This window comes from Methylorubrum thiocyanatum, from assembly GCA_014138645.1.
GTDB classification, from domain to species: domain Bacteria; phylum Pseudomonadota; class Alphaproteobacteria; order Rhizobiales; family Beijerinckiaceae; genus Methylobacterium; species Methylobacterium thiocyanatum.
Map to the genome: position 1 here is coordinate 1 of JACJIB010000013.1, position 52,907 is coordinate 52,907.

At 60.6% G+C, this 52,907-nt stretch carries 52 protein-coding genes and 1 pseudogene; 28 read left to right on the forward strand and 25 right to left on the reverse strand.

The annotated features are described in order from the left end of the window. Nucleotides 1-509, reverse strand: a pseudogene (locus tag HNR51_RS25240) (transposase); the annotation flags it as partial. A gap of 356 nt (nucleotides 510-865) precedes the next feature. Here HNR51_RS25240 and HNR51_RS25245 point away from each other — a divergent pair. After that, nucleotides 866-1,411 carry a YciE/YciF ferroxidase family protein gene (locus HNR51_RS25245; protein WP_182556762.1) on the forward strand — a complete coding sequence of 182 codons (546 nt, stop codon included), beginning with the start codon at nucleotides 866-868 and terminating at the stop codon, nucleotides 1,409-1,411. Nucleotides 1,412-1,625: 214 nt separating this feature from the next. On the opposite strand, the gene HNR51_RS25250 is transcribed toward HNR51_RS25245, so the two are convergent. The 9 genes from HNR51_RS25250 to HNR51_RS25290 all read right to left on the reverse strand — a co-directional run bounded on the left by HNR51_RS25250 (nucleotide 1,626) and on the right by HNR51_RS25290 (nucleotide 13,893). After that, complete coding sequence (locus HNR51_RS25250) at nucleotides 1,626-2,702, reverse strand: diguanylate cyclase domain-containing protein (protein ID WP_182556763.1); 1,077 nt, start codon at nucleotides 2,700-2,702, stop codon at nucleotides 1,626-1,628. Nucleotides 2,703-3,357: 655 nt separating this feature from the next. Then, a complete protein-coding gene (locus HNR51_RS25255) occupies nucleotides 3,358-5,043 on the reverse strand; it encodes a methyl-accepting chemotaxis protein (protein ID WP_182556764.1) in 1,686 nt (561 codons plus the stop codon). A gap of 631 nt (nucleotides 5,044-5,674) precedes the next feature. After that, entirely contained in the window at nucleotides 5,675-6,673 is a 999-nt protein-coding gene (locus tag HNR51_RS25260) for an HWE histidine kinase domain-containing protein (protein WP_238228579.1), read from the reverse strand. Nucleotides 6,674-6,908: 235 nt separating this feature from the next. Continuing rightward, a complete protein-coding gene (gene cyoD, locus HNR51_RS25265) occupies nucleotides 6,909-7,304 on the reverse strand; it encodes a cytochrome o ubiquinol oxidase subunit IV (protein ID WP_182556766.1) in 396 nt (131 codons plus the stop codon). Then, nucleotides 7,301-7,927, reverse strand: a complete 627-nt coding sequence (cyoC, locus tag HNR51_RS25270) for a cytochrome o ubiquinol oxidase subunit III (RefSeq protein WP_182556767.1) — start codon at nucleotides 7,925-7,927, stop codon at nucleotides 7,301-7,303. The genes cyoD and cyoC overlap by 4 nt, the downstream gene beginning before the upstream one ends. Nucleotides 7,928-7,930: 3 nt before the next feature. Then, the gene (gene cyoB, locus HNR51_RS25275; protein ID WP_182556768.1) at nucleotides 7,931-9,934 is read right to left on the reverse strand and encodes a cytochrome o ubiquinol oxidase subunit I; all 2,004 of its coding nucleotides are present in this window, start codon (nucleotides 9,932-9,934) and stop codon (nucleotides 7,931-7,933) included. 23 nt (nucleotides 9,935-9,957) lie between these two features. Continuing rightward, nucleotides 9,958-11,199, reverse strand: a complete 1,242-nt coding sequence (gene cyoA, locus HNR51_RS25280; protein WP_182556769.1) for a ubiquinol oxidase subunit II — start codon at nucleotides 11,197-11,199, stop codon at nucleotides 9,958-9,960. A gap of 78 nt (nucleotides 11,200-11,277) precedes the next feature. Next, the gene (locus tag HNR51_RS25285) at nucleotides 11,278-12,621 is read right to left on the reverse strand and encodes an MFS transporter (RefSeq protein ID WP_182556770.1); all 1,344 of its coding nucleotides are present in this window, start codon (nucleotides 12,619-12,621) and stop codon (nucleotides 11,278-11,280) included. 420 nt (nucleotides 12,622-13,041) lie between these two features. Beyond that, complete coding sequence (locus HNR51_RS25290) at nucleotides 13,042-13,893, reverse strand: Crp/Fnr family transcriptional regulator (protein ID WP_182556771.1); 852 nt, start codon at nucleotides 13,891-13,893, stop codon at nucleotides 13,042-13,044. Between the two features lie 345 nt (nucleotides 13,894-14,238). On the opposite strand from HNR51_RS25290, the gene HNR51_RS25295 reads away from it, so the two are divergent. Then, nucleotides 14,239-14,688: a Ros/MucR family transcriptional regulator gene (locus HNR51_RS25295; RefSeq protein WP_210280251.1), complete on the forward strand. Its 450-nt coding sequence runs from the start codon at nucleotides 14,239-14,241 to the stop codon at nucleotides 14,686-14,688. A 68-nt stretch (nucleotides 14,689-14,756) separates the two neighbouring features. Here the strand turns inward: HNR51_RS25295 and HNR51_RS25300 are convergent, their stop codons facing one another. Further along, nucleotides 14,757-15,659, reverse strand: coding sequence for a Crp/Fnr family transcriptional regulator (locus tag HNR51_RS25300; RefSeq protein WP_306424270.1), 903 nt, complete (start codon nucleotides 15,657-15,659; stop codon nucleotides 14,757-14,759). Between the two features lie 198 nt (nucleotides 15,660-15,857). Between HNR51_RS25300 and HNR51_RS25305 the strand changes: the two genes are divergently transcribed. Continuing rightward, nucleotides 15,858-16,130, forward strand: a complete 273-nt coding sequence (locus HNR51_RS25305; RefSeq protein WP_182556772.1) for a DUF6894 family protein — start codon at nucleotides 15,858-15,860, stop codon at nucleotides 16,128-16,130. Between the two features lie 101 nt (nucleotides 16,131-16,231). Further along, nucleotides 16,232-16,429, forward strand: coding sequence for a DUF2934 domain-containing protein (locus tag HNR51_RS25310; RefSeq protein WP_182556773.1), 198 nt, complete (start codon nucleotides 16,232-16,234; stop codon nucleotides 16,427-16,429). Nucleotides 16,430-16,941: 512 nt separating this feature from the next. On the opposite strand, the gene HNR51_RS25315 is transcribed toward HNR51_RS25310, so the two are convergent. Further along, on the reverse strand, nucleotides 16,942-17,130 hold the full coding sequence (locus HNR51_RS25315; protein WP_182556774.1) for a hypothetical protein: 189 nt from the start codon (nucleotides 17,128-17,130) through the stop codon (nucleotides 16,942-16,944). Nucleotides 17,131-18,709: 1,579 nt separating this feature from the next. Here HNR51_RS25315 and HNR51_RS25320 point away from each other — a divergent pair. The 7 genes from HNR51_RS25320 to HNR51_RS25345 all read left to right on the forward strand — a co-directional run bounded on the left by HNR51_RS25320 (nucleotide 18,710) and on the right by HNR51_RS25345 (nucleotide 25,409). Beyond that, complete coding sequence (locus tag HNR51_RS25320) at nucleotides 18,710-19,294, forward strand: recombinase family protein (RefSeq protein ID WP_182556775.1); 585 nt, start codon at nucleotides 18,710-18,712, stop codon at nucleotides 19,292-19,294. Between the two features lie 5 nt (nucleotides 19,295-19,299). Beyond that, entirely contained in the window at nucleotides 19,300-19,740 is a 441-nt protein-coding gene (locus HNR51_RS26855) for an HNH endonuclease signature motif containing protein (RefSeq protein ID WP_231347163.1), read from the forward strand. A 1,288-nt stretch (nucleotides 19,741-21,028) separates the two neighbouring features. After that, on the forward strand, nucleotides 21,029-22,027 hold the full coding sequence (locus tag HNR51_RS25325) for a helix-turn-helix domain-containing protein (protein WP_182556776.1): 999 nt from the start codon (nucleotides 21,029-21,031) through the stop codon (nucleotides 22,025-22,027). A 1,203-nt stretch (nucleotides 22,028-23,230) separates the two neighbouring features. Continuing rightward, nucleotides 23,231-23,683 (forward strand): DUF2382 domain-containing protein, encoded by a 453-nt coding sequence (locus HNR51_RS25330; RefSeq protein WP_239681603.1) that lies wholly within the window; start codon nucleotides 23,231-23,233, stop codon nucleotides 23,681-23,683. Further along, a complete protein-coding gene (locus tag HNR51_RS25335) occupies nucleotides 23,652-24,596 on the forward strand; it encodes a YsnF/AvaK domain-containing protein (protein ID WP_182556778.1) in 945 nt (314 codons plus the stop codon). Before HNR51_RS25330 ends, HNR51_RS25335 begins: the two co-directional genes overlap by 32 nt. A gap of 117 nt (nucleotides 24,597-24,713) precedes the next feature. Next, nucleotides 24,714-25,016 (forward strand): hypothetical protein, encoded by a 303-nt coding sequence (locus tag HNR51_RS25340; RefSeq protein WP_182556779.1) that lies wholly within the window; start codon nucleotides 24,714-24,716, stop codon nucleotides 25,014-25,016. A 105-nt stretch (nucleotides 25,017-25,121) separates the two neighbouring features. Beyond that, nucleotides 25,122-25,409, forward strand: a complete 288-nt coding sequence (locus tag HNR51_RS25345) for a hypothetical protein (RefSeq protein WP_210280252.1) — start codon at nucleotides 25,122-25,124, stop codon at nucleotides 25,407-25,409. Nucleotides 25,410-26,254: 845 nt separating this feature from the next. Here HNR51_RS25345 and HNR51_RS25350 read toward each other — a convergent pair. Next, entirely contained in the window at nucleotides 26,255-26,665 is a 411-nt protein-coding gene (locus HNR51_RS25350; RefSeq protein ID WP_182556780.1) for a helix-turn-helix domain-containing protein, read from the reverse strand. Between the two features lie 545 nt (nucleotides 26,666-27,210). On the opposite strand from HNR51_RS25350, the gene HNR51_RS25355 reads away from it, so the two are divergent. The 3 genes from HNR51_RS25355 (at nucleotide 27,211) to HNR51_RS25365 (ending at nucleotide 29,032) form a co-directional block, all read left to right on the forward strand. Further along, nucleotides 27,211-27,885 carry a hypothetical protein gene (locus HNR51_RS25355; protein ID WP_182556781.1) on the forward strand — a complete coding sequence of 225 codons (675 nt, stop codon included), beginning with the start codon at nucleotides 27,211-27,213 and terminating at the stop codon, nucleotides 27,883-27,885. Between the two features lie 614 nt (nucleotides 27,886-28,499). After that, a complete protein-coding gene (locus HNR51_RS25360; protein ID WP_182556782.1) occupies nucleotides 28,500-28,709 on the forward strand; it encodes a hypothetical protein in 210 nt (69 codons plus the stop codon). Then, entirely contained in the window at nucleotides 28,706-29,032 is a 327-nt protein-coding gene (locus HNR51_RS25365) for a DUF3768 domain-containing protein (RefSeq protein WP_182556783.1), read from the forward strand. Before HNR51_RS25360 ends, HNR51_RS25365 begins: the two co-directional genes overlap by 4 nt. On the opposite strand, the gene HNR51_RS25370 is transcribed toward HNR51_RS25365, so the two are convergent. Beyond that, the gene (locus tag HNR51_RS25370) at nucleotides 29,029-29,589 is read right to left on the reverse strand and encodes a hypothetical protein (RefSeq protein ID WP_182556784.1); all 561 of its coding nucleotides are present in this window, start codon (nucleotides 29,587-29,589) and stop codon (nucleotides 29,029-29,031) included. The two genes, HNR51_RS25365 and HNR51_RS25370, sit on opposite strands and share 4 nt — an antisense overlap. 548 nt (nucleotides 29,590-30,137) lie before the next feature. On the opposite strand from HNR51_RS25370, the gene HNR51_RS25375 reads away from it, so the two are divergent. From HNR51_RS25375 to HNR51_RS25405, 7 genes are all read left to right on the forward strand, one after another. Then, the gene (locus HNR51_RS25375; RefSeq protein ID WP_182556785.1) at nucleotides 30,138-30,626 is read left to right on the forward strand and encodes a hypothetical protein; all 489 of its coding nucleotides are present in this window, start codon (nucleotides 30,138-30,140) and stop codon (nucleotides 30,624-30,626) included. A 6-nt stretch (nucleotides 30,627-30,632) separates the two neighbouring features. Continuing rightward, the gene (locus tag HNR51_RS25380) at nucleotides 30,633-31,022 is read left to right on the forward strand and encodes a TIR domain-containing protein (RefSeq protein WP_182556786.1); all 390 of its coding nucleotides are present in this window, start codon (nucleotides 30,633-30,635) and stop codon (nucleotides 31,020-31,022) included. 2 nt (nucleotides 31,023-31,024) lie between these two features. Beyond that, a complete protein-coding gene (locus HNR51_RS25385) occupies nucleotides 31,025-32,020 on the forward strand; it encodes a caspase family protein (RefSeq protein WP_182556787.1) in 996 nt (331 codons plus the stop codon). Between the two features lie 14 nt (nucleotides 32,021-32,034). Next, the gene (locus tag HNR51_RS25390) at nucleotides 32,035-32,511 is read left to right on the forward strand and encodes a toll/interleukin-1 receptor domain-containing protein (RefSeq protein WP_182556788.1); all 477 of its coding nucleotides are present in this window, start codon (nucleotides 32,035-32,037) and stop codon (nucleotides 32,509-32,511) included. Between the two features lie 783 nt (nucleotides 32,512-33,294). Beyond that, the gene (parA, locus tag HNR51_RS25395) at nucleotides 33,295-33,957 is read left to right on the forward strand and encodes a ParA family partition ATPase (RefSeq protein ID WP_182556789.1); all 663 of its coding nucleotides are present in this window, start codon (nucleotides 33,295-33,297) and stop codon (nucleotides 33,955-33,957) included. Further along, complete coding sequence (locus HNR51_RS25400; RefSeq protein ID WP_182556790.1) at nucleotides 33,954-34,259, forward strand: hypothetical protein; 306 nt, start codon at nucleotides 33,954-33,956, stop codon at nucleotides 34,257-34,259. Before parA ends, HNR51_RS25400 begins: the two co-directional genes overlap by 4 nt. A 48-nt stretch (nucleotides 34,260-34,307) precedes the next feature. Further along, entirely contained in the window at nucleotides 34,308-35,540 is a 1,233-nt protein-coding gene (locus HNR51_RS25405) for a replication initiator protein A (RefSeq protein ID WP_238228577.1), read from the forward strand. A 1,224-nt stretch (nucleotides 35,541-36,764) separates the two neighbouring features. On the opposite strand, the gene HNR51_RS25410 is transcribed toward HNR51_RS25405, so the two are convergent. Next, on the reverse strand, nucleotides 36,765-37,103 hold the full coding sequence (locus tag HNR51_RS25410; RefSeq protein ID WP_182556791.1) for a hypothetical protein: 339 nt from the start codon (nucleotides 37,101-37,103) through the stop codon (nucleotides 36,765-36,767). 164 nt (nucleotides 37,104-37,267) lie between these two features. On the opposite strand from HNR51_RS25410, the gene mobQ reads away from it, so the two are divergent. After that, nucleotides 37,268-38,518 (forward strand): MobQ family relaxase, encoded by a 1,251-nt coding sequence (gene mobQ / locus HNR51_RS25415; protein ID WP_182556792.1) that lies wholly within the window; start codon nucleotides 37,268-37,270, stop codon nucleotides 38,516-38,518. Here mobQ and HNR51_RS25420 read toward each other — a convergent pair. Together HNR51_RS25420 and HNR51_RS25425 are read right to left on the reverse strand one after the other, a co-directional pair. Further along, the gene (locus HNR51_RS25420) at nucleotides 38,460-40,061 is read right to left on the reverse strand and encodes a type IV secretory system conjugative DNA transfer family protein (protein ID WP_182556793.1); all 1,602 of its coding nucleotides are present in this window, start codon (nucleotides 40,059-40,061) and stop codon (nucleotides 38,460-38,462) included. The genes mobQ and HNR51_RS25420 overlap by 59 nt on opposite strands. A gap of 67 nt (nucleotides 40,062-40,128) precedes the next feature. Then, complete coding sequence (locus HNR51_RS25425; protein WP_182556794.1) at nucleotides 40,129-40,584, reverse strand: hypothetical protein; 456 nt, start codon at nucleotides 40,582-40,584, stop codon at nucleotides 40,129-40,131. Here HNR51_RS25425 and HNR51_RS25430 point away from each other — a divergent pair. Then, nucleotides 40,583-40,795, forward strand: coding sequence for a hypothetical protein (locus tag HNR51_RS25430; protein WP_182556795.1), 213 nt, complete (start codon nucleotides 40,583-40,585; stop codon nucleotides 40,793-40,795). The genes HNR51_RS25425 and HNR51_RS25430 overlap by 2 nt on opposite strands. A gap of 37 nt (nucleotides 40,796-40,832) precedes the next feature. Here the strand turns inward: HNR51_RS25430 and HNR51_RS25435 are convergent, their stop codons facing one another. From HNR51_RS25435 to HNR51_RS25455, 5 genes are all read right to left on the reverse strand, one after another. Continuing rightward, the gene (locus HNR51_RS25435) at nucleotides 40,833-41,630 is read right to left on the reverse strand and encodes a hypothetical protein (RefSeq protein WP_182556796.1); all 798 of its coding nucleotides are present in this window, start codon (nucleotides 41,628-41,630) and stop codon (nucleotides 40,833-40,835) included. A 430-nt stretch (nucleotides 41,631-42,060) separates the two neighbouring features. After that, entirely contained in the window at nucleotides 42,061-43,239 is a 1,179-nt protein-coding gene (locus HNR51_RS25440) for an AAA family ATPase (protein WP_182556797.1), read from the reverse strand. Next, nucleotides 43,239-43,772, reverse strand: a complete 534-nt coding sequence (locus HNR51_RS25445) for a hypothetical protein (RefSeq protein ID WP_182556798.1) — start codon at nucleotides 43,770-43,772, stop codon at nucleotides 43,239-43,241. The genes HNR51_RS25440 and HNR51_RS25445 overlap by 1 nt, the downstream gene beginning before the upstream one ends. Before the next feature lie 26 nt (nucleotides 43,773-43,798). Beyond that, a complete protein-coding gene (locus HNR51_RS25450) occupies nucleotides 43,799-44,035 on the reverse strand; it encodes a hypothetical protein (RefSeq protein WP_182556799.1) in 237 nt (78 codons plus the stop codon). 590 nt (nucleotides 44,036-44,625) lie between these two features. After that, nucleotides 44,626-45,912 carry a hypothetical protein gene (locus tag HNR51_RS25455; RefSeq protein ID WP_182556800.1) on the reverse strand — a complete coding sequence of 429 codons (1,287 nt, stop codon included), beginning with the start codon at nucleotides 45,910-45,912 and terminating at the stop codon, nucleotides 44,626-44,628. A 454-nt stretch (nucleotides 45,913-46,366) separates the two neighbouring features. On the opposite strand from HNR51_RS25455, the gene HNR51_RS25460 reads away from it, so the two are divergent. Then, the gene (locus tag HNR51_RS25460) at nucleotides 46,367-47,032 is read left to right on the forward strand and encodes a hypothetical protein (RefSeq protein ID WP_182556801.1); all 666 of its coding nucleotides are present in this window, start codon (nucleotides 46,367-46,369) and stop codon (nucleotides 47,030-47,032) included. Between the two features lie 238 nt (nucleotides 47,033-47,270). Here HNR51_RS25460 and HNR51_RS25465 read toward each other — a convergent pair whose 3' ends face one another. Beyond that, nucleotides 47,271-47,477 carry a hypothetical protein gene (locus tag HNR51_RS25465; protein ID WP_182556802.1) on the reverse strand — a complete coding sequence of 69 codons (207 nt, stop codon included), beginning with the start codon at nucleotides 47,475-47,477 and terminating at the stop codon, nucleotides 47,271-47,273. Nucleotides 47,478-47,710: 233 nt separating this feature from the next. Here HNR51_RS25465 and HNR51_RS25470 point away from each other — a divergent pair, with 233 nt between their 5' ends. After that, nucleotides 47,711-47,923, forward strand: coding sequence for a hypothetical protein (locus HNR51_RS25470; protein ID WP_182556803.1), 213 nt, complete (start codon nucleotides 47,711-47,713; stop codon nucleotides 47,921-47,923). 17 nt (nucleotides 47,924-47,940) lie between these two features. Here HNR51_RS25470 and HNR51_RS25475 read toward each other — a convergent pair whose 3' ends face one another. Next, on the reverse strand, nucleotides 47,941-48,198 hold the full coding sequence (locus tag HNR51_RS25475; protein WP_182556804.1) for a DUF6894 family protein: 258 nt from the start codon (nucleotides 48,196-48,198) through the stop codon (nucleotides 47,941-47,943). 218 nt (nucleotides 48,199-48,416) lie between these two features. Here HNR51_RS25475 and HNR51_RS25480 point away from each other — a divergent pair, with 218 nt between their 5' ends. The 3 genes from HNR51_RS25480 to HNR51_RS25490 all read left to right on the forward strand — a co-directional run bounded on the left by HNR51_RS25480 (nucleotide 48,417) and on the right by HNR51_RS25490 (nucleotide 52,215). Further along, nucleotides 48,417-49,208, forward strand: a complete 792-nt coding sequence (locus tag HNR51_RS25480; RefSeq protein ID WP_182556805.1) for a Crp/Fnr family transcriptional regulator — start codon at nucleotides 48,417-48,419, stop codon at nucleotides 49,206-49,208. A gap of 50 nt (nucleotides 49,209-49,258) precedes the next feature. Further along, nucleotides 49,259-51,868: a PAS domain S-box protein gene (locus HNR51_RS25485; RefSeq protein WP_182556806.1), complete on the forward strand. Its 2,610-nt coding sequence runs from the start codon at nucleotides 49,259-49,261 to the stop codon at nucleotides 51,866-51,868. Between the two features lie 68 nt (nucleotides 51,869-51,936). Continuing rightward, nucleotides 51,937-52,215 carry a response regulator gene (locus HNR51_RS25490; protein WP_182556807.1) on the forward strand — a complete coding sequence of 93 codons (279 nt, stop codon included), beginning with the start codon at nucleotides 51,937-51,939 and terminating at the stop codon, nucleotides 52,213-52,215. Here HNR51_RS25490 and HNR51_RS25495 read toward each other — a convergent pair. Then, a partial coding sequence (locus HNR51_RS25495; protein ID WP_182556808.1) for an IS3 family transposase occupies nucleotides 52,210-52,907 on the reverse strand: 698 nt, incomplete at its 5' end. The two genes, HNR51_RS25490 and HNR51_RS25495, sit on opposite strands and share 6 nt — an antisense overlap.

Below are 52,907 nucleotides of genomic sequence, written 5' to 3' on the forward strand. Positions count from 1 at the left end.
GAGCTTCTTGTGGTTGAGTATGAGGCCCTCACGCTGCATCAGGATGAGCAGGCGCCGGTAGCCGAACCGGCGGCGCTCGCCGGCCAGGCTGCGCAGGCGTGCCCGCACGGCTGCATCGTCACCGCGGGTCGAGGCGTAGCGGTATGTCTTCGGCTCCAGGCCGATCAGCCCGCAGGCGCGACGCTGCGAATAGCCCTTCTCCGCGATGGCCCAGTTCACGGCCGTTCTCCGTGCGCCGGGCGTCAGAAGTTTTTTCCCAGCGCCTCACGCAGCGTCGCCACGTCGAGCATCGCCTCGGCCAGGAGCTTCTTGAGCTTGCGGTTCTCCTCGTCGAGCGCCTTTAGGCGACGCGCGTCAGAGACCTCCATGCCGCCGAAACGCGAGCGCCACGTGTAGAACGTCGCGTCGCTGATGCCGTGGCGACGGCAGATCTCAACGACCGGTAGCCCGGCCTGCTGCTCCTTCAGGATGCCGATGATCTGCTCTTCGCTGAACCGGCTCTTCTTCATCGTCCGTCTCCTCTTCGACGGACCCTAGCTTCAGAACAAGGGCAATCCAGGGGGCAAGGTCACCAGAGATCCTGATTGTTGTCTGCTCGGGTGCGACCAAGCCAGGACCCGGGGACCTACCTGCCAAAGCCCGCTTCATCGACAAACCCTACTCCTCAGGGCTGGTCGAGCAGATCCTGCGCGAGCTGCGGGCCGCATAAGGTTCCTTGAACGAAGACGTCTTCCCCACCATGCACAGGAATTTTTAACAGATCAATTTATGGACCCGCCTCCCACGCGGCACGTTCTTACGAAAACGCAGGGAGCTGCCACGCTGCCGGCGAGCCGATTAAATAGCACACGGGAGACAGGACTACATGGCCACCAAGCAGAAAACCTTGCAGGATGCGTTCTACGAAACCCTCAAGGACGTCTATTACGCGGAAAAGCAGTCTGTCCGGGCTTTGAAGAAGTCGGCCAAGGCGGCCGAGCACGATGAGCTGCGCCAAGCCTTCGAGACCCATGCCGAGGAAAGCGCCAATCAGGTCGAGCGCCTGCAGCAGGTGTTCGAGATCATCGGTAAGCCGGCGCGTGCCAAGACCTGCGAGGCGATGCAGGGCCTGACCTCGGAAATGGAAGAAGATCTTGAGGACTTCGAGGATAGCCCGGCGGCGGACGCTGTGCTGGCGGCCTGTGCGCAGGCGGTCGAGCACTACGAGATCGCCCGCTACGGCACGCTGAAGACCTGGGCGAGCCAGCTCGGCTACGCGGACGCCGCCAAGCTGCTGGATGAGACCCTGCAGGAAGAAAAGAAGACCGATCAGCTGCTTTCCGAGATCGCCGAGCGGATCAACGTCGAAGGTTCAGAGACGGACGCTGAGGAAGGCACCACCAAAGGCAAGGGCGGGCGCAAGGCTACCTGAGCCCTGAAGAATCTGAGGATGCGGAAAGGGCGCCATGGAGCGCCCTTTCTGCTGTCCGCGCCGAGCAGCATGCCGTCGGTGAGGTCAAGGAGCTCGGCGCGCATCAGTATCAGATGGGTCTTTGGGCGTTTTCCGGCAACTCCATATGAGCATCCGGCAGCCAGCGGTTCCAAGTCAACCGGCAGGGCTCATAAGAAGTTGACAGTCACCTGCTTTATACAATGCTGAGGCGTGGTCTCGAAGGGTTGGCACGTATTTGGCGCAGCTGCCCTTTCCGCTTGTACATGGCCGTATCAGCCACCTCGAGGAGGCGTGCAGTCGAGGAAGCATCCTCCGCGCTGTGGGCTATCCCAACGCTTCCGCCAATTCGACGACTGCTCAGTTCAGGTAGCTGGATCTCTTCAAGAGCAACCTCCACACGCCTTGCCAGGGTAAGCAGGAACGATGGTGAGGAGCACTGTTCTACCACCACTACGAACTCGTCACCGCCGATGCGTGCGATCGCATCGACCGGACGCAACGTCTCCCGGAGGCACTGTGCGGCTGCAACCAAAAGGCGATCACCGACAGCGTGGCCTAAGCTGTCGTTGACAGCTTTGAAGTCGTTCAAATCTAGGTAGAGCAGCCCAACTTCGGAAGGCCGGCGGAGCAGTGCAGCGTCTAGCTGATCGATCAGTGCCGAGCGGTTGAGCAAGCCTGTCAGTGGGTCGTGGCTTGATGCGTGGGCTAGACGCGCGCCCTCACGCCGACCTCGCCGCGCGTCACGAAAAGCAAGCAGCAAGCAGGAGGCAACCGGTAGCAAAATCATCGGGGCCATCCAAACCCAAAACGTGGCGTCGCGTTTCGCGGCGTCGCGCTGCCACAGAGCGCTGCGATTAATCGCAGTTCTCTCGGCCTCAAGGAGGTGACCCACATCAGTGTGGACAGCATCCATGAGGCGCTTACCCGTATCTTGCTGCACAATTGAGAGGGCGGCTTCTAATCCATCTCGTTGTCGCGCCTCGATCGTAGATTTCATCTCGGAAAACTTGGCGCGAACCTGCTGATCGATGCTGATTATGACCTGCTTCGCGAGATCGTTGTGGGTGTAATCTTTCTGCAGTGTGAGAAGGCTCTGATCAATCTGTGAGATCGCCTGAACATAAGGTTGCAGATATTCATCTCGACCCGTCAGAAGGTAACCGCGTTGTCCAGTTTCAGCATTTTGCACAAGCGTGAGTAGCTGCACGAGGTGTCGCGCGCGGAGATTGCTGGCGATGAGGTTATCGGTTCCAGCGCGAACGGTGTTCACGTGCTGATAGAACCCTAGCGTGGCTGCAATGCAGAGGCATGCGATTAGCGCTGCCAGGAAGACCAACTTGGTCTCAATGTAACCGGTGAGGCGATGTATCATGAGTCGTATGCCCGCTATCGCGCGGTCATACCTTGTGCGCCTAAAATGTTGCCTTACAGCATCGAGCTGTAGAGAGGGTCGTGGACTTTCTATCGCGTATGGAGAACTGCGAATTAACAGGCTCAGCCGGTCGCGGTTCAACTTAGAGTGATAATGCTGCGGCGATTGCTTCCTTTTTCTACCGTTGTTAGATGGGAAGCTTCAAACAGGTGTTTCCGGAGAAGGCCACAAAGCCTTTTCATCAAAGCTCCATGGTGCAACAGGGATACTTTCCACGAGCAGGCGGATCATCTCGGATCGACTCTCCAGCATAAGAGCTGGGGGCTCACCTACGATGGCGCACCAAGCCAAGGTAAAATCCGCGTGCGAAATGTGAGCGAGTGTGTCCGAACCTAACGGCTCCATATGCTGTGGCATGTCCCGTCTCCCGATTGGCGTAGAGATAGTGAACCGATCGGGGGTTTGGTTCGATAACCTATTGGTAAGGTAAACAGAAGCTTAATCGAACGACCTCCCGAGCGCGCCAGGGCGCCCGGGCAGGCTGGTTCTCAGATCAGGCCGCGCGGACCGTCGTCAGAAACCGGTTCACTTCGGTTGAGAGGTGCTCAGACTGTCGCGACAATTCGGAGGCTGCGCCAAGCACTTGGCTCGCCGCTGCACCTGTCTCCTCGGAAGCCTGAGCTACGCCAGCGATGTTAGCTGTGACCTCGCCCGTGCCGGTTGCCGCCTGGGCCACGTTGCGCACGATCTCCTGCGTGGCTGCGCCCTGCTCCTCCACCGCCGCTGCGATGCTGGTCGCAACCCCGCTGATTTCCTTGATGCGTTCGGCGATGCCAGCAATGGCTGCTACGGCCTGACCGGTCGACCCTTGGATCCGCGCAATGTGACCGGAAATTTCGTCGGTGGCTTTAGCGGTCTGGCTGGCAAGCTCCTTTACCTCGGTTGCAACGACTGCGAAGCCACGGCCAGCTTCGCCAGCACGGGCTGCCTCGATCGTAGCGTTCAGGGCGAGCAGGTTAGTCTGACCGGCGATTGTCGAGATCATTGTCACCACGTCGCCGATCTGGGCCACGGCACCGCTCAGTTCTTGTACGAGAGCTGCGCTGTGATCAGCCTCGCTTACCGCGACCTGCGCAAGGCTGGCCGACCCGTCAACTTGCCGGCCGATTTCATGCACCGATGAGCTAAGCTCCTCGGCGGCCGCTGCCACTGTGCTGACATTGCTTGCTGCTTCCTCGGCCGCGGTCGCGACAGTGATGGACTGGTTGGCGGTCTCGGTTGCGGTGCCAGCCATGCTCTGAGCAGTCGCCTGCAACTCGGTCGCGGCCGCAGTGACTGTCCCGATGATGCCGCCTACGGCACGCTCGAAATCATCAGCCATCTGGCGCATCCCAAGCTTGCGCTGCTCCTCGGCTGCGAGCCGGGCCTGGGCTGTTTCCTGCTCCAGCTCACGGGTGCGGATCAGGTTGTCCTTGAACACCTGAACGGCCGCAGCCATCGCACCGATTTCATCCTGCCTGTCGGTGCTCGGCACGGTCGTTGCCGCGTCACCGGCAGCAAGTCTGCCCATGGCAGCCGTCATACGCTCGATTGGACGTGCGACTCCAAACAGGCTGAACAGGATGGCACAAAGACCGATCACCAATGAGATCGCTGTCATCACGTAGGCTGTGAGGATGGCCTCTGCCGCACTCTCAGCAGCGGCAGTTCCGCTTGCATTTGCCCCACGCTTATTGAGCTCAACGCCTTTTGTGAGGGCTTGCATGGCAGCTCGGTTGAGGCTTCCCATTTCCTCGCTGGTAAGCAGGGCAAGCGCTTCCGCCTTGTTCCCCTGCTTCATGAGCGTGCGAACATGTTCCTCCTGCTCGATATAGCGAAGCCAGGTCGAAGAAAAAGCATCATAGAGCGCCTTCTCCTCGGCCGAGCTGATCAGCGGCTCATAGCGGCGCTTCAACGCCTCGAGGTTGTGATTAGCCTCAATTAAAGCGGCTTCATTCTTGGAAAATCCTTCCACCGTGTTGGACGCGACAACGAAGCGGTAGAGCTTAACTCTTACATCGCGCGTTGAGGTATTTATCTCGTTGATTATGCTTACTGAAGGGAGCCAATTTTTTGTTACGGCTGATGAGCTTTGCTCTACAGATGTGATTTTGCTGATGCTGGCTGCACCTTGGCCGACGGCGGCCAGGGCCAGAAGGCCAATGGAGCCAATTAGAACTGTTTTGAGGGTCAGACGCATTGTCGGCTTCCGTACAAAATCTCCTGCTCGCAAAAACGTGATCGAGGCCTAACTAATGGTTAATGGTGTAAGCCATGCGGTTGTGGCGGCATCGATTTTGTCGCAGGCATCCGAACTCATGCGCGGGCACCGTACTCTCATTGGGCAATGCCCATGGCTGGCGCCGGCGTGCACCGAGTACCAGGATGTGTCGGCGGTGCAGTCAGGACTACGTTACCGTCCCGAAGTTCAATCTTGGGTTTAATTCTTGATGCGCGGCATGCACGCTATGCCCGCGATCGTGTCTACAGGAACCTGCCCTTCGTCACAGTGCTTCGCAGGGGATAGCACCTCGATCAACATAAGTACGATGCACACACCAATGGCTGCCATGATCAGCTTGGCTCCCAGACCCACGTCATCCTCTTTCTGAGCCGCGTCGGACCATGCGCTTGTCCGGAAGCGAAGTTAGAGCGTGAGCGGTTGAAGGCACCCCCGGGCTGAGCACCCCTTATCTGTCGCCCACGCGAGCTATCATCCCGCGTCACCCGCTAGCGGAGCAGCCCGGCGCGCGGATGCTTGAGACGCTGATCGCTTTGGCGTTAGCGGGTCTTGGCGGGGACCTTGACAGGCGGAGTGCCCGCAACTTCGCTCACTGAAGCGGTACGCGAGCGCGAACGCGGATCCCGTCCGGTTCGAAGGCAACCTCGACCTCAGCCTTTGTCTGTGCGGCCAGGACCTTGTTCAGGAGGCGGTGTCCGAACCCCTCCCGGGTAGGATGCCCGACCGGAGGGCCGTCATGCTCGTCCCAGTTCCATCGCAGGCACTGTCCGCTGGAGCCGTCCTCAATCCACCAAGTGACCTCGACCCGACCTTTAGGATCGGCGAGAGCGCCGTGTTGCAGGGCGTTGGTCGTCAACTCGTGCAGAGCCATGCTTACCGGCACGGCAAGGTTGGACGGCAGCATGACCCTGGGACCTTCCAAGGTAATCCGCCCATGATCGTTGTACGGATCGAGTTCCGACCGCAGCAATCCCTCAAACGAAGCCGCTTGTGAGAGATCCTCCGTGATCAGCGCGTGAGTCCGCGCCAGCGAGCTGATCCGAGCGGTCAATGCACGAGTGAACTCTGAGATCGAGAGGGAAGAGCGAACGGTGGCGTTCATCACCGCCTGCACGGTCGCGAGCGTATTTTTGACGCGATGGTGCAACTCGCGCACCATGAGCTTCTGGCGCTCCTCGTAAGCATGACGCTCTGTTACGTCACGCTGCGCCGAGACCCAGTGCGTGATGGAGCCGTTCTTCTCACGCACTGGCGTGATGAGCCACTCTACCACGTAGGTTGATCCGTCCTTGCGGTAGTTGATGGTCTCGCCTTGGAAGGGGTTACCAGCCCCAAGAGCCATGCGCATCCGGTGCAGGACCCCACCGTCGGTCTCCGGCCCCTGCAGCAGCCGCGGTGATCGCCCGAGGACCTCGTGCGCTTCGTAGCCGGTCATGCGGGTGAAGGCCGAATTGGTGTACTCGATGCGTGGTCCGGGCTCATCGAGATCGGCCGAGGTGATGAGGATGGCTTCCCCGGCCGCTTCGACGGCAGCAAGAAGCACATCCAGATCGGGACGAACCTGCGCCGCTCCGTGATCCTCGCGCAAGTCCTCCTCCATCCAAGCCGCCGCTCTAGACGTCTCCCATCAACCCCCACACCATTTGTTGGTTTCCTACTGTTGCGCTTTCCACCGTGCCTGGTGTGGTCATGATGAGGGGGCTGGCCCCCAATCAAACCGACACTGCAAAGCTTGGATAGGCGATAGCACTCATGTCAAATTCACACCCATGCGCTGCATCACATAGGGCGTCTTGCGTCTTGCTTGCTTCGGAAGCACGCGATCATGGCTTGTGCAGAGCCTCGTTGGGCGACATGGGCATCATGTTCTGATCCATGTGATACATCACCCATATCGATCCAACCAAGGTAATCAGCACAAGCGTCAGCGTGAAAACGAGGGCGAGAAAGGTCCATCCGCCCTCGGATTTCATGTTTAAGTGCAAGAAATAGATCATGTGGACGAAAATCTGCACGACGGCAAAGCCCATGATGACGATATCGGTCTTAAGCTTGCTGTCGAGAACATCGCCCATCACGAGCCAGAACGGTATTGCCGTGAGGATGACTGAGAGGATGAACCCCGTCATGTAGCCCGACCGGGTGCCATGAGCAGGGCCGTGGCCGGTCCCATGCATATGTGGACCAGTGCCGTGTACAGGGTGAGCCGGAGCACTCATCGCGTCGCTCCCATCAGGTACACAAAGGTGAAGACGCCGATCCACACCACGTCGAGGAAATGCCAGAACATCGAGAGGCATAGGAGGCGACGCTGGTTGTCAGCGATCAGCCCGTGCTGCCGCACCTGGAACATCAGCGTCACGAGCCAGATGATCCCGAATGTCACGTGGAGCCCGTGCGTCCCGACCAGGAGGAAGAACGAAGAGAGAAAGGCGCTCCGCTGGGGCGTGGCGCCCTCATGGATCAGGTGCGCGAACTCATAGAACTCGATGGCGAGGAACCCAGCTCCGAGCACGCCTGTCGCGGCGAGCCAGCGCAGGACCGCGTCCACCTGCTCCTCCTCCATCTTCAGCATGGCAAAGCCATAGGTGATGGAGGACAGGAGCAGGAGGCTGGTGTTGAGAGCAACGAGCTTGAGGTCGAACAGCTCGGCGCCGGATGGGCCTGCCGCGTAGTTCCGGCCGAGCACGCCGTAGCAGGCGAAGAGCACCGCAAAAATGAGGCAGTCGCTCATCAGGTAGAGCCAGAAGCCCAGGAGCGTGCCCCCGTCACCGTGGGCATGCTCCTCCTGCTCGTAGAAGACCGGAGCCGTAGCGCCGGGTGGGGCGGTCACTTCATGCATGGCTCAGACCCGTCCCACCAGTTGCGCCGCTCTCTGGGCTTCGAGCCGGTTCACTTCCGCGGCCGGGATATAGAAGCTCGTGTGGTAGTTGAACGTGTGCCTGATCGAGACCGCAATCAGGGCAATGAGCGACAGGGCGGCGAGCCACCACACGTACCAGACCAAGGCAAACCCAAGCACAGTGCTCAGAGCGGCCAGTGTCATGCCCATCGCCGTGTTGCAGGGCATGTGAATGGGTCTGAAGCCTCCTGCTGGCCGCTCATGGCCGCGCTTCTTCATGTCCCACCAGGCGTCGAGATCGTGCACCACGGGTGTGAACGCGAAGTTGTAGGGGGGTGGGGGTGAGGAGGTGGACCACTCAAGCGTCCGTCCACCCCAGGGATCACCGGTAAGGTCACGCAGCTGCTCGCGTCGCAGGATGCTCACGAGAAGCTGCACGACAAAGGCCAGGATGCCAGCCATGATGATGAAGGCGCCGAACGCCGCAACCATCAGGTAGGGCTGCACCGACGGATCGTCGAAATGCTGGGTCCGACGCGTCTCGCCCATTAGACCGAGGGCATAGATCGGCGTGAACACGACCCAGAAGCCAACCAGCCAGCACCAGAAGCTGACCTTTCCCCAGAAGGGGTCGAGACGGAAGCCGAAGGCTTTCGGGAACCAGTACTGCACGCCGGCGAGCAGCCCGAACACGACGCCGCCGATGATGACGTTGTGGAAATGCGCAACCAGGAACAGGCTGTTGTGGAGGACAAAGTCGGCCGGCGGCACGGCAAGCAGCACGCCGGTCAGGCCACCCAGCACGAAGGTCGGGATGAAACCCATGACCCAAATGAAGGGGCCCTCGAAGCGGATCTTGCCCCGGTACATGGTGAACAGCCAGTTGAACACCTTGGCCCCGGTCGGGATCGAGATGATCATGGTCGTGATGCCGAAGAAGGCGTTGACGTTGGCGCCGGCACCCATCGTGAAGAAGTGGTGGAGCCAGGTCAGCCATGACACGAGCGCGATGACAGCGGTGGCGTAGACCATCGACGTATAGCCAAACAGCCGCTTTCCGCAGAACGTCGAGACGATCTCCGAGTAGATGCCGAAGGCAGGTAGGACGAGTACGTAAACCTCCGGATGCCCCCAGATCCAGATGAGGTTCATGTACAGCATCGAGTTGCCGCCGTAATCGTTCGTGAAGAAGTGTGTCCCCACGTAACGATCACAGGCCAGAAGAGCCAACGTGGCGGTCAGAACCGGAAAAATCGTGACGATGATTGCATTGCTAGCGAGCGTGGTCCAGCAGAACACCGGCAGCTTCATCATAGTCATGCCGGGCGCGCGCATCTTCACGATGGTCGCGATCAAATTGATCGCAGACAGCGTCGTGCCGACGCCGGCGATCTGTAGGCTCCAGATGTAGTAATCGACACCGACGCCCGGGCTGTAGGCTGCTCCGGAGAGCGGCGGGTAGGCAAGCCAACCCGTACGGGCAAACTCGCCCACAAACAGCGACAGCATCGTCAGGATGGCGCCGCCTGCCGTCATCCAGAAGCTGAAGTTGTTGAGAAATGGAAAGGCCACATCGCGCGCTCCGATCTGGAGCGGCATGATGTAATTCATCACCCCGGTCACGAATGGCATCGCCATGAAGAAGATCATGATCGTGCCGTGGGCGGTGAAGATCTGATCGTAGTGATGCGGTGGCAGGTAACCCTGTGCCTCTCCGACCGAGAGAGCCTTTTGTGTGACCATCATGATTGCGTCGGCAAAGCCGCGCAGCAGCATTACGATGGCGAGGATGATGTACATGATGCCGATCTTTTTGTGATCGACGCTCGTGAACCACTCACGCCAGAGATAGCCCCATTGGCCGTACCAAGTGACGGCGCCAACGAGAGCCAAGCCGCCCAGCGCAACAGCTGCAAAGGTCACGAGCAGGATCGGCTCATGATAGGGGATAGCTTCGAGCGTCAGGCGCCCGAAGACAAGCTGCTGGAGATCGATGTTCGAGAACATGGGAATGCCCGTATCGGTCGATGCTAGCGGCCCTGGGGGGGCGCAGTGTTGAGCTGGGCCGGCGCAGGTGTCCGGTCGGCGCCCGGCAGGGCGTTGCCCTGGCCCTGATCAGGCTCGGTTTTTGGCTTGTTGACCCCGTCCCGGCTCAGGGTCTGGTCGCGGGGATCCATGCCTTCCGGCTGGACTGAGCCTTGCGGCGGACGACCCGAGGCCGGGAAGGTGGCGCCCGAAGGCTCGGTGCCGGACTCCAGGCGACGGTTGTCGTAGTCGAGCCGCTTGCGGTTCTCTTCGCTGGCTCGCCCCCCACCTCCAGCTCGGTCGATCTGGTGCATCTCGGTGACGCACATCAGGCCGGGTTCGGGGCACATGCCAAGGATGACGTCATAGATGCCGGCCTGCACGCTGCTGAAGAACCGAACCGGATCAGCCTCGCTCGGCTTCTCAAGCGCCAGGTAAGCCTCGCGGTTGAGGTTTGTGCCGGACGCTTTGGCCTTCGCAACCCACTCGTCGAAGCCTGCGGCCGGCAGGCTGCGGAAGCCGAAGTTCATCCGGGAGAACCCGGGTCCGCTGTAGTGAGCCGATAGCCCCCGAAACGTTCCTTCCTTGTTCATGACAGCGTGGAGCTTCGTCTCCATGCCGGGCATGGCGTAGATCATACCGGCGAGCGCTGGGACGTAGAACGTGTTCCAGACAGAGGACGACGTGATCCTGAACGTGATCGGCCGGTCGACCGGCGCCGCCATCTCGTTGACGCTTGCAACCCCGTACTCGGGGTAGATGAACAGCCATTTCCAATCGAGGGCGACGACCTGCACCTCGAGTGGCTTGGTGTCGGCCGGGATCGGGCGGTTAGGGCCGAGGCGCGACAACGGCTTGAATGGGTCGAGTGTGTGTGTGGAGATCCAGGTGATCGCGCCGAGTGCCATGATGATCAACAGCGGCACCGTCCAGATCACAACCTCGAGCTGGGTCGAGTGGTGCCAATCCGGATCGTAGGTCGCGTCTGGGTTCGAGGCACGATACCGGCGCGCGAAGATGAAGGTGAGCGCAATCACCGGCACAATCACCAGCAGCATGAGCGCGGTGGACACGATAATGAGGTTGCGCTGCTGTGTTGCGATGTCCCCGGACGGGTTCATGACAACCATGTTGCACCCGGCCAGCAGACTAGAGGCGGCTAGCACGGCTAGGCTTCGCAGCATGCTGCTCACCCGCGGGCCTTGCGAGCGGCGGAGAGCAAAGGAAGGGCGAGACGGTGAGACCATGGGGCTTGCTTCATCATCTCTCGCCGGCGCGCGGGCTGGACGCGGCCGGATGGCGCGAGGGTGACCAGGGAGCACGGTTCAGACCTGCCGGATTTCTGAGCGCGAGCTGCCAAGCGCCAGCAAGGTCGTGATTGCACCGGACAGCAGGTACAGACCCACGCAGGCGAGGCCGTAGCGGGCTGACAGAAACAGCACGATCAGGGGAGCGAACCCCGCTCCCAGCAGCCAAGCCAGGTCGCTTGTGAGAGCCGCTCCGGTGTAGCGGAAGCGCTGTTCAAGCCGGGACGTGACCGCTCCGGAGGACTGGCCGTAGGACAGCCCAAGCAGGGCAAAACCCGCGTTGACATAGATCGTCTGCCCAATCGCGTTCTCTTCGACGAGCAGCGGCGCGATGATGCTGCCGAGAGCGAAGACCGCGATCAGGCCTGCCGTGATCATCAGCAGCATGCGGCGACCGATCTGATCGGCGATGAGCCCAGAGGCCATGACCGCACCCGCGCAGATAAAGGCGCCCGAGCACTGGATCATGAGAAACTCGCCCGGCGAGCGCTCTGTGAAGAGGTTGATCCAGCTGATCGGGAACACGGTCACGAGATGAAACAGGGCAAAGCTCGCCAGCGGTATCAGCGCGCCGATGAGAAGCTCTCGTGAGTGGTTGCGGATCAGCGGGATGATGGGCGAAGGCTCAAGCCGCCGCTGCTCAAGGAGGCGGGAAAACTCGTCCGTCGCAACGAGCCGCAGGCGTGAGAACAAAGCCACAACATTGACGGCAAAGGCGCAGAAGAAGGGGTAACGCCAGCCCCAATCCAAAAACTCGCCATCTGTCAGGTTGAGCAGGAGGTATGAGAACATGACGGCGGCCACGATGAAGCCGAACGGCGCACCGAGCTGAGGGATAGCTGCATAGAAGCCGCGTCGTTCGATGGGCGCATTCAGCGCTAGCAGCGAGGCAAGGCCGTCCCAGGCGCCACCCAGCGCCAGGCCCTGCCCAATCCGCAGTCCAGCCAAGAGGTAAAGCGACCAAACCCCGATCTGCGCGTAGCCGGGCAGGAAGGAGATCGCCATCGTAGAAAAGCCGAGCAGAAACAGCGCCGTGGTTAGCTTTACGCCCCGGCCATGCCGACGATCGATGGCTGTGAAGACGGCTGTTCCAAGGGGCCTCGCGATGAAGGCGAGCGCGAAAATCGCGAAGGAATAAAGCGTTGCGGTCAGGGGCTCCAAAAAAGGCAGGAACACCTTTGGAAACACCACCACAGATGCAATCGCGAACACAAAGAAATCGAAATACTCTGCCGTCCGGCCGATAATCACGCCGATCGCAATCTCACTAGGTGCGACCTTGTGATCAGTGTTCGCTAAACGGGCGTCGCGCTCCAGCGGATTGGAGGATGGATAAGGCCCTTCAACGTGATCGATCGCCATCCGAAGTGTAGCCTGGGATAAGGGTTTCTTAGGGAATTTCGTCCAGAAACTGATTGCGCGCATAGGAGCGCACAGTGGCGTTCGCAGACGTGATGGAGCGGATGTCTATCCTTCGGCCTGATCTGCTCTTGCTGATGTTCGGCCTGCTTGGTGCGCTATCTTGCCGAGCGTGAACAGATGGCCGCCGTATCAACGGTAGTGTTCTGATGCAGCAAGCATGGTGATCCCCCTTAATCTGGCACCATGATCCTGCGAGCCAATGCGCGCATTGATCTGAGTCAAACGGGGCGGAAAACCTGCTGTTAGAGCAGCAGTTTCGGGGCAGCCAACCGCAAGCCGGCAGCGCGGCAGGCCTGCTCACCCACCTCATGCTGCCTTGCCAGTGCGGCGTAGCGCTTCTTCACAAAGATTGTTTTTTGGCTACCCGCCTTCGCTGATCGCCAGAAGACCCGGTCGATCCTGGAGAGTGACCGATCTTGCCGTCTTGTAGTCGATGAGCCCCTTCCGGCGCAGCCTTGTGAAGACACGGCTCACGGTCTCGATGGTCAGACCAAGATAGTCGGCGATGTCAGAGCGCGTCATCGGCAGCTCGAGATCCTTGCTAGAGCCCCCCAGCCGTTGAGATGCTTCCGCTCGCGCCAGGAGGAAGCGGGCAACCCGCTCGTCCGCCGTCAGACGGCCAAGCAGAGTCATGTGCTCCTGACCAGCTGCAACCTCGTCAGATGCTACAGCGAGGAGACGACGCTCGAGCTTTGGATAGGTCTCCAGGAGGACGCGGAACTTGCCGCGCTCAAACCGGCACAGCCGAACGTTCGTAAGGGCTTCGGCACTGCAGGGCACGGCATCAGGGCGGCCAAAACCGATGAAATCGCCCACCGTCAGGAACCCAATGACCGCGCGACGACCATCAGCCAGGAGCTTGAACAGTTTCACCGACCCCGAGATGATGTTGAACAGGTACTCCGGTGAAGCACCCTCGTTCCGGAAGACCTCACCTGGCGCGAGCTCGACCACCGTGGTTGCCCGGGCCAGTTCGCTGAGCTGATCCTCCTCGATTGCGTTGCAGATGCTGACTGCACGAGCTTCGCAGAGCCCACAGCGCTCAACGCCACACCCCTGACCGCGCTCGATGCGAGCGCACGGTTCGGCTTTTGTGCCAGGAGGAACGGTGGTCACAGTCGTGTTCCTGATGAGACGGTGAAGGCTGAAGGGCGACCCATAGCCTTCCTGGATGTTTCCAAGCCCAACGGTAATCTGCGTTTCTGCGTTCAAGAAGGCTCGGTTTATGCACGCAACCGCCGAGCTAGCGTGCCTGCCTCCAGCAAGACGTGTGCGCCTCGGTTGAGAGCGAGCGGTCAAGAAGCCGCTGAGTCTACGCCGTCAGTCGGTTCGGGCCGGAAAACCGCCTTGTGATCAGCCTTGCACACATTAGGCTGCGCAAGGATCGCCTGCAGCCTGTCGCTTTCATGCACGAGGAGGCAAGTACAATTCTAACCAGCGTGCCCTTCCGCAAATGCCAGGCTCGGGTGCCGCGCGCGAGATTTCGCCACGAGACATTCCGTTCTGACTTGGGTAAGTAGGGCGGAGTCAGACATCGAGATACCAGGGGTAATCATCTTGGAGAGCAATACGATCGGCGCCCTCTCTCGTGAGGATCTGCTCGAGCGCGCCGCCGAAATCGTCACCTCATATGTCGCCAACAATCGAGTTCCCGCAGCCGAGTTGCCCGGACTCATCCCAGCAGTCTATGCCAAACTTGCATCTCTAAGCATCACAGGCTCGGCATCTGCAGCCGAAGCCGATGTTAAGCAGGCGACCGCGGCGCAAATCCGCAAGTCGATCACGCCAGATGCCTTGATCTCGTTCATCGATGGCAAGCCCTACAAGACGCTGAAGCGGCACCTTGGAGTGCATGGCCTCGATCCTTTCTCCTACCGTGAGCGCTATGGCCTTCCCTCGGACTACCCGATGACTGCTCCTGGTTATTCAACCATGCGATCTGCGCTGGCGAAAGAACTGGGTCTAGGTCGTACCGGCGGACGAGCGGAGAGGCAGGCAGCTGAGTAGCGAATTCGACTTGATCATAGGCTACGAGCTTGTCGTGTAGAGCGTACCGAACTTCCAGCTCTCGCGTTTCAGAAGGTACGAGGTTGGGCTTCTGAAACGTGAGGGTGGGGACCAATGGCACGCAGCTGTTGCGAAGTGCTACGATCCCGTTCAGAGGCCATCTCGTCCAGTTGCAGGTAATTTGCCTTGAACTCAGCGATTTCCGCAAGGCGTGGCAAGTCAAGGATTGTAAAATGTCTACCTTTACGCTCAATAAGGCCCGCACGCCTGAGTGTACCTAAGGAGCGATTGACGTGTACCGGTGTTATGCCGGCAGTGTCCGCCAGATCAACCTGCGTAATTGGCAGCAGGAACGTCTGGTCCTTGGTCAGCCCGACCGCGCGCAATCGCACGTACAGCTCGCAGAAAAGATGGGCGAGGCGCTCTACGGCTGAGCGGCAGCCGATGTTTACAAGCCACGCACGTAAAGTCGCCTCATTGACGCGCGCTGCTGTTTGTAGCGCCTGCATCACGGCGGGCCGCCGCTGGAGATCTGCGACTATCCAAGGAGCAACCCACACGGCCCGGCATGTGGAAAGAGTGCCAATAGCATAATCCATTCTGTCGAGCCGCGACGTGGCGAGGTCACAGACATCGCCCGGTAAAAGGTAGGCGAGGATCTGACGCGTTCCATTCTCCCGCAACTTGTATTGACAGGCAAAGCCTTGTCCAATCACAAGCATGCCTTGTGGCCGGTCGCCCTCGCAGATGAGATCTTTACCTGCCGGGAAGAACTGTCCTGCGGTCTCGATCGCGGTGAGCGCAACCCTATCAGTTACCTGTAAAGGCGCAAAAGCCTCAAGCTTGCGTACGAGCGGCCCGTGCGCTCCCTGTCGCAGCAACTGCATTTCGCGTCCTCCCTGCCCTTTAGGGACCGCGACCACGCGTACCAATTGAGCAGCACTAACATAGGCGTAGGTTGTGACCTTCAAGCCGCTACGCCGCTTATCAACCTTTAAATTACAAGCGACGGAATCTGTTAGGGTAAGCCTTTCCTCCTCGGTTCGCGATGGAAGGCAATTCGAGCAGTTCCTTAGCCGTAGTGGAACAGTGCACAATCGAATCAGATAGGTTAACGACAACATTCGAAGTAAATGGCAGCGTGGCTATCTGGTTGTATGAGGCTGCCTATGCTCTTCCACATTGATGTCGCAGATGGTGATATTATCACACGCGACGATGATGGTCTTGAGTTCTTCGATCTGAATGAGGCCTGTGCGGCTGCTGTGTCGCTATTGCCCGAGATCGCGCGTGAAGCGCTGCATGGTCCTCGTCGCCGAGCTGCGATGATGCAGGCGCAGGAGCGGTATATCGCAGCGCTGGTCCGCGACGAGGCTGGCCATGTCCTGTTCCGCACACGGCTGAGGCTCGACATGGAGTGGCCGAAAAAACCTGAACTATGAGGCTTTTGTTCGAGATCAATAATTCGATCCAGACCGCTGCCGTATGCCTCGCCGCAGACATGGGATAAATGTTTCCGGTCGATGTTATAGAGCTCGTACCAATGTCACAGGACGAACGTCCGATCACACCAGCTGAAATCCGGCAGCGCGCCTATGAGCTATGGGAGCGCAACCATCGTCCGGATGGTTTTGAAATCGAGTTCTGGCTCTTGGCTGAGCGCGAGTTGCGTGCCGAGCGTGGAGCCCAACGGCGCGATCAGGCCATGTCCCAAGATCTTGAAGTGTTCGAGATAGGCTAAATTGCCGCTGTCGGATCGTCCGTTTCGACCTGTAGTCCAGACGTTCATCTCATAACCGCTAAACTGCCGCTACTCACCCCATGAGGTCCTATATTTGTGCAACCATGTATGTATGAAAAACAACCGTTTTCCAACCACTGTATTGGCACATAGGCTGAGAAACACGGTTCCGAGTACGCAGGCCTTCTGCCATCAAGCCGCGTAGATATCCTTAGAGTAAGCGCGATGCTCCGCCACAGCTCCACGGCCGCGCCGGCGTCAGCGCGGCCGTGGAGCTGGGACTTGGATCGTAACCATCTGGCCGCGGATGGGGTCGAAGACGGTGATGGTCATCGTATGGGCTCCGCATCTGCGTGGGGGTGATCGTCCGGCTAACGCGTCTTAGCGTAACGGTTTCCGCGTCCTGTTCGGATGTGGTTGGCCCTTCGTTAAGTTTGACGGATCGGGTAGGTGGCGGCGCCGGCCCTCGGTCCTGGGATTGCCGGGGGAGAGGTCGGCGCCGCCTTGCCGGATTACTCAGCGTCCGCGTCGTCAGCGTCCAGGATCGTCTCCAGATCACCCGTGAGCGCGTCGAGCTGATCCGCGGTCGCCCGGATCTTGAACTTCGTCCCGTCCTCTGCCTCCACGGCGATCTCGATGTGGTCCTCAACCTTTGCGGCGAGGGCTTGCTTGAGGGTGTAGGTGGTCACGTCCTTAGCCATTCGACTCTCCCGGCTTACGACGCCTATGACAGGCCGGATGAGAAGTGTGCTCAGGCGAAGTCGTTCCCCGGCCCAACCGCGCCCGCTGCATCGCGCTCTGCTGGCTCACTAAGGCAGGAAGCCATCCCAAACCGGTCGCTCCTGAACGTAACGGAGAGCTGCTGGCCGCTAGTAGGCGGCTAAGCGAATTGGGACGTGATGAACCAGAACACGGCCGCCACAAGCGCGCCGATACCAGCAAGCACCAAGGCTGCGTGTCGGTCGAAACGTCTTCGTCGCCCACCCGGCATCGGCATGCTTCCCGCGTGATGCGATGATGCTCAAGCGTACACGGCCTGGCAACTCCTCATGCCGCCTCCCTGTAGGTGACAACAGCAATCCCAGTAAGAGGTTTCAAGCACACTTCGCAGCACACCCGCTGCGCCACCACAACCACATCATCATCCAACGTGGCGCCTAACTCCTCCCAACTGCTGCGCGTCTCCTGCCCGCATTCGGGGCAGCACATGACACGCAGACCGCGATAACCTTGCGCGCACCACTCCGCCACTGTCTGCACTGGGCTCACCCAACATCCTGTTGTCGATAGTTGCAGCTCATAGGCGTGGCTTGTGACGGATCGACGGTGTCCGCACTGCCGAATGCGTGGCTGCACGCCCATCCTACTTAGCGCATTACGGGCTCAACGCGGATCATCTGCGGTCAGACTGGATGCGTGCGGACATCAGCATCGTAAGACCCGAGCTAGAGAGAAGAATGAGCGCGGCGAGCAAAGCCAGCTCAGGGTTCAGAGCTGATGGTAGCTGGCGTCCTGTAACTAACGGCCATGCGTACATCCAAGCAGCCCCGACGGGTGCTGAGAAAGCCGCAACGCAGAGCATTTCGAAAAGCCAGCGAGGCATCGCTTAAATTCCAGCGTTGATTATCTAGGCCGGTTCAAGTGGCAGTCTCGTCAGTACGGTTGCTAGCTGTCCCATGACATCTCGCATCAGGGCAGCTTTTATCCGGCACGCAACCACCTTGGCGCGGAGCGCGGCGACGCCCTCGTTGTTCTCAGTGACCTCGGTCATTTCTGCGCACCACATCGCATCCTCGACAAACTCCTCACGTGCCACGATTTGGCGCGTAGCCTTCAGCATCATCCCAACAACGCGGGACCGATCAGACATACGTAACTCGCTGCGTATGGTGCCTTCCGAGTGGATCGGCTCTGCCGGAGGCGCAGTAACATTGATCAAGCGAAGGTAACTTCCGTTTTAGAGACAGACATTGGCTCAGCGATCGCGCGGGTCCAGTCCTAATTTGAGGATCGGCAGTGAATGGGCAGAGTCGACGAAGCTTGAGATGCGCACGCGCTACACGACACAGGCCAGCGAACGGCTCGTCGCATTCGCATGAAAAGTTGGCTTGCGATCACGAGCGTCCTCTAGTTGTGCGATCACATGTGTGCAGAAAACGTTCGTTTTTCTAACACTCAGTCGGAGCGGCTGGCCAAAACCCTGAAACAGCCCCGTTTGTGTAACGAAAATATGGTAGCAAATCTATTGCCAGAAAAACCCTCTTGTGGGACTATCGTGACATGCTTGTTGGCTATGCGCGTGTCTCGACCCAGGACCAAAACCTCAACCTTCAGCGCGATGCGCTTCTGAAGGCAGGTTGCGAAAAAATTTTTGAAGAGAAGAAGAGCGGTAAGGCTGGGACCAAGCGCCCGGAGTTCGAAGCCGCCCTCGCCTACCTGCGCCCGACCGACGTCCTGGTGGTGTGGAAGCTGGATCGCCTAGGCCGTTCCCTCGTCGAGATGATGCGCACCATTGATGGCCTGCGGCTCAAGGAGATCCACTTCCGCTCCCTGACCGAGCAGTTCGACAGCGCTACCGCCCACGGACGCTTTGCCCTGCAGATGCATGGCGCCATGGCCGAGTACTTCCTCGACCTCAACCGCGAGCGCACCATGGAGGGCTTGAAGGCCGCTCTGGCCCGTGGGCGAAAAGGGGGGCGACCCAAAATGCTGAGCGAGGCTGATCTAGAAGTAGCCCGGGCTCTGCTCGCTGCTGGCAACATCTCGGTGGCTGCGATCGCCAAGCGCCTGGGGGTGAGCCGCTTCACCTTCTACCGGTACTTCCCGCAGGCGCGCACGCGCAGCCAAGCGCGTGCAGGGGGCTAACCGCCGTGCCCATTCGCCCGGAAAATCGCTTCTTCTATCCTATCGATTGGTCACAGCTATCTGAGGTGATCCGCTTCGGGCGCGCCAAAGGCTGCTGTGAGGAGTGTGGTCGACCGCATGGGCAATTGGTTTTCCACCTTGGCGACGGACGCTGGTGGGATGCTGCGACGCAGACTTGGCGCAGCGGAAAGGGGCGCCCGCTTAAGCTGACACCCGTGGAGTCCATGCCGGCAGGTACAGCGCTACGGACCACCCGCGTCTATCTGGCCTGCGCTCACCTGGACCATGATCCAGGCAACAACGATCCCAAGAACCTACGGGCGCTCTGCCAGCGCTGCCACATCCTACACGATCGGGCGGAACACCTGCGTCAGCGCTGGTTCACCTACAGATACCGGAAGGCCCTCGGTGACCTGTTCCTCGGCCCTTACCCGTTCCGGTACTGACCTTGGGGCGCACACCGGAAGCTGCCCTGCTGGCTGTAAGGAGGGCTGCAGTTCGTGAGATGACTCTCGTCGAGCTTCTAGGAAAGTGGCACCGTTGGGATCGGGGGCAGCTTTTGTGGTCAGCAGCCCCCACGCAGAGCGCAGCTCTTAACGCGAGCGGCATTTGCCCGTGCGCGTGCGCTCACGGTCACCGTCATCGTAGTCAATGTTCAGCATATCACCGTTCAATGATGTGATGCGACCTGAATGCCAAGTTCCACTGCCCTTCCAGTTGCACTCGATCCGCGTACCAACAGACCACGTGTAAGAGCGGACGCGGCTGACGTGCGCGGTTTCTCGATCGCCGTCATCATAACGGATGGTCACTGTAGCGCGTGCGGCACTCTCGACGATGCCAGGGTACCAATGCTCGCCGTTCCGCCATCTGCCGAGAACCCAGTCGCCAGGCCGGTATGGCTCGCTTACAGGTTCAAATTCAGCCTGCCGATTTGGCACACGCGGTACATATTGAGGCGCACCCGTGTCACTTTCAAGCCTAAGTCTATCGTTCAGGACGTTGATTACTGCAAGTCCGCAGAAGTTGACCGGTTCTTCGATAACCCTCTCGTTTGACATGCCGCGGGAGCCAAAATCAATGATGACACGGGCTGTCATCATGCAATTCGAGGGGCGGTCGGCATTGAATGCGAGGTTCCGGCCCCCTCGCCCTGGGATCGGTATCTTTAGCCAGTTCTCACTCCAGCGCCTGCCAGGTGCCAGAACACGGAAGTCGATGATTGCACCAGGCGTGTGGTTAGTGACCACAAAGCGCTTATCGGCGACAGTCTGTGCTTGAACGGGCTGAACCAGTGCAGATGTAATTCCACATCCTGCGAAGACCGCTGCCCCTGACAATCTGATTAATGGCGCCACTATGCCCCGCCGACAAGTGCCGAGACTGCCCATACCACGCTCCCTCGATCCACGAGGAGACGTCTGATGCTTCATCGGGCCAGCGTCTCACTCGAGCAGCTCTTCGTTCTGCCGATCGCCGCGGTAGCACGCATCTCTCAGACCGGTCTTGAACGCATGTACCACCGGCTTGAACATGTGTATCAAGCCCGGAACAAAGTGGAACGCACGTGCAGAAGCGCATCAAGAGCTGGAGAGCGCGTTAGACCTGCAGTGCAACTAGACGTCATTGTAAACAACGTTTCCATGGATTTAGCCTGCCGAGCCTGTCGCGACTACAAAGCCTATCTGGAACGCCTGTTTTTACAATTTATGTCGTTGCCTATGGGGAAAGGCGATGCTGAAAGATAAACCAGAAACGGGGGTGCTCAAACTGGAATTGCAGCGATTTTCTACCACTGCCCTACCGGTTCGGGACCGGCATGAGGCATGGCTGCATCAGGATTGGCCAAGCTTCGCGCCGTTCTACCGTTGTGTTCCGCTAGAGCCATTCGACGTCACTGCGGATCGCCTCTATCTCGATAATATATTAATCATATACTCCAAGATCACGTCGCAGGAGTGGGCGCGCGACGTCGGCTTGATAAAGTCCTGGAGCTCGGACTCTCTTGTTGTTGCTTTGACAATCCAGGGAGAGGCAAAGGGAACATGGGGCGACATCCACGTTAAAACCCGCCCGGGAAGTCTTCACCTGGCTGATCTTGCAAAAGCCTCGTCCCACGTTTCAAGCGCAAGTCAGACAATTATCCTGATCGTGCCTCGCGCCCTTGCTGCTAGTCGTGGTCTTGACGTTGCCGCACTCCATGGAGTTGCCATTGCCTCGCATACAGCATCGTTCCTGACCACGCATCTGCTCAGCCTTCGGAGTGCCGTGCCGGAGCTCCCGAGGAGTAGTGGGATGATGCTGGCACGTGGAGTCATCGATCTCCTTGTTCTGGCACTTGCAGGAACAGGAAGGGCATCCCAAGCCGTCGTTGGCCGACGCGGCCTCGCACTGCTGGCACGGGGTGCAATCGATGAAGGACTCGGCTCTCCCTCTCTCAATACGGCAAGGCTCTGCCGTACTCTGGCAGTTTCGCGCGCTACACTCTATCGCCTGTTTGAGGAAGAAGGCGGCGTTCAATACTATATCCGTCGCCGCCGTCTTGAAGTCGCACGAGCAACTCTTGAGGATGCGACTTCCGCAGAGCCAATCTGTGCGATTGCGGAGCGGTTCGGCTTCAGCGATGCTGCCCACCTCAGTCGGCTGTTCCGTAGACAATATGGCATGACGCCAAGCGATTGCCGTGCGGAAGCTCAACGAATTGCCAAGCAGAAGGACGCGCAGCTGCGATGATCATATCGGCAGTGGTACTGGCCAGCTTCGTCTGCGCTTTTCTCCTGACGATGCTGATGCGTCTTCCTGCTCTCGGCGTCGCTTGCGGGGTTCCGCTAGCGGGAGCGGCATGCGCTTTTCTCGCGATCACGCTTTTCCCGTCAGGAGGATCAACTGAGCCTGTTGTCGTCCCGCTGCTTTTGATCATTGTCGCGCTCGGGGCTGTTCCCGGCGCAGTGTTAGCTGCCCTACGCCGGCGGGGTCATACCGAGGTCTAATGGGCCACTACCTGCAACGCGTTAGGTCGAAGGGTCCATCCGCCGTGTTGAGCCTCATCCGGTTCCGTCCCAGCCGTTCGACGACGCTCTCCGTCCGCGTGCCCTCTGCGACGACCACAAGCTGACCGCCTTTAAGGCTCCATCGAGCAGAGCCTTCATCCGTTGTCCCGTCCTGCGAATAAACAACAGCGGGAGGCTTGCAGCCGTCCGTACCCCAGCTGCCTACAAGATATTCACGAGTGACCGGCGAGGATCTATCTTTGGCGTTGACTGGCGTGTGGTAAGCTGTTGACAGCAACAGCATGACCAAGGCTGCGATTGAATTCATTATCAATGGATTGGATTTTTTCTGCTGTAGGCTGAGCGGCACTTGATCACCAACGTTTTGTGCCACCAGGTTGCGCTTGTGCGGATGATATCGCGCCATAAGGTGGGCTTAGCCTGACTTCGTGGATGACCTAACCATCAGGATGTCCACTGTCGGCTGAACGGGTAGCACGTTGCGGAGCCGCCGTGCTTGTACACATGTCTCAGCAGCTTGTCTGGGCGCCTCATACTGCGCCTTTCGCTCGTCGAGCCCACGTGGCCACGATAGCGGATGCGCCCTGATTTTGGTTGTCAATGGCGGCTTCCGTTCAGCGGCTCAAGGCCCGGGTTGTGCCCAGATGACCACCACTGCAGCTAGGCCGGGATCTTCACGGAGTCCGGCTCAAGTTCGCACCTCCCTCTTCTCGCTTCGGATGAAAGGCGCCGTCTCAGCAAAGCTTAGCCAATGTGATCGGCTTTAACATTCTGCGGAACTGCCTCAGGGCATGGACCGTTCTCGTGCTGCAGAACAGGTCAGGCCACAATGATCAAAACACCTCCTGTGGCAAGTGACGACGGTGCTTCCACGCAAGTGCCGTCGCAAAACGGCGGTACAGACGAAGATCTAACCCCGCTCGAGCTGCGAGCAGAGGAGGAGCTTGTTCTTCCTGTCGTCGAGGAAACTGCTCACATCGAGAAGCGGCTACGCGAAAAAGGTCGCGTCCGCGTCAGCACACAAACAGAAACCATCGAAAAGGTGCTCCGCGAGTCGCTGCACGGCAACACCGTGGGCGTCAGTCGGCTGCCCATCGACCGCGTCATCAAGGAAGGCGAGCCTGTTCCTCAGACGCGCACGGAAGGCAGCGTCACCATCATCCCAATCCTCGAAGAGGTCCTCGTCGTCGAGAAGCGCCTGATCCTCAAGGAGGAGGTGCACATCCGCGAGACGAGCACGAACGAGGACGTCGAGGTTCCGGTCACCCTGCGCAAGCAGCGCGCGGTGATCGAACGCATAGGTCCGGAGGGGGCTGAACCCACCACACCTACGGAGGAAACAGACCATGACCCAGACGATCACAGCCCTGTACGATAACCGGCAGGACGCTCAGAACGCGCTCAGCAAACTCGTCGCCGCCGGCATTCCCGAGTCCTCGGTCCGCCTCGTTCAGGGCCGCGAGGGCAGCACTGCTCAGAGCACCGGAGCTTACGACCACACCCGGGACGAAGGCGGCTTCTGGGGTTCGCTTAAAGACCTCTTCCTGCCGGAGGAGGACCGCTACTCCTACAGCGAGGGGCTGAACCGCGGCGGCACGATGCTGACGGTCTCTGCCGACGACAGCAAGATCCGTGCAGTCGCCGATATCCTTGAGCAGACCAACGCGGTCGACCTGGACGAGCGCGAGTCGTCCTGGCGGCAGGAGGGCTGGAGCGGCTACACCGCAGGTGCAACGGGTGCCGAGGCTGCGGGCGGTATTCCGGCAACCGGAGCGTCGGCCGGCACCACCGGTCTGCATGCCGCGGGTGGGGCCAGTTCCGCAGGTTCCTATGCTAGTGGGGTATCTGGTGTCACTGGCGCGGCACATGATGCGCAAGTCGGCAGCCGGGAGACTATCCCCGTCGTTGAGGAGCGTCTGAACGTCGGCAAGCGGGTCACCGAGCAGGGCCGGGTGCGGCTGCGCTCTTACGCCGTCGAGACGCCGGTAAACGAGCAGGTGAGCCTCCGTGAGGAGACGGTCCACGTCGACCGGCAAAGGGTTGATCGTCCGGTAACGGCCGCCGACGAGGCACTGTTTGCCGAGAAGACCATCGAAGCGACTGAGCGTGTCGAGGAGGCGGTGGTCTCCAAGGACGCCCGCGTCGTCGAGGAGGTGGGCCTGCGCAAGGATGCGACCCAGCACACCGAAACCATCACCGACAAGGTGCGGCGCACCGAGGTCGAGGTGGAAGACGAGCGTGGGAACGTCACACGTACCGGCACCGGCGGGACGACAACCGACAAGCGCTAAGCGCTTGTCGCGGCTGATATACCACAGCTCTTAAGCATCCTGCAGCTCGCTTGTGGGATGCTAGGAAATCCTTAACCATGAGCGCGTTGCGATGCAGCCTTTCGAGGTTGTGTCGCAATGCGCTTCATCCATGTTGAGGACGGCCTACGTCTCCGCTTTCCCGGACGCGATGCAGCGTTCAACGAGGGTGTCGAGATCGGTATCCTGGCCGTCAACTTGGCCAGCGGACGTGGCGAGTTCACGCTGCAGCTCTCCAGCGGCACACTTGAGCAGGCTCGAGCCCTCGCCGCGCAGATGGGCTACCGGGTGCATGTCGTCCGGAGCGACGAAGCCTGGGCAGGAGTGACGTTTCTGACCGGCCGTAGGCGACCCAAGCTGACGCTGATCCACAATCCGCCAGAGGCTCAGGCTGCAGGCTGACCAACGGAACGCCCGCTGCCGTGTGGTTCAACCATTCGGAACAGTGGCGATCTGCTTCTCGGTGACATTCAGAACGAGGTCGGCAACCACAGCCGATCGTGGCGGTTGACCCAAGCAGCTAAAGCCACGGAGAGCGTTGTGGCCGTTATTACGATCACGATCGGACTGCGCACCGGCACCCGGCTTCTCGCAGCCAACTCAGAACGCAGTGCCGCTAGCTACGCCGAGGCGGTTGTCTACGCCATACCGCGCGAAGCTCTCCCGGTGCCTCTGGCTGTCTCTTGCCTCGATACAGGCGTCCGCAACCGGCTGACCGAGTATCTGCTCGATCTGCAGACCGAATGCCTGCGTATGCCTCTGCCAAACCAGAACGCGTCTGGGGCTTTGGGCTGATTGAAGGGCTTTCCATGCCGCTTCAGTCCTGCCTACATCTCACCCCATGCTTCTGATGAGCGCCAACTCGAATACGCCGCTGTCAGCGGACTCTGCGCCTGACCATGGGCCAATCCTGGACGCCCGCACACGCCTGCGGCTCGGGCTGCAGCTGCAGGCCATCTACGAGCCGGTGCTGAATGACGTTCTAGATCCACGTCTGGCCGAGCTGCTGCGGCAACTTGAGTGCGATCGGGATCAGACACAAGCCGGCTAGCTACCTGGGCTGTGGTGTGCCCACGCACTTGAAGTACAAGCTATGCCGTACACGCAACGTCGCAAACCCTTCGAAGGGGGTTGCCTTGTGCGACGCACCATCTAATTTTGGATTATGCGCAACCGCGATGGCGTCGCGGTCATGCTGCTCTTCTTGAGCGTTTCCTCCCAAGACTTCGGGCCGTCCCCTCACCGGGGCGGCCTTTTTTGTGTCTTGTAAGTGATCATCTATCCATCTCCGCCGAGCGCAGCAAGCAAGATTTTTCTTAAACGGCCTTCACCCATGTGGAATTTTTTATCCAGTTTGAACTTGGCAGCAAAAAACTGGCGATTTGACCGAGCGCGGCAGCGTTCAGCGATCATAGACTGAAGGCACGTACGGCTGCGGCCAGAGCAGCAAGTCCGCCAAGGGCGACAGCCGAAATCAGCCGGGCACGCGCCCAGGGCCTGAAAGGATTATCGTTACAGGGCTTTGGCGCGCGACCGGGCCACCTCCGCCATTTACGCTCCGCATTATGAGCATCGAGCATGGCCTGAAGACCTTGCCTATCAGGCTGAAGGAGGCATGACATGAATGACGTCCTTGGCGGCTATTCGCCGTTGGAGCTCTGGACGAGTTGAGCTGTGCTGCGGACGATCGCCAGAACCTCACGACGCACCTGGTCGTCTTCGATCTCGGCGTAAGCACGCAGCAGCTCAACAGCCCCCTTGGCATGCAGGAAGCCGAGCAGCTCGGTTTGCTCCCGAGCAGTGGGGTTATCGCTATCCTCGAAGAAGGTGGAGACCGGCACTTCGAGCAACCGGGCGATCTCGCGCAGGCGTCCCGCGCCAACGCGGTTCTGGCCCTTTTCGTACTTTTGAACCTGCTGGAAGGTCACGCCTACTGCAAGTCCGAGAGCGGTCTGACTCAATCCACGTGCCTTACGCAGCGCTGCAATCCGAAGCCCGACAAGCCGGTCTGCCTCCGTAACCCGCTTCGGCGGCCCGCTGGAGATGTCCATCCTGCTAATCCTAAAATCTTAAATTCACGCTTGTTGTCGAATGTTGATTACAGCTTAATGGCGCTGCAATTTCAAGCGGTCGCCTTAGCTGCAATAAGGCCATCGGTAGCTCGAAGCTCGTAGATTACTCTCAGTGCGAACTTCCTTTGACTTCGGCATAAGGAACAGCAACGGCCTTCTTGCCCTCAATCCGCAAATAATGAAATACGATTTTACAGAAATGCGGGTTTGCAGCCTCTCACTAGGGTGCAGCCGCAGAAAGCAGCGTTCCACCATGTCGTCACAGGGCTGGAGGCGCCCTTGTCGGCCTAGCCGCCGAAAAAATGTAAGATGGCCAGTGGTTTGAGTCCCGACCATTCTGCCAGTTGCGCTGCTGCGACTGATGGCACAGCAAAAAGGCCGCCGAGCAGGTGCTCTAGGCGGTCTAATAGGAAAGCGGTCCAGAAAAAGCTTGCCCCGGCGGTATGCTAGGCAGGGACCGACCGGGGGTTACGTGATAAGTTATGGGGCAACCGACCGAAAAATTCAAGTGAAATCCGCTTTTCGTGCCCACCTTCGTTGACGTCCTTTCCAGCGACCGCTTCGCCACCTACCAGCACTGGGCCGACGGTGATGATGCTCTGGCGCTCCGGCTCTACACCTTCAACGTCCAGCTCTCGGCGGCCCTCTATGGGCCGCTGCACATGCTCGAGGTGACACTGCGCAACCGGGCTGATGCCCAACTGATGACGGTGTATGGCCCGGACTGGCTCGACGACCCAGTCGCCCTTCCCGGCCGCTATCAGCGTGACTGCGTGATCAAGGCCCGCGCCACGCTGCTGGGCGAGCGCAAAGCCGCCAGCCACGGGCAGATGGTGGCCGAGCTGACGTTCGGATTTTGGACTTCGCTGTTTGGCCGTGACGGGACGCACCTGTGGCAGCATCTTCGGCCTATCTTCCAGGCCAAGGGCATTCAGCGAGGCCTGATCGCCGGGCAGCTGCGCGACCTCCGGCACCTGCGCAACCGGGTCGCCCACTACGAGCCGATCCTCACCCAGCCCCTCGCCCAGCGCTACGGCAATCTCACCACCCTCACCGGCTGGCTCTCGCCGACCGCCGCGGCCTGGATCGCCCAGACGTCCGCCTGGGGAGCGCTCTACCCGGCTGTACCGGTGCTTGTGCCGAACGCTGCCGGTGACCTGCGCGTCGAGCCAGCTGTCATTCCCTTCCTGCCAGCCTGATATCCGGAAATACGATTTTCCTGTTTTGCGGCGACTGGCTCTATCCTGATGCCGCATGGGCCAGTCGGCCGTGCCGGCGTCAAGGCACGCTGCGCTCTCCGGCCTTGACCCCATCCCGTCCGACCGGCGGTGGGCTGCCAGTGGGGCAAAGCCCCAAACTGACCAGCAGAGCTGATCCGCTTCTGCAGAAATCCGCTTTTACGACGGATTGGAGTGGCTTGGGACTAGGCTGCAACCCGTGCCCAGTGCGGAGCGGACGAACGCGGCCTTAGGCGGCGTCATGATCGCGGCTGAAACCATCGCCGTCCCGGGCCTGGCAGGAGCCTGATCGGGTCCGGGGGCGCCCTCCCCTACACAATGGCCGGCGGCTGTGGCGGCACTGTGTGTGAGCGGGCTGGTGTGCCTCTCCCGGCAAGCCAGCCTCTCCCCTGCGGCCAGGCGGTTCGGGAGATGCGCCGGAGGCTGTCCCGGTCAAGCGGCTGCCCGCTCCGTTCGCGTGCGCTCCCGTGTTGCCGATGACCAGGACCGGCCGGAGGCCTCAGCCCCGCGGCGCAGCAGAACTCCCGACCGGCCGCGATGGGCGTGGCCGGTACCAGCAAAGGGAGATCCACACCATGACCCGCACCACCACCAACAACCGTCCGAGCCACGCCGTCTACGTGGTCGAGGGAGAGGGCGAGAACGCCTTCTGGACCCGGATCGGCGCCGCCTGGGCACATGAGGATGGCGACGGCTTCAACCTTCAGCTCAGCTGCCTGCCGCTCACTGGCCGCCTGGTCATCCGCAAGCCGCGACCGAAGACTGACGGGGAGCTGGCCCAATGAGCCGCACCACCGCGATCCAGCGTCTCAACGACGCCCTACGCTCTCAGCTGACCGGCGGTCGGCTGATGCTCACCCCAGGAGTCAGCCAACTGGCTCCGCTCGACCGGCTGGCGGTGCTGAACCTGATGCGCGATTTTAGCGCGTTCACGCCGGACAACGATCCTCACGGCGAGCACGACTTCGGCAGCGTCGAGCACAAGGGCACGCGCTACTTCTGGAAGATCGACTACTACGACCTCCAGTTGGCGATGCACTCGCCGGACCCGGCCGATCCGGCGGTGACCGTCCGGGTCCTCACGCTGATGCGCGCCGACGAGTACTAACCGGCTGCGCTGCCCGAACCGCCCTCCGGGGCGGTTTCAGCTTTGGCCATCATGTGGGCCTTCACCCGATTGATCGCCTTACGGTTCTTCCGTGCAAACCGCTGCAGGTGCTCGAATGCTGTCGCGCTCGATTTCGCTTCGATAAAGCGCTGCTGCCACTCCGGCATACCCTCAATCACAGCCAGAGAGTCGATAATTTTTTCGCGGAGGATCTTTTTGGGATAGCGCCCCAATAGGCCTCCATTCAAGGCAACTGTCCGCAGCTCAAGAAAATTCATAAACTCCAGGAAGGCAGCATCCTGCTCGTCCGGCTTGTCACGAGAACGAAGTAGCGCCTGCTCACGCTCAGTCACAGCATTGAACAGCTCTTGCAGGGCCTGCAAATCACCTGCCTTGCGGCCCGCTCGTAGTTGAGCACCGACGTAGAAGAGGGCTGCAAGAGCGATAAGCGCTTGTAGTGCAGTGCCAGCAGCCGACAGTGCAGCCCACTGTTTTTCATCGAGCAGAGCGTAGACTGCGCTTGCGCCCTGGCTGAGCAGCGATAGTGCCGAGTCCAATCTCAGGACTTCCCTGTTGCCAAGGGACGCTGAACCACTGGCGGCGGTGCCGGTTGCGCAGGCTGTGCCTGCTGGGGCAGCGCCGATTGCAGCAAGCGCTGTGGCAAGCGCTGTGGCAAGCTGCGGCGCAGGTTATCGGATGTCATGCCACCATAGAAACTCATATGCTGATCGAGCAGATCGTCGACGTGCAGGGGGGCAAGCCTGGGCAGTTTAGGGATCATAGCGTCGGCTTAGTCCTTCTTTTGAGGAGGGGGTGGTGCGGCCGGAGGAGCTGCGGGGGCTGCGGGAGCCGGTGGCGTGGGACGCAATGCGCCGCTGAGGTTGGCTGAAGTCAGCCCACGCTGCAGCAACGTCGACGATAAGCCATCATTGGCTTGCGTCGGACGACTCGGTTGAGGTCGATCGGGACGGCGAGCTGTCAAATGTAACTCCTAAAGGTTTGATACGCTTGAATTAAGCGGTGAATGTAGCCCGAAACCACTTGCGGAACAAACAGGAAACGCACTAGCTTGTGTTGCAAGTGGAACGTGCAGGGGGGTGAATCCGTGAGGGTCGGAGTCAGCGGGCATCAGGCACGGCCAGGCATCGACTGGAACTGGGTAGCTGATGCAGTTCGAGCAGAGTTGGCTCAGTGCTCGACCATCACTCAGGCGCTTACCTCACTCGCTGTCGGAAGTGACCAGATATTTGCACAATGCGCACTAGAGATGAATGTGCCTGTTCTCGCTGTGATCCCTATCCACAACTATGAGAGTTTCTTCGAAGGGGACGGACTCGCCCGTTACCGCGAGCTTCTCGCCGCTAGTGAGCGGCTCGATCTTAACACCACCGACGAGCCCGAACCGGCCTTCTATGCAGCTGGGCGTTATATCGTTGAGCGTTGCGATCTCCTGTTGGCTATTTGGGACGGTAAGCCTGCTGCTGGTTTGGGTGGAACCGGTGATGCTGTTGAGTACGCTCTTCAGCAGGGTAGATCCTGCATTATAATTGATCCAATCCAGAAGACCGTTAGCCGCATCAACCGTGGAGAATGAGACCTGATGGCCAAAAAACGTGTGTTTGTCAGCTTCGATTACGATCACGATCAATTTCTGAAAACCGCTATCGTCGGTCAGGCGAAGCTGGCGGACAGTCCTTTCGAACTGGCCGACTGGTCAATCAAGGAGCATCTGACGGGTGACTGGAAGGCTAAGGCCCGCACACGGATCAGGAGCGTCGACATCGTCATCATCATGTGTGGCCAGCACACCCACACAGCTGCTGGTGTAAATGCAGAAATGAAAATCGCGCAGGAGGAAGGGGTGACCTACTTCCTACTCAAAGGGTACGCCGACAAGACATGTACAAAGCCTTTGAGCGCAACGAGCCGGGACAATCTCTACGCATGGACTTGGGATAATCTGAAGAAGCTCATCGGTGGAGCTCGCTAGCCATGAAGAAGGCCCTGGTTGTCGGGATTGACGACTACCATTCCGCACCTTTGCAAGGGTGCGTGAACGATGCATCTTCCGTAGCGCAGCTTCTCGAGCGCAATGGTGACGGTTCCCCGAACTTCTCCGTCAGGCTGCTCACCAGTGACAAGCTTGAGGTCAATGCACAGGTTCTGCTGCAGGCCATCACTGAGCTTTTCAGCGGCGATGCCGATACGGCTCTGCTGTTTTTTGCTGGGCATGGGATCATCAACCCGGAAACGAATGCCGGCTATATCGTCAGTCAGGACGGGCGGAAGCCCAGTTGGGGAGTCACGCTATCTGACATCCTCCATCTGGCCAACCAAGCGTACCCGCGCGTGAAGTCGAGCGTGATCATCCTAGACAGCTGTCAATCCGGCTATGCTGGTGAAATCCAAGGACTTGGTTCGGCAGCGAACCAACCGTCGGTGATCGGTAACGGAGTAACAATCCTGACCGCTTCACATCGGGAGGGTACTGCCGCCGAAGAGGATGGGCATGGACTCTTCACTAGCATCCTCCTTGATGGTTTGAGCGGTAGCTCGGCTGATGTAATCGGCCGGATTACGCCGGCATCCGTGTACTCCCATATCGATCAGACGCTTGGGCCTTGGAAACAGCGTCCTGTTTACAAGGCGAACGTGCAAACCTTTGTAACGCTACGCAATGTGGCTCCAAAGATCCCCCACGAGGTGCTGCGACGACTGCCAGAGTACTTTCCAGACCCGGCGCACGTGTTTCAACTGGATCCATCCTACGAGCCTGACCGTGAGAATGTGCCGGAGCGCGTTAAGCACATCCCGGTCGACGAAGATCACAAGCGTATCTTCAAGGAGCTACAGCTTTGTAATCGGCATGGTCTCATCGTGCCCGTCGATGCTGAGCACATGTACTATGCTGCGATAGACTCCAAAGGATGTCGTCTTTCTGCGCTTGGTGCCCACTACAGAAAGCTCGCGATCCTTGGGCGTATATAGATAAGTGAGGGGATATGAAGGTCTTCCTTTCTCATCAAAAGGCCGACTCTGAGACTGCAGGGATTATCGCAACTAGATTGAAGCTTTATCACCAAATTGACGTCTATCTGGACGTTGTTGATCCAAACGCGTCAACAACGGGAGACGATCTAGGAGAGTACTTGCGCCAGCAGCTCTCAATTTGCACCCAGCTGATGGCAGTTGTGTCCGCTGCAACGAAAACCTCGTGGTGGGTACCGTGGGAAATTGGTGTTGCTACCGAGAAGGATTATCCGATCGCCACCTTTGCGGGAGGCTACACGACGCTGCCCGAATATCTGCGCAAGTGGCCTTACCTTCAGTCCATGAGTGATGTCGATGCTTATGCTGAGGCAAGCAAGATGGCACAGCGCGAGTTCAAGAACCGGAGAACCTATCAAACGGATAGCTTAGCGCGGCGTAGCTCTACAAAAGACTTTTATCGCGTGTTGCGCTCAAGCCTACGTCAGTGACTTTGGTTAAGGCATATCCGTGGTCCTCGGCAAGCCTACTGAGACGTGTGGCCGCCCTGTCCTCTGCTGCGCAGCGCCTCGTTTCGCTAGTGGGCAGACCGTCAGGATGCGGACTGACGCTACAAGGACAAAGCGTCTAGGATCCAGATAACGACAATGCCCCTCCCCGGTAACACCCGGAGATGGAGGAACCTACACAGAACATCGCCTGAAAGCTGCCCACCCGTTCCTTATCTGGTTCCCGGCCGGGCTTTTGCGTTGAGGCCCGGTGGCGGGCGCGGCATACGCCAGCCGCGCCCCTGCCTCGCTGGAGTGGGATCAAGACCAGTGCTTTGCGATTGAGCCACTGCCAGGGCGCAACACTGCCTTTCCGGAAATCCGCTTTTACGATTATACGCTGATGAGCAGCTGTCAGGTGCGCCAGGTGCTGGCGATCATACAGGGGCAGAGACAGGTGGCCCCGGCTCATCCCCGGACGACGTCGCTACGGAACCAGGCCCTACGGGTACGGCCGCCGGCATCCCAGAGGGACCCTGCCTCAGCGGTTCGGCCGCGATGATGATCCCGCTTCTGTGCGCCGCCTCGAGGGCGGCGCTGCTGTATGTTTAAATACGATTTTGCGACTCTGCGGTTTTCTGGAAATGTGTCCCAGAGGTAACAGGCATCGTGCGCAGCGTTAACGAACCGTTGGCAGAGGCGTGTTTGTGTGAAATCGTGAACCTACAGAAACGGGTTTGCAGAAAATCGTAAATCCGACGATACGCAAATCCAGAAAGGCGGCGCATGATCATCGGGGTGCTCAACCAGAAAGGCGGAGTCGGTAAAACGACCCTCGCCACCAACCTGGCGGCGGTCATCGCCAAGGCCGGCTACCGTGTGCTGCTGGTCGACGCCGACCCGCAGGGCAGCTCTATGGCTTGGTCGTCCGTGCGCGAGGCCGAGCCGCTGTTCCCGGTGATCAGCATGGCCAAGCCAACCCTGCACCGCGACCTGCCGGAGATCGCGGCCGACTACGATGTGGTGATTATCGACGGCGCACCCAGGGTCAACGACCTCGGCCGCGCTGCGATCCTGGCCAGCGATGTGGTGCTCATGCCGGTGCAGCCGTCGCCCTACGACGTATGGGCCTCGGCCGACACGGTGCAACTGGTCAAGGAGGCCCAGCAGTTTAAGGAAAACATCAAACCCGTTTTTGTGGTGAACCGCAAAATCGTAAATACGGCGATCGGGCGCGATGTGCATAATGCCCTGTCCCAGTTCGAATTTCCGATCCTGCCGGTGGAGATTTGCCAGCGCGTCGGCTTCGCCGAGAGCGCCAGCCAAGGCATGTCCGTGATCGAGACGGACCCCAAGAGCGATGCCGCACAGGAAATCAGCCAGCTGGCCGCCCAGCTTGTCGACATGAAAGCCAAACCCAAGACCAAGAAGGAAAGGAAGGCCGCATGAGCAAGGGAGCCAAGCAGGTCTCGTTCAAGGTGCCCGCATCCAAGCTGGCGCCGGCTGCCGACGCCTGGATCGCCAACCGCGGTGCCGAGCCCACGACTACGGATAGGGAAGGGGGCTCCGTGACCGCCCTCAAGGCTGTTGAAGCCGCTCCGGCGCCGGAGCCGAAGGAGAAGATGTCCCGCTTCACCATCGACGTGCCGGAAAGCCTGCACCGCCGTGTGAAGATGCAGTGCGCGGCACGCGGTCAGAAGATGGCCGACATGATGCGGGATCTGCTCGAGCGCGAGTTCCCGACATCGTAAATCCGCTGATGCAGAATTCCGCTTTTACGATCTTCCGGAAATCCTGGTGTGAGTGATCCCGTCCGTCTCGACCTGATGCCCCTCGACGCGTTCGGGGCCCTCGGGCTGCATGAGAAGAACGCCTACCTGCAGGCGCTGGCGGACACGTTCTGCGCCAGGACCGGCCGCGAGACCCTTGTCCTCAACAAGGACGCGCTGAGCCGCCTCCGGCGCTTCTACAGCCGGCGCAGCCTGGCTGACCTCAAGGTCGGGCCTGAGCCGACAGACCCGATCGGCATCGCCCTCAAAGCGCTCGGTGATGCGGTCAAGCTCAACGAGCGCCAACCCGATATCGTCGGCGCGCTGGTCTCTGAGCTGCCGGCGCCGGTGATGCGTGAGGCGCCCGACGACGACGCCCAGCTCGCGTTCTTCGTGCCCAACATCTACGACGCGCCGCTCAAGGACGACGTCAACCTGATGGATGTCGCGCCATTCTCGCTCGGCAAGGCCAAGCGGGAAGGGGTCATCCGTTACGAGCTGAAGGACTGCATCATCACGATCGATGGCAGCGCCTCAGCCGGCCTCGCCACCGTGTTCGACTACGACATCTTCCTGCACATGGTTTCGAGCCTCGCCGATGAGGCCAACCGGTACCGCCGAGCGTTGGAGAAAGGACTTCGTATCGATGTACCGGCGCGGGTCTACCGACCTAATGCTGCGCACATCCTCAAGTTCTGCCGTCGCTCCAACGGCGGCAAACAGTACAAGGACCTCGAGGCCGCGCTGGACCGACTCAAGGGCACCAGCGTCAAGGTGGTCAATCTCGGCAACGGCAATCGCCGTGAGATGATCTCGATGTCGCTGATCCAGGACTACCGGACAGTCAGCCGCACCACGACAGGCAACGTCGACCAGGTCGAAATCGAGATCCCCGATTGGGTCTACGATGGCGTGGTGCGCCAGAAGGGAAACCCGCAGATCCTGACCTTGAACGCCGACTACTTCCTGATTTCACAGGGGCTTGGCCGCTACCTTTATCGGCTGTCCAAGCGTGCTGCCGGCAAAACCGTCGCCCGCTACGGAATGACCGAAATCCACAAGCGCAGCGGCTCCAAACAAGCTCTGCCGCAGTTTGCCCATCAGGTGCGCAAATTCGTTGAAAGCACCAAGATCGCGCCGTTGCCCGAATACGACCTAGAGATCATCCCCGGCAAACGCGAAGACGTGCTTGTCATGCGGGCGCGCGGCACCGAAACCTTGCACGCAGGTGCCGTGGTCGCCCCCGAGCTTCCGTTCGACTGACTCCGTTTTTGTCAGCGATTTTTGTCAAAACCGTACTTCGCCAATCGGGGCAGCAGCGGGCCGAAGGCCACAGCCGCGCTGTGGATAATTCTTGTCAATGCCGTACTTCATCAACCAAAAACCGTACATCATAAATGTCAAACCGTACTTCGCCTATGACAAGCCGTACATCATAAATCTGAGGGCCGTACTTCGCCAATCAAGGATGGCCTCAAGTCACTGATTTTAACCAATGTTTTTTGTCAGAGGGGCAGGTCGCTAATGCCTAAAACTCTTAAAGTCTTTTAAAACACTCTAAAACACCGGTTCTGTGGATAACTTCGGGGTTGCACCGTTACGAAAACTGGTGCAGCAGCCCGATTCGACCTATCTGGCAAATCCAGTGCAACGGAAAGCCCGCCCCTTTTTGGCTCCGCCAAAAACCCGCTCCCCCACCCAATGCGGAAGCCGCCTCCGGCGGCTGATTCCAAAATGGGTCCGCCTAACGGCGAACAAGAGGGGCTGCCGGGACTGTGGGTGGCAGATCGACCTCAGTGGCCCCTGGAGACGTTTTGGGCTGCTCAGCCGACAGAGAGCGGCAAGAGGCTTGAAAAACCCGCTACAGCCCTCCTGAGAGGCTTTGTCCCGCGCCTTGCGCGGGGAGGATGATGGTGCGGTCGCTCTGCGACCGCTGAACCAGCCTGACTCGAGATGGAGGAAGCTGGAGACATCGGCGCAGGACCGGACCAGGGGGCCCATGTTCTGGCAGCCGGTTTTGTCAAAACCGTACATCATCAATGCGCTTGGCCGATAGGTTGGGGAGGTCAGACCAACCAACCGGGTGCCACCTAAGGTTCTACATGGGCGCCCGCAAAATCGTATTTCTGTAAATCCGATTTGCAGGATTTGCAGAATTATGTGTGCGAGATGGCTAATGGGGTAGAGGTTGAGCGGTGCCGATTGGCCGCTAAGGACCATACGCGCGTGCGGTAATCACGGATGGCGTGGATATAATGGCATCAACGGTGACAGCCATCCCACAGGTGAAATGGCTGCCGATCCCTTCACGGTCATCGCCATCCCTGGCTGTACCGTGAGATCATGCTGACACAAAAAACCGATCCCTTCGAGAAAATCCTAGCGGGGGTACGGGGGCCGGTAATGAGGCCCCCGCGCGCGTAGCGCGTGGAAAGGCTCGCGCCGTAGGCGCGACCGCATCGCCCCGCGCAGCGGGGCGATCGTTTTTTAGGGCGTGAAACCAACGGCGCCCGTGAAACCGCAGTAACCCCCTGCAGTGTCCGTCCACACCTGCACGGCAACCATGCCGCCGATTCCGCCGAAGATCAGGCCCACTCCGGTCGGCCGCGTCCACGGGAAAATGGCGAGGAAGACTCCAAGCACCATCAACAGCTGGCTCAGCCCCGGCCCGAGGCTGTTGATGATCGGGTGCCCAATCGAGCAGGCGAGCCAACGCGGGACCCCGGTGTCGAACCCGAGCCAGTGCAGTCCGGCAACCGTACCCCCAGCGATCACAAACAGGGCCAAGCCACTGACCAGATCATCGTCGAGGGAACGGCTGCGCATGAGGTGAGCCTTCTGCATGGGTGTTGGCTGAATGGGTGCTGCGGACACAGGCAGCTGCAAAAGAAGGTCTAGCGTTTTGTAATGGCGCACTTATACATTGGGTATCCAACATAGGTGCGCCCCGGCCACAGGCCGTGGGCGTTGCGGTGGCAACGGAGGGCGCAGTGGCATCTTTCCACTTCTCGGCCCAGGTCATCGGAAGGGCGAAGGGGCGGTCGGCAATCGCCGCTGCGGCGTACCGTGCTGGCGAACGGCTGAGAGACGATCAGACCGGCGCGGAACACGACTTCACTCGCCGTCAGGGCGTCGTGCACACCGAGATCATGCTGCCAGACGGGGCTGCACCCTGGCTGGCCGACCGACAGAACCTCTGGAACCACGTCCACCAGATCGAGACTCGCCGCGACGCTCAACTCGCCCGCGAGATCAATCTGGCCCTGCCGCATGAACTCCCAGCCGAGGAGCGGCTGGCCTTGTTGCGTAACTTCATCCGCACCGCGTTCACCGACCGCGGCATGGTCGCGGACTTCGCCATCCACGCACCGACCGATAACGATCCGCGCAACCATCACGCCCACGTGATGCTCACCCTGCGGAAGGCCACGCCGACGGGTCTGTACCGGGTCAAAACCCGGGAGTGGAACTCGGACGCTCTGCTCAACACCTGGCGTGAAAGCTGGGCGACTTGGCAGAACCACTACCTTGCCCGTGGCCAGCATGAAGCGCGGGTTGATCACCGCACACTTGCGGTTCAGCAGGCGGATGCCCGGAACCGCGGCGACCGACTGGCTGCCGCAAGTCTTGACCGGCCGCCGGAAATCCACGTAGGCCCGCGGGCGCAGAACGCGGCGAGGCGTGGGGCTAAGCCGAAGAGCCTGCCGCGGACTGATCTGACCGCCCGCCCCCAAGGCGGCGCCTGGCGCTCCGCGAAGGCTGGCGGGAACCGGCAGCGCGATATCACCTACCCACAGATCGATCGAGGCTCCCGGGCTGCCTACAACGCGCGCCGCGGCGCCCTTGCCGCGGCCGCAGTCTCCCGCCACGTCGAAACCGTCCGGGCGCGCACGGCGCGGCTGAGGCTGATCGAAGGGCGCTACCTCAAGGCACTGCGGGCAACCAAGGAAGGCCTGCGCGACCTGCCGCGCGAACGTGGAGGCTTCCGGCGCTCGGGTGATCCGGCGCAACGCGCCAATCGCCTGGCCCTCATGTTGAATCGTCGTGCCCATCTACTGCGTCGGCTCCAGCTGCTGCGGTTGCTGTTGGGGCGGACCGACACGATCCTTAGCGGCCTGTTTCAGGTGCAGGATCGCGCGTTTGGACGAAGCCGCATCCTCACGGATCGGCTGTTGCCGCGGGCTAACGCGAGCGTGCGCGTGAACCTCCGGCCCGGGCGTAGCCGGGACCTGCTGTGGTAGGTGCGTCCGGCATGTCGTCGTCATCACCGAACCACCTGCTGGTGGGCAGAGTCACCACCACACCTTCAGCCTGCCGCCACGCATCGTAGAGGCCACGCCAGCGCCACTCCTTGTAGTAGCGGACCTTGGTGCCCTTGATCGGCGCACCGACCTGGTCGGGCATCATAATGATGCACTGGTTCGGGTTCATGAACCGCACCTCAGCAGCATCCAGCAGATCCCGGCCGGTTTCCGACTGGCCGTCCTGATGCTGCGCCCGGACCAGGCTCAAATTGCCGGCGGCAGTGCCGTAGGAGCTCGACATCACCGTCTGACGGCCGATGCCTTCGGCTACCTCACGGGCCGTCCGCGTGTCGGACACCCCGAACATCACCTGGGCGCCGGATCCGGCGATGAACGTGGTCGCGGTCTCCTGACCATAGAGCGCGCGCAGCTGGCCGAGGTCCTGAAAAATGATGACCGTCTGGCAGTAAGCCCTGAGCATGCCCATACCGGTGGCCAGAATGTCGAGGCGACCGAGGGCCTTGGCCTCATCGATCAGCAGCATCGGCTTGTGTGCCGGCGGCGGGCGGTCCTTGCTGCGCATCAGCGCGGCGACGGCACAGCCCATCATCACCCGCAGGAACGGCGTGAAGATATCGATCTTGTCGTCCGGCACCATCAGGTAGACGGACATCCCTTCCCGGCTGAGATCCTCCATCCGGAAGTCCGAGGCCTGGGTGATCCATCCCCCGACCCGGTCCTTGCTCCAGAACGCCATGCCCTTGGCCGTGTTGTTCAGCACCGACTGGGTTTCCGGGTGTTCCAGGCCGTTGAGCGTGATGCGGCCCTGCTCGGCAATCGAAGGAATCCGGCTGCTGGCCATCTCCTCGAACAGCCCGCGCAGGGTCTCGCCCTCGGCGGCGATCAACTCGCGCACTAATGAGAGCGTCTGCTGCTCCTCGGGGTACGCGTGCAGGACGTGGCGGATCACCGCCGTGAGGACGTTCTTGGCGCTGGTGTCCCAGTGCCCCTCCCGGCTTTCCGGGATGACCAGAAAGCTGGCCAGCTGCGCCGTGTCGGTGTCCTCGTGGAAGGTGCCCTTGCGGATCATGGAGAGCGGGTTGAAGAAGTCGCTCTCCTCGGGATGGATCGCGTCCAGGCGCCAGACCGGGCCCAGGGTTGAGCGATGCCGCTGCGTCACTGCGAAGTTTTCACCCTTCGGGTCAGTGACGATCACCGAACCCTTGTGGTCCAGGAGATTGGGCACGACCACGCCGACGCCCTTCCCCTTGCCCTGAGGAGCTACGCACAGCACCGCACCGTCGCCCTTGAAGCGGATGAACTGGCCGTAGGCCATGCCGACGATCAGCCCCTTGCTGCCGCCTAAGGCGTCGCCGCGCACCAGGTCATAGAAGCCGGCCCAGCGTGCCGACCCATGCGACGTCGGCCGTGACCGCAAGGCCTTCCGGCCCTGGCGGAACCCGTGCTTGAGCAGGAAAGCCAGCAGCCAAGCGGCCCACCTGAGCACGCGGAACACAACACGGACGAGCAGCCAAAGCACGCGCATAGCCTACTCCAAAGTGGGTTTAATCAGAAGCTAAGTGACTGTTGTTGCATCACAAATGTGCTCAGCGTCCGCGCCCCTGCGTCCGCGTCTGAATGCGGATTTCACGCTCGGGAGGGGGAAGACGGTGCTGCTGCGCCAGGTGGGCACGAGCGTTCCGCACATCGCCAAGCCGCTCACTGAGGTGCTTCAGGTCACGCAGGGCCTCTGGCAGTTCACCGACTGCCGCAGCGACCGCCCGGCGGCGCCAGCCCAGGAACCCCGTGCGGAACACACCGAACGTTAGCTCGCGGCGAAGGACTGTCTCCTCAAACACCGCAATCGCATGGACGAACCCGCGCCGGCGGCTCAGCTTACGGAACGCCTGCGCAGCCAGATGCGGGTAAACGAAAATCTCGCCCATCAGCCGCTGAGCACGGGCCTCCGCCAGGCCGATGCCGAGACGCAGATCACGCTCGAGGACATCGTAGTCATGCGGGATGCCACCAGGCGGGGCCGATGCGTTTTCAGCTGCGGACATGAATGATCTGCCCTATACTGTTGGGATGTTGAGTTTTATTTATGACCTATGGATTGTTTGGTTCAGCCGTGAGCCGGTGCCACAGAGCTGGTCAGAGCTCATCAAAGATGTGGAGCGACTTCACCCCAACGACCGCTATATTCAGCAATGGAATGCCGAGTACGAGCTCATTCGGCGTCAGGAGCAAGGACAGCGCGGTCACGACGCCTGACTTAAAGGCGTAAAATCGTAAAACCGTATTTACGCCACTATTGAGGCAGGCCTACGTAGTAGAGCTCTTCCGGCAGGAAGGGGCGGGGAGCCGTGTCCGAGGGCGTCTTGAGCATCACCTTGAAGCGGTTCTTCTTCCAGTACGGCAGCCACTGGTCGAACACGGCGAGGTTCTTCTCCTGCGTCATTCCGCAGTCGACCTTGAACTCGACCCGGTGGGTTCCAGGCGTCAGCCGCACCGAGCCAAAGTAGCTCTGTGAGCGATACACATCCCGTTCCGGGCGGCGGTCCGAACCGAACGCCGTAGTGCCCGTGATCAGCCGGTTGCCGCCGACGTAGAACGACCCGGAGCAGTTGAACCAAAGGGCGCCATACAGGAACAGCGGATCGATGGTCAGCACCGGGTCCAGGACCATCGAGAAGACGTAGATCCCGTCCTCCTTGGCATTCAGAATGCTGACGCCGTTGTAGATGAAGCGGTTCTGGCCCGTGATGTAGCGTGAGTGCATGTCGAAATTGAAGTCGAACATGGGCCCGGGAAAGCCGGCAACGGCCTCGCTGTTGCCGTCCTGGCTCCAGGGAATGAGCCGAACAAACCAACCCGGGACGGCCTTGCCCTTGGGGGCGGCGGGCTTCGCGGCCGGCAGCGCAGCCACGCTGGTGTTCGGGCTCTTCCGCTCCTTGCTCTCCAGCTGATCCAGGCGGCGGTTCAGGGCCTCGAGTGCACGCATGATCGCAGCGTTATCAGGCTGTGCCGCTGGTGCCTCGGCCGTGGCTGAGGTGGCGGACATCAACGCGAGTCCAAGGCTCGCGACACGCATCGTGATACCGTTCATGGTTAGCGATCCATTAATGGCGGCCGGTAGCCCCGCACGGTAGCGAAGGGCGGCGTGGCGAGGGGAGGGGGGCCTGGAGGTGGCGGCTTGAGACCGTCCAGCTCCGGGAAGGTCTCAGGCTGAATGACCCGGATCCTGTCCGGCGGACGTTGAGGTGGCAGGGAGGGGGAGGGAGCCCGCCTGGGAGGCAGTTGCGCGGTTGGGGGATTGCTGCTGGCTGGAGGCGCCGGGGGCGGGCCTGTCTGGTATTGCCCCTGGCTTGGCGAGGGGCCCGGCTTGGGGAACCAGAGGACGTAGACGAGTCCCGCGACGACCAGTGCCGTGATGTACCACCAGCGGTTCAGGACGCTGAAGGCTTTCAGCAGGCGGCTGTGGGCTGCACTCATCGCGACGGTCGCCTCGCGGAGCACCGACAGCCACATCGGCGTGCCTACGCGCCTCCCTTGGTCCGCGGCGCTGCTTTGGGTGCCTGAGACTTGTCGGACACCGCACGCACGGTCATCTCCGTCGTCTTCGCGTCGTAGATGATCTCGATCTCCCGCACGCCCTCTGCCTTGAGCGTGCTCGCAGCAGTGCCGAAATCGCGCTCGATGTGCCGATAGAGGTCACGAGTGTCGAAGCCCGGGCGGTCGTACTGGTCGACGTACGACAGCAGGATCTGCGGCGGCACCGGCCTCAGCGTCAGGCCGTAGTCGGCGACTTCCTCGGTCAGGATCTTGAGCGTGATCGCGGCCAGGGCTTCCGGGCTGAGAGGGGCGAAGGCGAAGACCCGATCGATCCGGGACAGCACCGGAGAGGGCAGCTCCTGCCGCAGGATCGCCCGGCAACGCTCGGACAGCTCCTCGCTGGTCAGCAGGCCTGCGTTCTGGTTCCCGGACGCCTGGCGCTGATAGGCGGCAAGGGCCGCGATCTCCTTTTCCTTCGCGTTGGACGTCAGGATGAAGATGGCGTCGGTCGTGCTGACTAAGGTCGACTGGGTCGTCTCGCGGATGTAGCCCTCCTGCCAAGCCGCCAGGAAGGCGTTCTGTGCGTCGAGGCAGGCCTTCTCGAACTCGTCGAGGATGATCACCGTGTTTGGGTTGTCCAACAGGTGGTTCATCAAACCAGCCTTCCGGTCGGAGCCAACAAACCCCGGCGCAGCGCCGAACAGGCTGTTGAGCGATGCAGCGTCCTTCAGCTTGTTCATCTCGACCAGGTAGTGGCCGCCCCAACCGGGCAACGCATCTCCGATGGCCTTGCCCAGTTCGGACTTACCGGTTCCGGGCGGCCCCGAGACCAGGAAGACGCCGATCGGCCGGCGGCGATGCACCTTGGCGGACCGGCTGGCGATCAGGGCAGCGAGCTCGTTTACGACTGCCTCCTGACCGATCACGCGGCTGTTGACCTGTTCAGCCAGCGTCGCGGCATCGATGGGCTTGATCTTCTGGTTGGGCTGCCGCTGCGCGAGCAGCTCACGCAGCCGCGCGGGGTCGGTCATCTGATCGAGGATCTTCACAAGGGGCTCCGGAAGTTGGTGGTCTTTCACCAGTCCCGCGGCTCTCAGAGGCGCGAGACCGAGCAGGGTCAGAAGAGTGAAGAGGGCCGCGGTGCCGATGAGCTCCCAGTCCATCAGCGCACGGGCACATCGACGGTCTGGCCAGGCGCCATCACGGGGAGCGGCACAGGGCCGTACGCGGTCGCCAGCGCCACGGTGATCCCGCCGCCGCCGTCGAACACACCATGCACACTCAGCAGGTTGTGCGTGGGCCTGGGGACGGCCAGACGCATCGGCTGGCGGGTCAGCGGAACGCTGATGCTGAACTCGTCGGTGAGGATGGACACGATGTCTCCATCTTCGGCGCAGTCGTCCCAGAGCGTGAGCCAGACCAAGTCACGCGGCTGCTCCTGCCGGTTCATGGAAAGCAGTGCCTCCACACGTTCCTCGGGCGCAACCGGAGGGAGAACAACCGTGCCTGCCTGCCGGTAGGCTGCGTTGCGCAGCGCGTGCTCGGAAGCTGTGAGCGGGCGCTCCACGGCGGGGGCGTTCAGCAGGCCGCCGCAGCTGATGGACATCACCCCAAGGGCCACAAGAGCTGCCCAGGGCATCGGCTGCAGCCGGGGTGCGGCGGCACTCTTGAGCGGTGATGGATGACGGGTCATCATGCGAGGGAGCCCTCAAGCATCGCGGATCAGGCTGCCACGCACGTCGGAGCGGCTGCGCTGCGGATCTTCCGGCGCAGCAGGGCCAGGCTGTTGTTCAGGGCGCGCCGATCCGACGGTGTCGATCCGGTCAGCAGGAACCACCAGCCGGTCTGCAGCAGCACATGCAGCTTGATGTGCTTGCGAGTCCTTTCGACCCGATAGGGCAGTCGCAGCTCATCGAGCAGGCTGGTGTGGGCGAGGATGAATGCCTTCGAGGTCTTCATGACGTCTGCCATCCCAGTCGTTCAGGGGTGACAGACTTGTTCCAGAGCCCTGCGTGCCGTTCGATCCCAAAGACTCGGTGGAAATCTTTGGCATTGACAAAGACCAAGCTTCTGCCTGGATTGATTCGCGTGGGTATGCGAGGGGTTTCAAATAGAAGTATGAGAGCATTGAAATAATAGAAACGGAGTACAACAATAAAACCAGCATTAAGCTGGAGCATCTCAATGAATTTATCAATCAACCCTAAGATGGAGCGTGATCTCAACAGGTCTTTTCGTCGAATGAAGAAGATTATGCGGACCGGGCGAGTCCCTTCAAGGAAGCCGCGGAACGCCTTCAAGATCGCTTATCAGGCCTATCGGTTTGAGAGGCAGGTGCTGGGATATATGTGGGACGGACTCTCGGTAGAGTTCGATCAGAACGGACCTGCCTTTAACAATCAGATGCAGTTTGCTCGCGACCGTTCAATGCCGATGTTGAAGGCAATGTACGGCGAAAAGCTGATCAACGCTGCTAATGAAGCGTATGTGGCTGTGCACTGCATGGGGAACGTACGGAAGTAACCTGCCGATCGATCAGATTGACCCTCTCAGGAGGGTCTTTCTATGTCTCCAAGCTGCCTCAGGCGGTCGATTTCCCGCACCTTGTGAAAGGCGCCCATTGAAAGGCAGATCTGGCGCGAACTCTCCAAATATTCATTATCAATCTCGCCCCTCAATAGGGCAATTTTTCCGCGCACTAGGCGCAGGCCTCGATGGATCTGACCAGCACCGCCGGACAAATCGGGGGGGAGCTTGAGAATTGCTTCGGCAATTTGGCGCTCTGCCCCCTGGTAATCACCATCATTCATGAGGCGAGACGCAGTCAGCGTCCGCCGGGACATGTCCAATCCGAGGTTGTATTCCGCAGATCTCAGGCGAGCGTCCGCCTCACCTAGCAGCTCCTTCATATTCATACCCCCGAGGTCCTTTAGGGACGTAGTAGTCCGGTAACCACGGTCTAGAAATTCATCGGCGGCATTCAGGTACAGAACCGGATCGATGAGATCGGAAGTGGCGCCATACTGTTCTATGGCCAGTGCAAGAGCTTTGCTGGCCGAGCCAAAGTCCGGCGCATTGTTGATCAGTCGGTTGCGTCGTTCCCAGTGTCTTGCATGCTCAAGCTGGACAATCCCAGCTTGAGCATGGTTTTCGGCGACCAGCTTTTCTGTTTTGCTTTTAAAGTAGGAGAAACGATACCACTGCCCAACGGATTGAGATACCCATGCGCCTGCGCGGGTGATCCGTAACAGGCGATCCGCAAAAGCAGATGGAGAGAGAAAGCTGAGAGACTTGCCTCTTTCCTCACTCATATACTCGGCAAGGATGTAGGCGTTATTGATTGCCTCGCCCTGGTTGCCGCCGCTAGCTGTTCTATTTATCGTCCTGCTAGCAAAATTCTCAAACAAAACTTTATCAGAGAACAGCTCTTTTCGATCCTCTTTCCCGAAAAGGCCATCGGATCTGGCCTTTCTGGCCGCTCTCGAGAAGGATGCTGCGCCCCAGCTCTGATTACGGCCATATTTGAAGTTTTTGCTGATACGGTTATGAGCGATCGCTGCAAGTTCAACATCTGCTTGGAGTTCTGAATCAAGATTTGCAAAATTCAATTCTTGCTTAATGCGGCCATATAGGCCGATGTTGAACCAAACCTCTCCGGCACGTGCTCTCTCGTACTCACGTTTGACTGAAACATCGAGTGTTTCGAGTGCCTTAAGAGCTGAGATTGGTTTGCTAGCGCGAGGGTTGCGCGCCGCCCAGCCTTTTTGCACCGCTTCTTCAAATCGGGGGAAAAATCGGAGGTATGCTTCGACCTCTTCGGGAGACAGTTCAAGCATAGTCGTCCAGGCGGTTCAAAGCCGGTTGCGGGGATGTCGGAACGATCATCCTATCATGCTTATTGCACTCGGCGAGCCGACTGCCGCATCACGTAGATTTCTGTAAAACCAAAAATACGATTATGTGATGGTTGATTGTGTACCGTAGCGGTTCCAGTGCTCTAGCGAAGGGCCAGCCGCCCGTGCCGGCCTCAAGGCACGCTGCGCTCTTTGGCCTTGACCCCGTCCCAGCCGTCCGGCGGTGGGCTGCCATCGGTTTCGACGCCCCAAAGGGCGACGAAGGCCGCCGTCACAAGGAAAAGGGCAGTCCGCGTTGCGGATGAGGGTGCGGGATCTGACTTCGGTGGAAGGGGCGGAAGTTTTCAACAGGAAGTCGCATGCCAGGCGCTGATTGGCACTTTTGTGCTAAAGGTTGCTGCCTACGTTGAAGGTTTGTTCATCAGGAGGGTTGGCCTTGCCGCTCCAGAACATCCACCTTCGTAAGTTCCTCAAAGTCGGATTTTCCAATGCAAGCCGGCGTAGGTCTGAGCTGCGGGCGGACATCAGACAGGAAATTGCCCGAGAAGCGCAGGCAGATAGCGGTGGCGGTGACTTCTACGTGCCGTTCTGGGCGGACGCCAAGGCACATGCCCTTGGTACCAGGGATCTACGGCAGGCCGTTCGGGAGCGCATCGCTGCTAATGGGGGACGAGCTGCTCTTTACCCACGGCTTAGGGATGGCTTTCTGCAGTGGTGGGACGAGCGGCGGCGGCTAACCAACGCGCCGGTTCAGGCTGGAGACGTCCAAAGGGCCAGCTTTAGCGTCCCGGGGCTTGCCGCAACGGTCAAGGTCGAAAACGTCCTGTCCGTGACCGATGGGGCTGGCACATGCCGCTTCATCTACCCCTATTTTGCTAAAGAGCCTGCGCTCAACGACGACTCGGCGCGGATCGCCCTTTGGCTGCTCAGCCAAGCGCTTCCCAGTGTGCCCCTCTCTGAAATCCGCATTCTGGATGTGATCAGAGGGCGGACGTTCTCGGTTGGCCGGACGCCTCTGCGTGGTGACGAGGAGGCTGAGTTCCGGCGCATCTACGAGGTCCTGATTGAGGAGCGCGATCGTCTACGCCGGGAGTATGACTGAGTTCTGGTTGGGGCGCTGCCCCCGGCTGCGGTCAAGGGGTGTCCCCTGCCTTCGGCAAAGCGCCTGCAGGCGGGTGATCCCCCTCCCCTGGGACCTACGCCACCCCCGGTCTCGCCGACGAGCAGAAGGTCAGGACGGGGCCTGACGCTTCAAGGGGAAGGGTTCTCTGGCTTCGTTCTGAACTGGCATTCCAAATGCGCCGCGGCGTCATCTTCCATCACCGTCATTATCAGGGTGCTCACAGCTTTCCCAACGGATCGATCCGTAGCTTCTGGCGACGCAAGGCTGTCAGCGCTTCCAACTCACGCCACATCGTGAGCTCGGCCTCGCTCGTGTCGAAGCCCGCTCCGGTTAGGGAAAGTACCGTCTGGATCCGCGCCGAGACGCGGATCTCGCTGGCCCGGATCAGGCGTCCCAACTGCGCGAGGAACTCGTCGTCTGTCATCGTCGTGCCTCCGCATGCTCCTGACCGCAAACACGTTACCGTTATCTCGGGCTCGTCAGCCGAACCAACCGGCCAGCGCCAGCAGGATACTGCTAAGTTGTTGTGCAAATAGAGAAAACCCAAGTTGAGGTGGGCGCAACAGCCATCCTCTTGTGAAAGGGGCAGTCATCGCCACCTCCAACACACCTCACTCCCTTAGATGGCGACAGATGCCCGATCGGCGCAGGCAGCGTATGGACGCGACCATCCTTGAAATCGTCGAACAGGAAGGCATGGCGCGAGACATCGCTGAGATGGCGCACGATCTCGCGCAGGACGGCCATCATGCAACTGCAGACATGCTTCGGACGATGAGCCGCCGTCGCCGGGTCATAGGCATGGAGCTCCGCGCTAACCTAGCTGTGCTCAAAGCTGGAGATCATGAAGCCGCTGGAGACGGCGAGTAGCGCCCGTGCAGCTGAGTTCAGAGCTCCGAAGTCTGACGTTCGGGGTGACACTCGGCAGCTAGGTCCAGCCGTACGGTACAGAGTTCTGTTCCGTGCTCATCGCGGACAAACGCTATGAAATCGCGCTTGCCGTCGCGAGGCGGAGCCTCCCGCCCAACATCCGGCAACGCCGCAATGGCCGCGTCACGCGCGGCCTGCAGGCTCTCGTACTCCTGGCCTTCCTCGTCCTTCAGCCACAGTGCACCATCCTGAAAATCGAGAAAATAGCGAGGCATGACAATGTGCGCGCTGGAGCATGTTGGTCTTCACAAACCTAGAAGCGCTTCAGATGCAGATGGTTGCATGCCCTAGCCCACATCCGGGATGAGGTAACCCAACCCAATGAATTCCGCTGAATTTCTCAGCATCTGTGCAATTGTGGACAGACAGGCGGATAAGCGTCGCGATAAGGGTTGGGGCAAACGCAACCCAAGACAACTCCCTGCCGCCTGTTATGCTCCCCGACATCGACGCCCTGCTTCGCGGCAACCTGCTCCTCAGCGCCCTGCGCCTGTCGGATCAGGCGCTGCTGAAGCCCCACCTAGAGCTGCGAGAGCTCCAGCGCGGCGAACTGCTGTTTGAGGCCGGCGAGGACGTTTGCTTCATCTCTTTTCCGCTCGGCCAGTGCGTGGCGGCCCTCGTCATCGGGCTGCAGGACGGGCGCGCGGTCGAGACCGCCACGGTTGGCCACGAGGGAGCGATCGGTGGTGTGGTGAGCCAGGGCTCGCTGCCCGCGTTCAGCCGGGCTGTTGTCCAAGTTCCCGGCTCGGTGCTGCGCATCGAGGCGGCAGTGCTGCAGCAGATCAAACAGACCTCTCCGGGCCTGCGCAATCTGATGACCCGCTACTCGGATTGCCTGCTCGCCCAGGTGCTGCAGTCGGTCGCCTGCAACGCCAGCCACACCATCGAGGCCCGCTGTGTTCGTTGGCTCCTGAGCTTGCAAGACCGCATCGGTAGCGACGTCCTGCCCGTCACACATGAAGTGCTGGCGGAACTGCTGGGCGTGCAGCGCTCCTACCTGACGCGCACGCTCCGGACCCTGCAGGAGCAGGGCCTGATCCAGATCCGGCGCGGGCGCATCATCATCAAGAGCCGTCCGGCGATGGAAGAAGCAAGCTGCGAGTGCCATGGCGCAGTCAAGCGGCACTTCGAGGCGGTATTGGGCGCCGTCTACAACGCCAGCGGCACCTTGGTGTCGCTTCGCTCGACGCCCGCGGAAGGCACACAACTGTGTCAAGCTGTTTAGGTGTTCCAATCCTGAAGGTAATCTCACCCTAATGTCAGTCTGAAGAGAAGATGCCCTGGTCCGACGATCCCCTCGACACTGTGTCGAAGCAAAGCTTCGATGATGTCGTGCGTCTGGCTGCCGAACTCTGCCAGGTCGCGCATGCAGTGACCTGTTTGCAGGCTGGAGAGCGACTGCAAGTGCATGCCTCCTACAGTGCTGCTGGTAGCTCCACAGCGCTGGATCCGGACGTGTGCGCTGATGCTGCCGTGCCGGAAGAACTGCTCATTGTCCCGGACCTGCAAGAGGATCCGGAGCGGCAGGGCTTGCCGCGGCTCGCGGAGGGTTCACAGGTACGCTTCTATGCGGCCGTTCCTCTGCAATCGGCGGATGGGACGGTCCTGGGCGTACTGTCCGTGTTTGACCCGGCGGCGCGCCCGGACGGCCTGACGCAGGTCCAAGAGGACTGTCTGCGGAGCCTGGCCCGCCAGACGGTGACGCTGCTCGAGGTGCGGAGCGCAGCCCGGGCGCACCGCGCGCAACGGATCCTGCACGAGCGCATCCTCGACAGCGCAACAGACTACGCGATCATTGCGATGGATCGGAGCGGGCGCGTCACCCGCTGGAATGCCGGGGCCGAGCGGATCCTCGGCTGGCGTGAAGAGGAGATGCTGGGCGATCCCGCCCACGTGTTCTTCACGCCTGAGGATCGGGAAGCTGGTCGACCGGAGACCGAGATGGCGCTGGCGCTGCGGGACGGCTTCGCGCCGGACGAGCGTTGGCACCTGCGCAAGGGCGGTCAGCGGTTCTGGGCGACCGGTGAGCTGATGCCTCTCAAAGCCGAGAACGGCACCGTGCAGGGCTTTCTCAAGATCCTGCGCGATCGCACCCAACAGCGCGTCGAAGCAGCAGAGCGTAACGCCAGCGAGCTGCGCTTCCGCTCGCTCGTCGAGGTCAGCCCTCAGGTGGTCTGGTTCGGTGATGCCGCCGGCAACATCACCTACTGCAACCCGATCTGGTACGAGTTCACGGGGCTACCGTCAGGTGACACAAACTGGGCCAGCGTGATCCACCCAGACCACCAGGAACGTGTGCTGGAGGTCTGGAGGCATGCGGTTGAGACCGAGGGACCCTACGAGGTCGAGATCCCGTTCCGCCGAGCCAGCGATGGCCAGTACCGCTGGTTCCTGGCGCGCGGCAAACCCATAAGCGATGCTGCCGGCGTACCGGATTGCTGGATCGGCATCGCCATCGACATCCACGACCGCAAGGAGGCTGAGATTGCCCTCCGCAGCGCGCAGGAGCAGTTGCGCCTTGCCGTCGAGGCGACCGAGACGGGCGTGTTCGACTATGACCTCGTCTCGGACGAGCTGAAGTGGGACAACCGCATCCGTTCGTTCTACGGCCTAGCGCCGGACGCTCCCGTCAACCTGGCCGTGCACCTGGCTCGCGTGCACCCGGACGACCATGCCAAGGCGGATGAAGCGGTGCGCGCCGCGATCGATCCGGCCGGCGACGGCATCTACGACATCACCTATCGCACGGTGGCCCCGGAGGACGGGACCGAGCGCTGGGTGTCTGCCAAGGGTCAGACCCTCTTTGAGGGCGGACGACCGGTGCGTCTCATCGGCACCGCGCGCGATGTCACCGGGAGCCGGCGCGCGGAGCAGGTTCTGCGCGAAACCGAGGAGCGCTACCGCCTCGCCTCGCGCGCCACCAACGATGCGATCTGGGACTGGAACCTCGCCACCAACCACGTGCTCTGGAACGAGGCGCTGCAGGTTGCCCACGGCTACGCGCCTGATGCGGTCGAGCCGACCGGTGACTGGTGGATCAGCCACATCCATCCCGACGACCGCGCCCGCATCGATGCCTCCATCCATGCTGTTATCGATGGGACGGGTACTGTCTGGAGCGACGAGTACCGCTTCCTGCGGGCCGACGGCTCCTATGCCGACATCCTCGACCGCGGTTCCGTCATCCGCGACGCGCAGGGAAAAGCGACGCGCATGATTGGGGCGATGCTGGACATCACCGAGCGCAAGCAGGCGGAAGAGCAGCAGCGCCTGCTGACGGGTGAGCTGCAGCACCGGGTCAAGAACACGCTGGCGATGGTGCAGGCGATTGCCAGTCAGACGCTGCGAGGGGCGGCGGACATCGACGAAGCGCGTGAGGCTTTTGCCGCCCGCCTAATCTCACTCGGCCGCGCGCATGACATTCTCACGCAGGCCAGCTGGAAGGCTGCCCCGATCATGGAGGTGGTCCAGGGGGCCCTGAGTGTGCATGCCCAGGCCGGACCTGCACGGATCCGGGTTAGCGGCCCGAACGTGCTGCTCGGTGCGAAATCAGCCCTCTCACTGGCTCTGGCTCTGCACGAGCTGGCCACCAACGCGGCCAAGTACGGCGCTCTTTCGAACGAAAGCGGGATCGTGGAGCTGCGCTGGCACATTGTGCACGAGGGCGAAGCGCCCCGGTTCTGCCTTACCTGGTCCGAGCAGGGTGGGCCGCCCATTCTCGCCCAGCCTGCGCGGCGCGGGTTCGGCTCACGCCTGATCGAGCGCAGCTTCGCCGCCGAGGTCGGTGGTGAGGTTAGGCAGACCTATGCACCGACCGGGCTAATCTGCCGCCTGGAGGCGCCCCTTGCCTCGATGCAGGAGCAGCGTAGCGAAATCGCAGCATAGCGGTAGGTTTTGGTGATTAGGCTTCAGCCAAGCTGAAACCTTTCCCGCAGCTTCCCCCTTCTGTTTGAATGGAATTGCATACTGCGTCGCCTCCCGCTGTCGCCTTGGTTGCCGAGGATGAATTTATTCTACGTATGGAGGCGGCCGACACCCTGGCCGATGCCGGGTTCAAGGTCTTGGAGGTCGCCACCGCTGACGCAGCGCTGCGCTACCTCCAGGAGAAGGACGGTGTCGACTTGCTGTTCACCGATGTGAACATGCCGGGTGACCTCAATGGTTTCGACTTGGCCCGTGAAGTTGCTGCCCGCTGGCCAGTGACCTTGCCCCCTGTTTGCCCCCGTTCATAACCAGAGTCTGTTCTGGTTCTGGTCCTGCTTGGACCGGGTTGCAAACGCGTTCGGGGTGAGCCCGCCAAGGCTCGTGTGGGGGCGGCAGGTGTTGTAGTCGACCCGCCACACCTCGATGATGGTCCGGGCCGCCGGCAGGCTCCTGAACAGATGCTCGTTCAGGCACTCGTCGCGCAAGCGCCCGTTCAGGCTCTCGACAAAACCGTTCTGCTGCGGCTTGCCGGGGGCGATGTAGTGCCACTCGACCGCACGCTCCTCCTGCCAGCGCAGGATGGCGTGCGAGGTCAACTCGGTGCCGTTGTCCGAGACGATCATCAGCGGCTTGCCCCGGTCCTTGATGATCCGGTCGAGTTCGCGCGCAACCCGCTGCCCGGACAGCGACGTGTCGACCACCAGCGCGAGACACTCCCGCGTGCAGTCGTCGACCACGACGAGGATGCGGAAGCGCCGCCCGTCGTCGAGCGTGTCGGAGACGAAGTCCAGGCTCCAGCGCTGGTTCGGCTCCTGGGGCACGGCGGCCGGTGCCCGCGTGCCAAGGGCTCGTTTGCGCCCACCGCGCTTGCGCACCGACAGCCGTTCCTCCCGATAGAGGCGGAAGAGCTTCTTGTGGTTGAGTATGAGGCCCTCACGCTGCATCAGGATGAGCAGGCGCCGGTAGCCGAACCGGCGGCGCTCGCCGGCCAGGCTGCGCA

What these genes read in the sequence shown, in the direction of transcription:
- HNR51_RS25440 (WP_182556797.1), bottom strand. Translation starts at nt 43,239, where the DNA reads ATGGACTGGGAGCTCATCGGCACCGCGGCCCTCTTCACTCTTCTGACC.
- HNR51_RS25490 (WP_182556807.1), top strand. Translation starts at nt 51,937, where the DNA reads ATGGAATTGCATACTGCGTCGCCTCCCGCTGTCGCCTTGGTTGCCGAG.
- HNR51_RS25465 (WP_182556802.1), bottom strand. Translation starts at nt 47,477, where the DNA reads ATGACAGACGACGAGTTCCTCGCGCAGTTGGGACGCCTGATCCGGGCC.
- HNR51_RS25445 (WP_182556798.1), bottom strand. Translation starts at nt 43,772, where the DNA reads ATGATGACCCGTCATCCATCACCGCTCAAGAGTGCCGCCGCACCCCGG.
- HNR51_RS25480 (WP_182556805.1), top strand. Translation starts at nt 48,417, where the DNA reads ATGCTCCCCGACATCGACGCCCTGCTTCGCGGCAACCTGCTCCTCAGC.
- HNR51_RS25400 (WP_182556790.1), top strand. Translation starts at nt 33,954, where the DNA reads ATGAGCAAGGGAGCCAAGCAGGTCTCGTTCAAGGTGCCCGCATCCAAG.
- HNR51_RS25425 (WP_182556794.1), bottom strand. Translation starts at nt 40,584, where the DNA reads ATGTCCGCAGCTGAAAACGCATCGGCCCCGCCTGGTGGCATCCCGCAT.
- HNR51_RS25305 (WP_182556772.1), top strand. Translation starts at nt 15,858, where the DNA reads ATGCTCTTCCACATTGATGTCGCAGATGGTGATATTATCACACGCGAC.
- HNR51_RS25320 (WP_182556775.1), top strand. Translation starts at nt 18,710, where the DNA reads ATGCTTGTTGGCTATGCGCGTGTCTCGACCCAGGACCAAAACCTCAAC.
- HNR51_RS25310 (WP_182556773.1), top strand. Translation starts at nt 16,232, where the DNA reads ATGTCACAGGACGAACGTCCGATCACACCAGCTGAAATCCGGCAGCGC.
- HNR51_RS25380 (WP_182556786.1), top strand. Translation starts at nt 30,633, where the DNA reads ATGGCCAAAAAACGTGTGTTTGTCAGCTTCGATTACGATCACGATCAA.
- HNR51_RS25435 (WP_182556796.1), bottom strand. Translation starts at nt 41,630, where the DNA reads ATGAACGGTATCACGATGCGTGTCGCGAGCCTTGGACTCGCGTTGATG.
- HNR51_RS25365 (WP_182556783.1), top strand. Translation starts at nt 28,706, where the DNA reads ATGAGCCGCACCACCGCGATCCAGCGTCTCAACGACGCCCTACGCTCT.
- cyoA (WP_182556769.1), bottom strand. Translation starts at nt 11,199, where the DNA reads ATGGTCTCACCGTCTCGCCCTTCCTTTGCTCTCCGCCGCTCGCAAGGC.
- HNR51_RS25450 (WP_182556799.1), bottom strand. Translation starts at nt 44,035, where the DNA reads ATGAAGACCTCGAAGGCATTCATCCTCGCCCACACCAGCCTGCTCGAT.
- HNR51_RS25360 (WP_182556782.1), top strand. Translation starts at nt 28,500, where the DNA reads ATGACCCGCACCACCACCAACAACCGTCCGAGCCACGCCGTCTACGTG.
- HNR51_RS25340 (WP_182556779.1), top strand. Translation starts at nt 24,714, where the DNA reads ATGCGCTTCATCCATGTTGAGGACGGCCTACGTCTCCGCTTTCCCGGA.
- HNR51_RS25285 (WP_182556770.1), bottom strand. Translation starts at nt 12,621, where the DNA reads ATGGCGATCGATCACGTTGAAGGGCCTTATCCATCCTCCAATCCGCTG.
- HNR51_RS25335 (WP_182556778.1), top strand. Translation starts at nt 23,652, where the DNA reads ATGACCCAGACGATCACAGCCCTGTACGATAACCGGCAGGACGCTCAG.
- HNR51_RS25410 (WP_182556791.1), bottom strand. Translation starts at nt 37,103, where the DNA reads ATGCGCAGCCGTTCCCTCGACGATGATCTGGTCAGTGGCTTGGCCCTG.
- HNR51_RS25315 (WP_182556774.1), bottom strand. Translation starts at nt 17,130, where the DNA reads ATGGCTAAGGACGTGACCACCTACACCCTCAAGCAAGCCCTCGCCGCA.
- HNR51_RS25430 (WP_182556795.1), top strand. Translation starts at nt 40,583, where the DNA reads ATGAATGATCTGCCCTATACTGTTGGGATGTTGAGTTTTATTTATGAC.
- HNR51_RS25245 (WP_182556762.1), top strand. Translation starts at nt 866, where the DNA reads ATGGCCACCAAGCAGAAAACCTTGCAGGATGCGTTCTACGAAACCCTC.
- HNR51_RS25255 (WP_182556764.1), bottom strand. Translation starts at nt 5,043, where the DNA reads ATGCGTCTGACCCTCAAAACAGTTCTAATTGGCTCCATTGGCCTTCTG.
- HNR51_RS25325 (WP_182556776.1), top strand. Translation starts at nt 21,029, where the DNA reads ATGCTGAAAGATAAACCAGAAACGGGGGTGCTCAAACTGGAATTGCAG.
- HNR51_RS25475 (WP_182556804.1), bottom strand. Translation starts at nt 48,198, where the DNA reads ATGCCTCGCTATTTTCTCGATTTTCAGGATGGTGCACTGTGGCTGAAG.
- cyoC (WP_182556767.1), bottom strand. Translation starts at nt 7,927, where the DNA reads ATGCATGAAGTGACCGCCCCACCCGGCGCTACGGCTCCGGTCTTCTAC.
- HNR51_RS25385 (WP_182556787.1), top strand. Translation starts at nt 31,025, where the DNA reads ATGAAGAAGGCCCTGGTTGTCGGGATTGACGACTACCATTCCGCACCT.
- cyoB (WP_182556768.1), bottom strand. Translation starts at nt 9,934, where the DNA reads ATGTTCTCGAACATCGATCTCCAGCAGCTTGTCTTCGGGCGCCTGACG.
- HNR51_RS25485 (WP_182556806.1), top strand. Translation starts at nt 49,259, where the DNA reads ATGCCCTGGTCCGACGATCCCCTCGACACTGTGTCGAAGCAAAGCTTC.
- cyoD (WP_182556766.1), bottom strand. Translation starts at nt 7,304, where the DNA reads ATGAGTGCTCCGGCTCACCCTGTACACGGCACTGGTCCACATATGCAT.
- parA (WP_182556789.1), top strand. Translation starts at nt 33,295, where the DNA reads ATGATCATCGGGGTGCTCAACCAGAAAGGCGGAGTCGGTAAAACGACC.
- HNR51_RS25470 (WP_182556803.1), top strand. Translation starts at nt 47,711, where the DNA reads ATGGACGCGACCATCCTTGAAATCGTCGAACAGGAAGGCATGGCGCGA.
- HNR51_RS25390 (WP_182556788.1), top strand. Translation starts at nt 32,035, where the DNA reads ATGAAGGTCTTCCTTTCTCATCAAAAGGCCGACTCTGAGACTGCAGGG.
- HNR51_RS25455 (WP_182556800.1), bottom strand. Translation starts at nt 45,912, where the DNA reads ATGCTTGAACTGTCTCCCGAAGAGGTCGAAGCATACCTCCGATTTTTC.
- HNR51_RS25350 (WP_182556780.1), bottom strand. Translation starts at nt 26,665, where the DNA reads ATGGACATCTCCAGCGGGCCGCCGAAGCGGGTTACGGAGGCAGACCGG.